This is a genomic window from Colwellia sp. SU-HH01217, from assembly GCF_057543495.1.
Genome location: NZ_BAAJLX010000013.1, coordinates 57,672 through 115,342, shown reverse-complemented (window position 1 = coordinate 115,342; position 57,671 = coordinate 57,672). Strand labels below are relative to the sequence as shown.

Sequence of the window (57,671 nt, the reverse complement as noted above, 5' to 3'; positions counted from 1 at the left end):
CCGATGGATGAGTGTCGAGCGGAATGCTCTATCGATTTATCAGGCAGGCCTTGGTTAGAATTTGACGCAGAGTTTACCGATAATATGGTAGGTAAAATGTCAACGCAAATGGTCGGTCACTTTTTTAGATCGCTAGCCGACTCAATGGCTATCACTCTACACTTATCCACTACTAAAGGTAATTGTCACCATCAGGTGGAAAGTTTATTTAAAGTATTTGGTCGTGCGCTTGGCCAAGCCATTGCTGTAAAAGGTGATGAAATGCCAAGTTCAAAAGGCAGCTTGTAATGAGTTTAATTGACAGTACCCCTAAAAATGTCATCGTTGATACAGGTTGTGCTAACTTGTCTTCAGTTAAATTTGCTATTGAACGCTTAGGTTTTAGCGTAACGATAAGTGATGATATAGAAATTATTCAACAAGCAGATAAAGTAATTTTACCTGGCGTTGGTACAGCCAAACATGCCATGGCAAATATTCGTGAAAAAGGACTTGTTGAAACACTGCAAAATCTTAAACAACCTGTACTGGGTTTTTGTTTAGGTATGCAGCTGATGACAACATCCTCTACCGAAGCGGCAAGTGGTGAAGTTGTTGAATGTTTAGGACTAATTCCCACTAAAGTAACACCATTACAAGCATTAAATAACCGTTTACCGCACATGGGCTGGAATACATTAACAGCGTTAACCGAACATCCAGTATTCGAAGGTATAAACCTTGGAGATTATTTCTATTTTGTACATAGTTTCGCCGCTCAAGTGAGTGATTATACGGTGGCAACATGTCGATATGGCAGTGATTTTTCAGCTGCTATAGCAGTAAACAACTTTATCGGCTGTCAATTTCATCCTGAACGTTCAGGAGCATTAGGCAGTAAAATTATTCAAAATTTTTTAACGTTATCACCAGAGAAATTAATTATGGAGAATCAATAATGATGATCCCTGCGATTGACCTAATCGATGGTCAAGTGGTTCGCTTGTTTCAAGGCGACTATCAACAAAAAACAAATTACCAATACACGGTACAAGAGCGTCAACAAGCGTATAGCGAAGCCGGTGCTACAGTTATGCACTTTGTCGATTTAGATGGCGCCAAAGATAGCACTAAACGTCAACTATCCACACTTAAAACTGTAATGAATCACCCAAGTATGATCATTCAAGTTGGCGGCGGTATTCGTTGTGAGGACGATGTTAAACAGCTACTTGACCTTGGTGTTAACCGAGTTGTGATTGGCTCATTAGCAATTAAAGAGCCTGAACTTGTTCTAAAATGGTTAAAAACTTATGGCGGTGAAAAAATTGTTTTAGCCTTAGATATTAAGATTGACGAAAACGGTAATAAAACCTTACCAACACACGGTTGGATTAAAGACAGCGGCGTGAATTTAGAAGATTTATTAGATGCATACATAAATGCAGGCATCAAGCATATTTTATGTACTGATATATCAAAAGACGGCACATTAACAGGTAGTAATGTGGCTTTATATTCAGAGCTTTGTCAAAAATATCCAAGCATCGCATGGCAAGCATCTGGTGGGATAGGTTGTCTTGACGATATAAAAGCGCTTATTCCAACGGGCGTTAGTGGGGTAATTTTAGGTCGCTCTTTACTGGAAGGAAAATTTACTCTAGAGGAGGCTATTGCATGTTGGCCAAGCGCATAATCCCCTGTCTTGATGTAAAAGATGGCAAAGTCGTTAAAGGTGTTCAGTTTAGAAACCATGAAATTATTGGTGATATAGTGCCCCTTGCGCAACGATATGCTGAAGCTGGCGCAGATGAATTAGTTTTTTATGACATCACTGCAAGCTCTGATGGCAGAGTAGTGGATAAAAGCTGGGTTAGTCGAATAGCCCAAGTGATTGATATTCCATTTTGTGTGGCTGGAGGAATAAAGAGTGAAGCCGATGCAAGAGAAATACTCACCATGGGCGCAGATAAAATAAGCATTAACTCCCCTGCCCTTAGAGATCCGGCTTTAATTGCTCGCTTAGCAGAAGTTTTCGGTCAACAATGTATTGTGATCGGTATTGATAGTTTTTTTGATAAAGAGGCCAATCAATATCAAGTTTATCAATTTACCGGGGATGAAACTCGCACACAGAAAACAACTTGGACAACCTTTGACTGGATCCAAGAAGTACAGAAAAGGGGAGCTGGTGAAATTGTTTTAAACTGTATGAACCAAGATGGAGTTCGTCAAGGTTATGATATTGAACAATTAAAACAAGCTCGTGCAGTTTGTAACCTTCCGTTAATCGCTTCTGGTGGCGCTGGAGAAATGGTCCACTTTAAAGATGTTTATCAACAATGTGATGTTGATGGCGCTTTGGCTGCAAGTGTTTTTCATAAAGAAGTGATTGAAATTATCGCGCTAAAAAATTACTTAGCCGACAATAGTTTTGAGCCAAAAATAGAGATCAGATTATGTTAGTAACTAAAGAAAATATTGACCAACTTGCTTGGCAAAAAATGTCAGACCTAATCCCTGCCATTATTCAACATCAGGATACCGGTGCTATATTAATGCAAGGTTATATGAATCAAGCCTCATTAAGTGCAACCTTAGAAACGGGCAAAGCAACATTTTTCAGCCGCTCTAAACAAGCGTTGTGGGTAAAAGGTGAAACCTCTGGTCATTTCTTAAATGTAGGAGAAGTACTAACTGACTGCGATAAAGATAGTTTACTAATTGCCTGTCGACCTGTTGGCCCTAGTTGTCATTTAGGTACAGAATCTTGTTTTCCTGAGCAGAAACTAACGCAGCAAAACTTTTTAAGCCATTTAGAACAAGTTATTGCAAGTAGAAAAACAGACGATCCTAACTCAAGTTATACTGCAAGCTTATTTGCTAAAGGTACAACGAAGATCGCCCAAAAAGTTGGAGAAGAAGGTGTAGAAGTTGCACTTGCTGCCGTTGCAGAAACTAAAGAAGATTTACTAGGCGAATGTGCTGATTTGTTTTATCACACCCTTGTTTTACTACAAGATAAAAACATTGAATTAGCAGAAGTTATGTCGGTTTTACAGCAACGCCATAAAAAATAACTTTTAGTAGTTTACGCACATATTGTTTATTAATGGACAATATGTGCGCTATTACTTCAGTGATAGACTATGCTATAACAATATTAATACCGCATTTACATAGAAAACAATTATGGCAAAAGGACTTACGTTTGCCGATAAAAGGAATGTCAGCAAGCGAATAAAATTTAAAAAAACCTTCACACTCTTTCAATCATTTTTTTGTTTAGCCTTTCTGTGCTCTAATTTCATCAGTCATGCTAGCACCGATAGCATCATAATTTATATTCGTGATGATGTTTATGACGACTACCTTCACTTTACCTCCAATAAAGATGTATTAACCATTACTGAATTTACGGGGAAAAAAGTTAGGCGAGATGTCGTAGACATGATTATTGCCCAGCAAGCATTAAGGTTGGGCGGTTTTAATTACACGTTTAAATATGCTCCAGGGAAGGTCAATTTTCGAAACACGAAAATGATACAAACTGGTGACTCATTAATAAGTTTTGATTCATATTGGCTACGAGATGCCAAAGCCATTGAGGAGAATGTCTACATCTCATTACCAGTTATTCGTCAAGGTGAATATGTTGCTGGCATATACACCAGCCCTGAAAACTCTAAAACTCTTGCAGTAAAAAAATTTAGTGATTTACAGGAACTCACAGCCATTTCAACATCGAAATGGCGAACAGACTGGCAAACGTTAAGTGAACTACCTTTAAAAAATTTAATTGACGAACAAGAATGGCTAAGTATGGCACGATTAGTCAGCCAGCAATGGGTAGACTTTTTACTAATGCCATTTAATTCAAGCCCTGATCAATCATTTATTATGGATAAAATAATTTTAACTCCAGTCAAAGGAGTTGGTATTGAACTTTTTGATAGTCGACACTTTGTTATTAGTAAAAAGCACGCCAAAGGTGCTGAAGCGATCACTGCAATAAATATAGGCATCAAGAAACTACGAGAAAATAAGGCAATTGCTAAAGCCTACACTCAAGCAGGCTTCTTTATTGATACAAATAAAATAACTATTCTTAATAAACATAAACCGAATAAAAATTGACTAAATGGTAAGTTAATTTATAATCTCGGTTCTTAATTTTCGTGTAAGCTAAGGATCGGCTGTGTTCAAGTTCTCATCAATAAAAAAATACGGTAAAAAGCTACATCCTGCCTTAGTGAAACGATACGGTGAGAAAGACTTCTATAGTGCGAGTGAGATTCGTTCTACAGTTTATCAATGTGATTTCAATCCCAAACACCTGCCTTTAGGTTATCTACTTTTTTTAGAAACGAAACAACTTAATCAGGTCCTCACAAAAGAATTTCCACAACTATGCTTAAAAAGTTACAAAGCTGAGATAGCAGAGTATTTAAATGAACGAGAACACTACGGACACCTTAAATTGTTAACTTTTTAGTGTAAACTACTAATCCTTAGCGTTCGCTATCTTCGAGTCTGCTAGCGATTGGGTTACTCCAAAATAATTTATTTGATTATTAGCCGCTGACAATCTTAAGATAAAACACTTTTAATGTATTAGGTATTAATCTTATGAATTGGCAAATTAAAAAATTTCACGAATTATCAATTGATGAATTATACGATGCATTAAAACTGCGAATAGATGTATTTGTTGTTGAGCAAACTTGTTTTTATCCGGATCTAGATAACTTAGATCGCCATGCTGAGTCACTGCATTTATTTTGTTATCAAAACGGTGAAATGGCGGCTTATTTGCGTATTTTAGCCAAAGGCCAAAGTTATACTGATTACCCGAGCATCGGTAGAGTAATTATCGCTCCTAAAGCTCGTGGGAAAGGATTAGGGCATCAATTAATGACTGAGGCAATCAATGCCTGCACGACCTATTTTCCAGAGCAAGACATTAAAATATCAGCTCAAGAGCATCTCGAATGCTATTACAACAAACATAACTTTGTTCGTGTTTCCGAAATGTATTTAGAAGACGACATTCCACATATTGCGATGATAAAAAAAGCGAGTGAATAACTCGCCTCTTGCAACTTTATTTTATCTACATCAATACATTAATATAAAAATAGTCTAATGTTTTCAATTGATAAAACTAGCAGCACTAAAAATGTCAAAATCATACCTGATTGACGTTGAACAGAAGTGCCAATAGATTTATTTAAACCAACCGCATGAAGAATACGGCCGACAAATAACATGCTCCCTAATGCATGTAAGCATAATCTATCAGCACCATTGAGTTCATAACAAGCTAAAAGAACGAGTGCTAACGGAACATATTCAATAAAGTTACCATGAATTCTAATTGCAGCCGCTAACGCTTTCTCTTGACCGTCACCAATGCCTACTTTAAGTTTCAGTCGTAAACGGATTACATTAAATGAAAGCCCTAGTAGTAATAACGTTAACAAAGCCGCATAAAACGCAGTGATTTTTAAAGAGATATCCATGTACAACCTTTATTGTTTTTTTAATTTCCAGTGTATTAAAAAGCAAAAAAAAGCTCGCTAGGCGAGCTTTATTCAATCTATTTTTACGTAAGCTCTTTCAACAGCAATTGACTTACCTGTTCAACCGGTTGAGTACCATCAATGGTTAAATACTTACATAGAGAATTTTCAGCTTCTGCTTGGTAATAATTAACTAATGGTTTGGTTTGCTCGTGGTATATTGCTAAACGTTTACGTACCGTTGCTTCTTCATCATCAGGTCTTATAGATAATTCTTCACCTGTATCATCATCTTTTCCTTCAACCTTAGGTGGGTTGTAAACAACATGATAAACACGGCCTGATCCTGAATGAACACGACGACCCGCCATACGTTCCACGATAACATCATCTGGCACATCAAATTCAATAACACTATCAACTTCAACACCATTTTCCTTCATGGCATCAGCTTGGGGAATCGTGCGTGGGAAACCGTCTAGTAAAAAACCAGATTGACAATCATCTTGCGCAATACGCTCTTTTACTAAACCGATAATTAAATCATCAGAAACAAGCTGTCCTGCATCCATTACTGCTTTAGCTTGTTTACCTAAATCCGTACCAGCCTTAATTGCAGCACGCAACATGTCACCAGTAGAAATTTGTGGTATTGCAAATTTTGCCATTAAAAACTGTGCTTGAGTGCCTTTTCCCGCACCTGGTGCACCTAATAAAATAATGCGCATATCAATATAGCCCTAATAAAGTGTGTATAAATAATAATTACGTTAGAAATATGTTAAAAATCCGTAAATAATTCTAATGTAATTATATTGTAATCAAAGTTTGGTAATTCGGCAGACACTATACAAGCTCAATTGTATGCAAACAAGTATCAATACGAGATAGCATACAAAAAAGGCCTAATCTTTGAAATAGAAAAGGCCTTTTTTAATACTAAAGTCTATAGTACTTTCGTGCTAAGAACACTTCATCAATAAAATGACTCGTTATTTAGTCAAACTTAACATAAGTGCATTTAAACGACCTACAAAGCCAGATGCGTCTTTCAGACTACCACGTTCAGCTAACATGGCTTGTTCAAACAATACATCACTCCATTGTTTAAACTTATCTTCATCTTGTTCATCCGCCAAGTGTTTTACTAATTGATGTTCACCATTAATTTCAAAAATAGGTAAAGTTTCAGGTACTTCTTGACCAACAGATTGCATTAATTTCATCATTTGGCTACTCATATCTTGCTCATCAGTAACAATACATGCAGGAGAGTCTGTTAAACGCTGTGAAAGTTTAACATCTTTCACTTTACCTTCTAATACCGTTTTAATGCGTGTAACTACAGAATCAAACTCTTCTTCTAGTTTCTCTTGAGCTTCTTTGCTTTGAGCATCATCCATCTTACCCAGATCTAAACCACCACGCGTAACAGATTGTAATTGTTTACCATCAAATTCAGTTAAGTGACTTACTAACCACTCATCAATTCGATCAGATAGTAGTAATACTTCAATGCCTTTTTTGCGGAAAATTTCTAAGTGAGGGCTGTTTTTAGCCGCTTCAAAACTGTCTGCAACCACATAATAAACTTTATCTTGTCCTTCTTTCATACGCTCCGCATAATCAGAAAGAGAAACGCTTTGCATGCTAGAATCATTGTTAGTAGAAGCAAATCGTAATAGTTTAGCAATTTGTTCTTTATTACCCATATCTTCAGCTGGGCCTTCTTTAAGTACTTGACCAAACTCATTCCAGAAAGTTTGATATTTGTCTTCATCATTTTTGCCAAGCTTTTCTAACATGCCTAATACACGCTTTGTACAACCCTTACGAATAGCTTGTGTTACTTTACTGTCTTGTAAAATTTCACGAGATACGTTTAACGGAAGATCGTTTGAGTCAAGTAAGCCTTTAACAAAACGCAAATACGTAGGCATGAACTGTTCAGCATCATCCATAACAAACACGCGTTGAATATATAGTTTTAAACCATGCTGTTTTTCACGGTTATACATATCAAAAGGAGCTTTTGTTGGGATATAAAGCAAACTTGTGTATTCAGTTTTACCTTCTACACGGTTATGCGCCCACAAAAGAGGATCGGTAAAGTCGTGTGATACATGTTTATAAAACTCTTTATATTCATCGTCTGAAACATCTGCTTTTTCACGCGTCCAAAGCGCTGTCGCTTTATTTACAGGGTTCCATTGTGCAGGTACAGCTGGTTGTGCTGGGATCTTTTCGCCATCTGGCCCTTCACTCTCTGCAACTTCAGCAACTTCTGGTGTTAACATTTCAACCGATACAGAAATATGATCTGAGTATTTAGTCACGATTGACTTTAAACGCCACTCATCAGCAAACTCAGTTTCTTCTTCTTTTAAATGAAGAATAATGTCAGTACCGCGACTTGCTTTTTCTATAGCGGCAGTTGTGAATTCACCTTCACCTTCAGAAGTCCATTCAACACCTTCATTAGCGGCGGTGCCCGCTGCACGAGAACGTACAGTTACTTTATCAGCAACAATAAAAGCTGAATAAAAACCAACACCAAATTGACCAATTAATTGAGAGTCTGTTGCTTGATCACCTGACAAGTTATTAAAAAATTCAGCTGTGCCTGATTTTGCAATCGTACCTAAATGAGCAATAACATCATCATGGTTCATACCAATACCGTTATCTGAAATAGTCACAGTATTCGCTTCTTTATCAGCGCTAACACGTACGCGTAACTCGCTGTCATTTTCAAATAAACTTGCATCAGACAATGCTTTAAAACGTAATTTATCTGCTGCATCAGCAGCATTTGATACTAATTCACGAAGAAAAATTTCTTTATTAGAATAAAGTGAATGGATCATCAATTTAAGTAATTGCTTTACTTCGGTTTGAAAACCGTGAACTTCTGGTTGGCCAGTATCAGACATATGAATTTTTCCTAATTATACGAATAAAATAATTTGATAATTAAATTGTGGGGGGTGATAAATTTTTTTCAAGGGAAAATGAAAAATTGACGTGGAATTTTTATAGCGCGTTTATCTATACTTCACCTTAATAAAGGTAATAATAAAGGTAACTATGGTTGATAAATTTTCCGACCGTTAAGAGCATGGGATAAAGTGTTCCCGTCAACATACTCAAGCTCGCCCCCCATAGGCACACCATGAGCAATACGTGAAATATTGATGTTATATTGCTGGGCAAGCTCTGCAATGTAATGTGCTGTTGCTTCCCCTTCTACCGTTGGATTAGTCGCTAGAATAATTTCTTTAAATTGCCCCTTAGATAATTGTGTATCTAATGTGTCGAGCCCTAAATCTTCAGGACCTATACCATCGATTGGTGATAAATGTCCCATTAAAACAAAATACAAACCTTGAAACTCTCCAGTTTGCTCAATTGCAATGACATCAGCAGGACCTTCTACAATACACAATGTTTCGCCGAACTGACGTTTAGGGCTTTGGCAAATATTGCATATACTTTCTTCAGTAAAGTTACGACACTGCTGGCAATGCCCTACTTTATCGATTGCTAAAGCAAGGGTTTGCGCTAACTTATCTCCTCCTCGACGATTACGCTCTAATAAATGAAAAGCCATTCGTTGTGCTGTTTTTGAACCTACGCCAGGTAGGCAACGCAATGAGTCGATCAATTCTTGTACAAGAGGGCTAAATTTCATAGGTAGTTTTCAAGGTAAGCTAAGATAAAAGAAGAAGGCGACTACCTGTTAGAAAATAGATAGTCGCTAGTTTTACTAGAAAGGCATTTTCATCCCTGGTGGTAATTGCATGCCGCCAGTAAGTGAACCCATTTTCTCTTTATTTTGTTCTTCTACGCGGCGCACTGCATCGTTAAAAGCAGCGGCAACTAAATCTTCAATCATTTCCTTATCGTCTTCATATAAGCTTTCATCTATATTTACACGACGAACACTGTGACTACCTGTCATGATCACTTTAACTAAACCAGCACCTGACTCACCGGTAACTTCCATTTGAGCTAACTCTTCTTGCGCTTTCTGCATTTTGGCTTGCATTTGCTGAGCTTGCTTCATTAAATTTCCCATACCACCTTTCATCACTTTTTCTCCAATTCTAAACTACAAGGTTGATTCTTTATTTAATGCCGTCACCATAGAGGTAAATTCAGTTAAATTCAAGAAGAACTCGTCTGCACTGTACGACATTTTATTCATATTAGCGGGCAACTATAGTGGTTTCATCCATCACTGCTTGAAAATTTTCTTGAAATTTAACGACTATTTCATCGCTTAACAATAGCTCTTTAGCATAGTCATATCGCTTATCATTAATTTGTGATTGTATTTGAAAAGGATCTGCGACTGTTTTTTCAACGGTGATAACATCAACAGTGACCTTTTTACTTAAATACTGAGAAATAAACTGTTCGAGTTGTTGTTGAGCATTCTCTGTTTTCAAGTGTTTAGTTGCTTGATCAAGTTTTAAAACCAAATTATCGTCAGTAGAATCTTCACTTATAGTGGCATGAATAGCTAGTTGCCTTAACCGACCATTTAATGCCATTGCATCGATCATATTTGCCCATTTATCTACTTGATTTGCCAGTTTAACTTTAGCAGGATCAATAACTTCAGGTGTAAATGGTTTGGCGGGTATCGAATTAACATCTGGTACACTCGCTTGCTTTTTAGCTTTTTCTGCTTGCCGGGCTTGCTCTATTTCTGTTTGTTGACGCGTTGCTGCGTCATCAGACTTTTTTACCGGCTGTACCATTTGTTTTTTCCGACTACGTAACATATTTCGTGTCGCTAAAATTGAATCAACAGGGTTATCACTCTCGGCCTTTTCAAAATCATTAGGCTCAGCATTGGTTTCAACCTTGCTTTCAATAGATGTTTCAGCTTCAGAGCTAATTTCTGTCTCACTCGATGGGCTGTTATCACTAACCTGTCTAACTAATGGTTCCGGCGGCAAATCAGAGTCAATAGTCTCATGACTACTTTCAACTTGTGTCAGGATAGGATCAGCTTCTGGCTCTTGCTTTGACTCAGTAATAATATCTTCAGCTTCATGAGCTTTTTGCGTTTGAGCACTTTCTTCATAAGTAATGCTCTCTTGAGCGACAACTTGAGGCTCTGTTTTTTGAGCATAAGTATTTGGAGCCTGCGTTGTTGCCGCTTGGGTTATTTGAGATGCTTTTAGGGTATCTTCATCAAAATCAACCTTTACTCCTTGTACGTTATCACTTCCAACTTCAATACAGTCGTCAGCTTTCATAGGCTTAAATGCTAACAACCTTAATAGCGTCATATCAAAGGCTGCTTGCTCATCAGCGGCATAAGGTAAGTCTTTACGCCCATTCAATGCAATTTGATAATACAACTGAATATCTTCAGCTGACATTGTTTGGCTAAATTTCTTAATTAAATTGGCATGCTCTACTGAGAGTTCAAGGTGGTGATTAACCACTTGATACATAGCGACTTGATGTAATAGCTGTATAAGTTCGGCAAATAGACGATTATAGTTGGGCGCATAAGTTGCAATTTCTAACGATAATGTCATTAATCCTTGGCTATCTTGCTTAATCAAGGCAATAAGAATTTTATAGACCCAATTTTGATCAATACCACCAAGCATTTGTTGAATATTGGCAAATAAAATACTGCCTTGACCTTGGGCAATAGCTTGATCCGTTAAGCTTAGTGAGTCTCTCATACTACCCCTTGCAGCTTTAGCTAAAAGGGTTATAGCTCCATTGTCATGACTCACTTGCTCTGCTGCTAAAATTTCTTCTAGCTTTGCTTCTATTTGTTTGACAGTCAACGCTTTTAAATGAAACTGTAAACAGCGGGACAAAACAGTAATCGGGAGTTTTTGAGGATCGGTTGTTGCTAAAATAAATTTAACATGTTCCGGTGGCTCTTCTAATGTTTTTAATAAGGCATTAAAACTACTTCGCGAAAGCATGTGTACTTCATCAATCAAGTAAACCTTATAGCGACCACGGGTTGGTGCATATTGTACGTTATCAAGGATCTCTCGTGTATCGTCAACTTTTGTACGTGACGCGGCATCAATTTCAAGTAAGTCGACAAATCGACCTTGATCAATATCAACACAAACATCACATTGACCACATGGCGTTGCCGTAATACCCGTTTCACAATTAAGACTTTTAGCAAAAATGCGAGCAATGGTAGTTTTACCGACACCTCTTGTGCCAGTAAATAGATAAGCATGATGCAAACGTTGTTGTGCTAGCGCATTAACCAGTACTGTAACTACATGCTCTTGCCCCATTAACTGTTCAAAGTTCTTGGGCCGCCATTTTCTTGCTAAAACTTGATAGCTCATGCTTATTCTTATTCTCCGCTATATTGTAGCAATGATGAGACGGTAAGCCCCATATCAACTAAACGCTGTTCACCACCAAGATCTGGTAAAGAAATCACAAAACCTGCCGTATTAGTTTTAGCTCCTAAACGACGAATTAATTTTGTTGTTGCTTCAATGGTACCGCCAGTAGCGAGTAAATCATCAATAATTAAAACATTATCGTCTGCAGTTAATGCATCACAGTGAATCTCTAAGGTATCCTGGCCATATTCAAGCTCATAATGTTCGGCGATTGTTTCACGCGGTAATTTTCCTGGCTTTCTAACCGGAACAAATGCAATACCTAACGCTAACGCTAACGGAGCACCAAACAAGAAACCTCTCGCTTCGGTGCCAACAACTTTGGTAAAACCATGTCCCTGATATTGTTCTGCTAATAATTTGATGGTTAATGCAAAGGCATCGGCGTTGTCTAAAATGCCAGTAACATCGCGAAACATTACGCCTTCACAAGGGTAATTTTCAATAGTATGAATGGCATTTTTTAGAAGAGTAATTTGTTGGTCTGTCATAATAATTAATCAAAATGTAATATGACTAAAGAATAAAGCAATTTAGAGTAATTTTATAGTGATTGCCGTTGGATATTTTGATTGTCTAACAATAAAATTTGATCAATAAGTTTTTCTTGGTTGATAGGCTTAGTTAGAATGGCATTAAAAAGTGACGCTTCAGCTAAACTGCTCACACTTTCAAAATCTTGCGTGGTTATAAAAAGTATAGGTGTTTTGGCTGATTTTTCTTGCTGACGTAAATTTTTACTTAATTGCAAACCATTCATGATCGGCATTAAATGGTCGATGATAAACAAATCAAAGCTGAACTGCTGAGACTTTTCGAAGGCATCTAAACCATTACAAGCAGTTTGAACATTATAACCACTTGTTGTTAACATATCTGTTAAGGCATTAAGTACAGACTGTTTATCATCAACCACTAATATATTCATATAACTTCTTTTATTTAACTGCTATTTAAGAATGGTAAACCAGCCCATAAGCATAGGCAGTAATGGCATAGCGAATAAAACCAAAAAGGCAGTAAGTAAATGACCTATTGTTGAGGTATCTTTAAAGTCTTCATTGTGTGACATCTGCTTGTTCTCCTATTCTTCAAAATGAATGGCGCGCATTTTAGCCTAAAGAAAGGTTTTTTAATAGACTTTTGATCTAGAACAAGTAGGTATTTTAAAAGTAATGCCAATCTAAAAAATTATGTGCCCATTATTACTATTAAAATAACGCAATAGTTGGCCGTTTCCCGCATATAAAGTAGATTATCTGATAAATGAAATTAGTATAATGCAAAAAAGTAAACGATAAGAAATTAAAACAGTTAATTTTAATTATAAAAAAACGGAAATTAATCCGTTTTTTTCGTTAATTTCAGGGCGTTTTTTATTCACCACATTTTTTACTTTTGGCTTTTCCTTCGCCACACTTGCCTTCACCACATTTTCCTTTGGCTTTTGCTTTACCTTCACCGCACTTACCTTCGCCACATTTTCCTTTGGCTTTTGCTTTGCCTTCACCACACTTACCTTCACCACATTTCCCTTTGGCTTTTGCTTTGCCTTCACCACACTTACCTTCGCCACATTTCCCTTTGGCTTTTGCTTTGCCTTCGCCGCACTTACCTTCCCCACATTTACTTTTGGCTTTATCATCCATACTCACCACGGTCATTAACTCTTGATTAGCAAATGGATTAGTTTCAGCTTTCACTGAAACGCTAGTAAATGCAGATAAAGCCAAAAGGCCCGCTAGTGCTGTAATTGAAAGTTGTTTAATAATACTCATGTTATTTCCTTTTATTTATTGTTAGACAGTACATCTATAGTTATATTATTTTTTAATAAGACCATCAAGTGATAAAAAAAATTTCAAAAAAGTAATAAATAATTTTAACTACTCGCTATTGTCTCAAAGGATGACTAAAATCAACCAATTTTTTAAGTATCTCATCCAGAAGTAACCTCAAGATAATGACCAAACAAGTAAAGCAGTTAATTTTAGCTCCGATGGAAGGAGTGATTGATCCATTAATGCGAGACTTGCTCACCAGTATTAACCATTTTGATCTATGTATTACTGAATTTCTTCGTGTTGTTGATAAACTTATTCCTAAGCATATCTTTTATAAAGTTAACCCCGAATTAAAGTTTAAAGGATTAACCTCTTCTGGAACCCCAATTCGTGTTCAGTTATTAGGGCAAAATCCCCCTTGGATGGCAGAAAATGCTGTACGTGCAATAGAATTAGGATCTCATGGTGTGGATATAAATTTTGGCTGCCCAGCTAAAACAGTAAATAAAAGTAAAGGGGGTGCTGCGCTTTTAAAAACCCCTGAAGATATTTATCAAATCACGTCAAGTGTAAAAAAAGCGATCGGCGAGGAAACACTCTCAGTAAAAATACGATTAGGATTTGATGATACAAGTTTATTAAATGAGATCGTAGATGCAATTGTTCAGTCAAACGCTAATTTATTAACCGTACATGCAAGAACAAAAAAAGACGGCTATAAACCACCCGCCTATTGGCACTACATAGGAGAAATTAGTAATAAAGTGTCGATAGATTTAGTCGCTAACGGGGAAATTTGGCAGAAAAAAGATGCAATAGCCTGTATGGAGCAGGCTAAAACTGATCATTTAATGTTAGCGAGAGGTATTTTAGCTCTACCAAATTTAGGCCAAGTTATTAAAGATAATGTTGCACCATTACCTTGGGAGAAAATGTCTTTATTACTATTAACATTTTGCGAATTAGAATTAAATGGTAATAAAAGCTTTTATTTTTCCAGTAGATTAAAACAATGGTTAAGATATTTAAGACTTAATTATCATCAAGCTAACGATTTATTTGAAAAGATCAAACCTCTTAAAGACAAAGATGAGATATTAAGGCTCATCCACCTTTGTCGCTAAGAAAGTAAGTTATAACTCTTAAATTAATCTACTAATTAAGTAAATACCCCGATTTTTCAAGCTTTTCTTTTAAAGGTGATAGTTGCTTTTCAAACTGTCGCCACTTATTCAATGAACTAGTATAAATTGGCTGACGTATTTGTGCTGCACTTGCCGTCGAAGAGGGTGTTTTACTTTCTTCAATAGCGAGAGATTGCGCTTTAAACTCTAAACCACAGTGTTGATAAATCCTTTGTACAGTTTCATCAGGATTAGAGACTAAGTCTTCGTAATGAACATCTAAGATTTGCTCCGGCAAGGTATTTTGCCAATGTTCCATTAGTTGACGATAGGCAATATAGTATTCAGCTAACTCATCAAGATCATATGAGAAGGAATATACCTGGTGGAATAAAGTTTTATAAATAGCATAACAAGTATCCATTGGATCTCGAACCAAATGAATTATTTTAGCATTTGGAAGTGCCTGCTTTATCAAACCACAATAAAGGTAATTAAAAGGAAGTTTATCAATAAAGTAAGTAGACTGCCCAATTAATTGTTGGACACTATTTAGGTACGCTTCTCCTAACTTATTAAAATCTATCTGCAAAGCAGCATTAAAACCAGAAAGAGTTGATGATTGCATTGTTTGTTGTTTATTAACCGCAGCGCTCATTGCTAAATTAAAATCAGAAGTTTCTCCCGCCGACTTCACATTTTTGGAGTTACATAACAAACGTTCTACAAGTGTCGTTCCGGTTCGTGGCATTCCTATAATAAAAATAGGAGCTTCAGATGGGTTACCTTTACTTGCTTTTTTAAGTTTATCAGAGGTTATAAACTTAGCCATATCTTGCATATTAGCTATTTCATTTTTAACATTAACTTGAAGATGACTACGACGTAATTTCGCACCAATTTCGAGTGCGCTAAACGAGTCTTTAAATTCGCCTATATCTTCTAGCTCTTTTGCTAATGCATACTGACAATGCATATTATCACTCCAACTAAGACTAGTTTGTTCTGCAATTTCTTTGAGTTGTGATATGTGATTAGCTGATAATGTACATTTTTTCAGTTGTGAACGTAAATGCAAGGCAGCCCCGTTAGTTGGACTTATCAATAAAAGTTGATTGAGATAATTTTCAGCTTTATCCATTTTACCCAGATAAAATTGATTTTTTGCTAATTCAAATAAATATTGAGGATTATCTTCAGCCATATTTACAGCTTGAATCCAATAATTTTCAGCACCTTGGTGATCATCACATAAAGAGTAAATATTCGCGACACCGGAAATTAAATGAGGATTTTTGGGCTCATAATTAGCAGCTTTATCTGCAAACTCTCGAGCGACTTTCCTACGCTTTAAGCCTAGTAAAATCTCTGATTTTTTAAGGTTTAGAAAAGATTGTGTGGGCTCTATTGCTAGTGCGTTATCTAAATGCACCAATGCGTTATCATAGTCTCCCTCAGCTAACGAAACTTCTGCTGAAAAATAATGAACAGCTCCAACTTTAGGTTGTTGCTTTAATAATATATTTTTGAGTTTCTGTGCTTCAATAAGACGATTTTGTGCTAGCAGCTGCATGCCCTGCTGAATACTGTGGTTTGACATGATATACCCATTTTTAAAAAGGATTTGCAGTTTACTGTTTTTAGTTTAAACATTCAAATATCAAGAAAATGTACAAATGATTGTAATATTAATTAACGGGTCCATTGTTGTTCTGAAAAAATAGCCGAGTTTTTAATATCAGCTTTAATTTAAATATAAAAAAACCAGCTAGAAGCTGGTTTTTTTGATGCATACTATTTAATTAATATTAAATAGCTACATTTTTACGTTGTGCAGTATCTTTAATAAAGCTTACCCAACCCCTTGCCGCTTTACGTGACTTAGGATCTTTCATAGCCTTTTTAATCGCTGCATAAGCAGGCTTATACTTCTCAAGATAAAAATATGACTCAGCAATACTTTGGTAAATTTTACCTGTATCTTTGATGCCAAGCTCGATTGCTTTATCAAAAGCTTTGATAGCAGCAGAAAACTGCTCATCTTGCTTAAGTAACATACCTTGCTTGCGGTAATGCTTGGCGTCGCCAGTCATTTTCGCAAGTTCACCATAATACTTAGCTGCTTTATCAATATGCTGTGATGCATGCCAAGCATTCGCCACAATTGACAGGTTTTTATCGTCTCTTGTAACAACGCCTGAAGCAATATTTTTCTCTAATAACGTTGCAGCTTTATAAGGTGCTTCGTTTTGAGAATACAGACTTGCTAACGTCTTAATTTGTGACTCTTTAGTTAAAAACCCTTGCTTATAAGCTAAATCTAACGTTTGAACACCTTTTTCATAGTCTTCTACGAGTAGATAAAACATACCTAACTGAGTCCACCATTGAGCTTTTTCTGGAAAAATTTGTAAAACAGTTTCCAAAACGCTTACCGCATCTTTATACATTTTACGTTCGTAAAATGACGTAACTTTTAAGATGTAAGGGTTTTGGTTATGTTTATCTCCATAAAGAGCAATGGCTTTATCCGCTGGCTCAATCATTTTATCTAAACGACGTAGCTCATAATAAGCTTGAGCAACTTTAACATAAGTATTGGCGTCTTCTTTACCAGTAAACTCCATCCACTTTTTAAAATTAGCTAACGCAGCTTTATAGTCTTTGGTTTGCATTTGTAAATCAGCTAAAAGCTTAATTGCTTCACCTTGATCACCTTCATTAAGGATATCAGGCTCAATTGCTTCTTTTAAATACTTAATAGAGTTTACTTCATCACCTTTTTGCGCGTACATAACGGCAAGAAAACGAGTAACATAAGCTTTATCAAATACTTTGCTCGCTGAAATATCTTTCAGTATAACCATAGCACCATCGATATCTTCAGCAGTGTAAGCTTCAAACGCTTTAGCTACTTTTTTACCGACACTTGGACTCACCAGTTGAGTTTTACGTTTTTCTTTTTCTGCACCCACTGCCTCTGCAGACATTGGCATTTGAATTGCAATTAAAGAAAGCGATAAAACTAAGGAAGTTACTAATTTATTCATCATTATTTACCCTCCTGACATTTTAAAGTCTAACTGAACTGTAAGCCCTGTTTGTTTTTGTGGTTTGCCATCAACAACATTAGGTTTGTATTTCCACTTACGCAATGCTCTTTTAGCTTCTTTATCAAAAACACGTTTTGGCTGCGCTTCAATAACTTGAACGTCTTCAACACCGCCAATTTCATTGATACTAAATGACAGTTTAACCCAACCTTCTTTTCCGTCTCGAGCTGCCTGTATTGGATACTTAGGCTCGATACGAACGATAGGAGTAGCTTCGCCATCTCGACCAAAACCTGCGCCTGGAGCAGAAAGTCCACTTGAAGCACCCGCTAATTGAACACCGGGTAAATTAAACGAAATACCACCGTTATTATTACTTGCTTCTGGTTCAGGTGCCTGTGCTTTCGGCGGCGCTTTTGGCGGCGGCGGCGGCGGCGGCGGAACGCGCTGACGCGTTTCAACTGACGATTTAGGTGGCGTAGTATTAACTTCTACGATTATATTTTCTAATTGCTTTTCTTGACTTCTGTCTCCACTAGCGACAAGGAAAGCCATAAAAGCAAATAATCCAAAAGTTACTGCTACGCCTAGTAGTACTGATACTAAAAAGCGAACCATAGACTACCCCTTTGCTGCAGCAATTGAGATTCTTAGATTACTACCCGCTGCTTTGATTGCATCCATTACTTCAACAACATCGCCATGTTTAGCGGCTTTGTCAGCTTGAATGATTACAACATCAGTTGGTTGTTCAGCCAATAATTTCTCAATAGTTGATCCTACAAGCTCAATGTCTACACGACGTTTATCTAACCAAATATCACCAGTGTCTTTAACAGCAACAAAAATGTTGGCGTTTTTTTGCTTGGTTTGGTTAGCCGCTTTAGGTTTATTTACTTCAATACCTGCTTCTTTAACAAAAGAGGTCGTTACAATAAAGAATATCAACATGATAAACACGATATCTAACATCGGTGTCATATCAATCATTGCTTCTTCTTCTTCACGAATACGTTTACGTGCCATTCGAATTTCTCTCTAGTGATGAGGTAAACTGTCTACCAGTTTAGCCTTTGCCATTTTAACTTTAGCGTCTAGTCTTGAACTAAAAAACACTCCGGACAATGCAGCAACCATGCCTGCCATTGTAGGTATTGTCGCCATTGATATGCCTGCGGCCATCAATCTTGGGTTACCTGTACCTTGTTCAGCCATGGTTTCAAATACACCAATCATGCCGGTTACAGTACCTAATAGACCTATTAATGGACACATTGCCACTAAAGTTCTAATCGTGAGCATATTTTTATCAAGCATTTCATTTGCTTCGGAAATCCAAGTTTCTCTAATCCGATGTGCATACCATGAAGTGGTATCTTCACGAGAATCCCAACGAGTCACAATCTTTTCTCGTATAGATGGATATTCTTTATTAAGGAAGTAATAACGCTCAACCATTAACATCCACATCAAAAAGAGAGCTACGGCAACGAAGTATAAAACATCACCGCCGGTCGCTAGAAAACTCCTGACAGATTCCCAAAGCTCTATCAGGGCTAACATTATTGAGACTCCTTCTCTGCAAGTTCAGCGATAAGGCCAACACTTTGCTCATCTAACTTATGAAGTACAGCTTTTGCTTTTGAAGAAACAACACTGTGTACTAAAATTAATGGAAGTGCAGCAATCAAACCTAATGCAGTGGTTACTAGTGCAAGTGAGATGTTACCTGCCATAATTTTCGGGTCACCTGTACCAAACAACGTAATCGTTTGGAAGGTCATGATCATACCAACAACCGTACCTAATAAACCAAGAAGTGGCGCCATAGCTGCAAACATCTTAATTAAGTTAATACCACGGTCAACGACTGGTGATTCACGTAAAATAGCCTCATCAAGTTTTAACTCAAGTGTTTCAGCATCAACATCTTTGTTTTCTTGGTAAACTTTTAACAAACGACCAAGAGGGTTGTTTGCATTTGGATTTGAAAGGTTTTTCTGTTGTGCATTCATTTTAGACTGCATGCTAGAAAGTACAATCATACGCTCAAGTGCAATTAAGAAACCGATGATTAATAATGCAGTGATTACATAACCAACTTCTTTACCTTGATGGTAGAATTCCATTACTGTTTTCTTACGCGTTTCAAGGGCTAAAATACCGCCACGTGAAGGATCGATATAAACAGGTGCATAACCAGAAGTCGTATTAAAGAACTCTTTGGCAGCACTAGTAATGTGGCTTGCTGGTTGCTTAGCTAGCGGCTGAACTAGGCCTAAACTATCATTGTAGTTTAAGTAACCACTATCAGAAACTAAGTTAAACGTACCAATACGTGTAATGGTTTCAGACGTTGTAGAACCGTCTAGTTGGTTAACATCAGCAGTAAATTGAGAAATTTTACCTGACTCTGTCATTTCTGTTTGAAGAGCAAACCATAATTCTTCTAAGTTTTCTAATGAAGGAATCTTTTTAGAATTAGCGATTTTACTTAAAACAGCACCACGGCCAGGAAATTCAGCACTAACGAGTGAAGTTGTGATTGCACCATATGCATCAGCAGCAGCACCACGGCTTACACCAAACATTTGCCCTAATGTACCTTGCGCAGTATCAAGTTCAACTGACTTTTGCGCTAATGTAATTTCATTAGCTGCATACTCTTTAGTTAAACGATCGTTACGAGCATTTTGGCGAGCTAGTTCTTTTTTAGCTTTAGTTAATAAAGCTTGTTTGTCAGCACGGGCAGCTAAAAACTCTGCTTCACGTTTTTTATCAAGTTTAGCTTCAGACACACGGTCAGCTTTAACTTGCTTTAATAGGTCATCTAATTGGTTAGCATTGGTTGTTGCAACAAAACCTGCCGTTAATGACGTGGCAAGCATTACAAAATTAATAACTTTTTTCATTATTTTGCTCCTGCTGCAAATACTGGTAATTTAGTTAAATCCATTGGAAGTTGTTTACGAGCCATCGCGATAGAATCACGAATAGGTTTAAAGTACTCTTCACCTAACTCATCCCATGCACGTGTATTGTTATTCCATACCCAAGCATGTTTAAAGTCTAAAGACTGTGCTAATAATGCAACGCGACCCATGTGTACGAAGTCAGCAGTAATTACACGGTCGCCTAAATCTAGCTCACCTTGATATGCATCAAAGATGTTGCCGTAACCGGCTTCAATCTCATATGCTTCAAGTACTAAACGAAATTGCTCAGACGTTGTTACGTTTGAATCGTCCATTACAGTACGTAATGCTTCAATACGCTCTTGACGACGTTCTAGATTTACCGGTACGTCTAGCTCAACAAACTTTTCTAAGGTTTCGATCATTTTATACATCAAAGGTACAACACCTTGTTTGATCTTATCGATACCATCAATTTGTTCTTGTAAAGAAGCAATGTTTTCTTTTTGACTATTAACCATGCGTTGAACATGATCGTTATAGCCTTTTAAAACTTCTGCTTCGTCAACAACATTACGATATTCACCTAACAAATCAACTGTTTGCTCATAGATACTATCGATTTTCTTTTGTGACTTAGCAGCATCTTTAAAGATAGAGGCTTCAGCTTTTTGAAGATCAGTTAAAGCATCTGCTGCAGCAATATTGCTACCAGCTAATGCAAGTGCGCCAACGATCGCAGAGGCGATAAGGCTTTTCTTGTTTACTTTCGACATAGTTCCCAACCATATGCTATTTAACTTTGATAACAATTAGTATTGTTACCGCAAATTTACAAATCTGCCATATTTTTAAGTGTATATTTATTTAGAATACAACTAACCAATATTCCCAAACGACAGCCTAACTGTCAAGGTGAGACTTAAAATGACGATTTATTTTTTTAAAACCCAGTAATAAATAAAAAATATCATGGTTAATAGCATTATTTCTACAGAAAAAAGAGGCTCATGGTTCTTTTTGATTATTACTTAAACAATTATAACCAATAGACAGATATAAATTGCTACGGTATGTTTTACTAATTACTTCGTAGTAAGTCAAACTTAATTATATAATACTTCATTATTTTGCATAATTATTTACTGATTGTTCGTTTAACCTCCATTAATTAATCATTTTTTAACAAATCAAAATTAGAGTTAATGCTTTAACTGGCAATGATGGATCACGCTACTTTATGAGCCAACGATTATATTTATCGACTGTTTAAAATGTATAGTTATCCCTTAATACACGATAGATAAAGTCTATTTTGACCTGAATAACAACTAATTTTTTTACCTATAAATAGGTCATAAAGTCTTTTTATCCAAAATTAAACAAATTACATTATACATCTCGCCTTATTGTATTTAGACTAATCGCTCCCCTCCTCTTAACCAGTACAAAAATAAGTGCTCAAAATATAAAAAAGGACGAGAATTAAAATGACAAATTTGTTTAACCAGCATGAACAAGCTGTAGCTCATTTTCAATCAGGAAATTACCAACAAGCGGCTAGCATTTGTCAAAACATTCTTAAGTCTGTGCCTAATCAACCAGAAACACTATATTTATTGGCATTGATATACAAAAATAGTAACAATGCAGTTGAGGCTGAAAAGTGTTTTCTTAGTAGTATTGCAGCAAACGAAAAGCTTCCAATGGTGCGGTTAAACTTTGCGTTATTTTTAAACCAAGCTAATCGCTCAAATGAAGCACTTATTCAGTTTGATACAGCACATCAACTCGCGCCCACTAATTTAGATGTATTATACAATTGGTCTTTATCACTTATTCAATTGGCTCAATATGATAAAGCACTTGAAGTTATCAAAAAGGCCATTAAGATTTCTGACAAAATCGCTCAGTTTTACCATGCCAAAGGTAGTGCCCATAAACATTTAAAACAATATAATTTAGCTATAGCTGCTTTTGAAAAAGCGATAAGCATTGATGAAAATAACTTTTATAGCTGGCATGACTTAGGCATTACCTATCGTATAATTGGCCAACCAGAAAAAGCGATTAACTGCTATGATAGAATTAAAGCGCAAGGAGATCAGTTTCCTGAATTTCATTTAAATAGTGGCTGTGCATATTATGACAACGGTCAGCTGGAACTTGCCGAAACTTCACTAAAAAAAGCAATAAAACTACGGCCTGATTATGTTTTAGCTCATGAAACAATAAACAACCTTTATTGGGAGCAGTCAAAAAACTCCGATTTTTTAACCTCTTACAGCACTTATATTAAATCTAATGCCGCTCCGTCCCCAACTATGCATTTTTCTTATGCTGCACAGTTGATTTTGGCTAAAGATTTTGAACAAGCCAAAGATGTGCTCAATCAAGGGATTAAGATATTTGGACCACAAGCTCAACTTTGCCATGCACTTGCAAGTGTATATATCAGACAAAATATTAATCAAAGCGACGCTGAATCGCTTATCGCTGGTGCAATTAAACAAGAGTCGTCTAATGTACGTTTTAGAATTGATATGGCTAATATTTTCATTAAACAGCAAAACTATAGCGATGCGTTAACGCATTTAGAAATTGCCGGTAATTTTGCACCTAATAACCAAGAAGTTTGGGCTTACAAAGGCATTTGTTGGCGATTATTAAAAGATGAAAGAGAACACTGGCTAAATAATTATCAACAGTTTATTGCTATTAAACCTATTAAAGCTCCTAGTCACTATGACAACAATGAACATTTTTTTGATGAATTAAAAACATTTTTAACTCAGCTTCATAAAACTAATAAACGACCACTTGATCAAAGTGTGGTTGGTGGAAGTCAAACATCTGGTGATCTCTCACTTAATTCTGCGCCTATCATTCAAGAGTTAAGAGCGGCAATTAATATCAATGCTAAAGCCTATATAGAGAGTCTCCCTTTTGATCCCTCTCATCCTTTGTTATCAAAAACTAATAACAGTTTTGTAGCTCAAGGCTTATGGTCTGTTTTATTAAACAACAAAGGTTTTCACACTAACCATATCCATCCCGAGGGATGGATTTCTGGCCCGACATATATTGATGTACCTGAACATTTTAATGCTGAGGATCCCACTAAAGCGGGTTGGATAAAATTCGGTGAAACATCACTGGATTTAGGCAATAGAGAGCATATCGGGTTTGAATATTGTCCTAAGCAAGCTGACTGTGTTTTTTTCCCCAGTTATATGTGGCATGGTACATATCCTACCAATACTAATGACACACGGATTACAGTATCTGGCGATATTCAACCTAACCTATAACGTGTATTTTACTTTTTAAGGAACAAGGGAAAACTCATCCATCAGTGGTTGAAGGAAATTCTTATAGTTTTCCCATCGGCCTGAAGAAGACTTATAAAGTGGTTGTCTTACTTGCCAAACACTTGCTGTTTTTACTTTATTTTTAACTTCATGAAAAGCTAAACAGTTATCATTCCAAGACAAGTTTGAAAATTCGAGTAACTTTCTAATTTCCATTTCTGGTTGCTTAATTAACTTGTCGTAGTTAATGGTATGAATTGACTCAGGGTATTTTAATTTCCAATGCTGCATTATCGAGTCTTGCAATTTGTATTGATGAGAAATATTTTTCAGATCCGTAGCATAATTCATTCGGTTGCCTAGACGTAAAAAATATATGGATAAGCAGTTATCTAAAGGATTACGCTCTGTTTGAATAAATTTTGCATTGGGAAACAGTGCTTTAATTAATCCAATATAAAGATAGTTCTCAGGCCTTTTATCAATAACTAAGTTACTTCCTGGAAAACATTTAGATAACAATTCAAGGTAAGCGGATGCCACTTTTTTATATTCTTCTATCGACTTTTCAAGCAACGACTGCGGAAAAGGCGAAAACTCTTTGCTAACCAACCTGATAAAAAATTCAATTTCTCCTCCTGCTTCTACTTGAGGATGAGATGCTAAGATTTGCTCAACTAAAGTCGATCCAGATCTAAACATACCACAGATAAATACAGGTGAGGCTTCAGAAATAACCGGAAGCTGTTTAAAAAACGCTTGTTCAAAGGTTGTTATTATCTCGTTTATATAGCACTCTTGGCGTTTCATAGAATATTCTGACAATGTTTTTTTATCTTCGCTATTTGCCAGCTGATAATTTTTAAACGCATTACTATAATCTTTACAGTCATCGTAAGCTTTACCCAAAGCATAATAGATATTAATTTTAGTCGATATATCTATTTGCTGGTGCTTAATGACCCATTCAAGCTTTTGGATCACATCATCTGATGTTTGACTAAATTTTTTGATATGCGCAATCCTTGCAAGCGCATCATAACTTTGAGGGCTTATAGCGATGACTTTTTCAAACAATTCAAGCGCTTTTTCTTTATTACCTTCATCCTCATATAAATTGGCTAAATTATATAAAGCTGGAATGTAATTCGAGTTAATGGCTAATGCCGCTAATAACGCTTCTTTGGCTTTGTCCTCTAATCGTAAGTAGTCAGAATAAATAACCCCTATGTTTAAATAGACTTCTTCAGCGCCAGAAATTCCTAATGAAAGAGCATACTTGTATTGTTCTATCGCTTGTTCGTATTTCTCACAAAACCTTAAATAATAAGCATGATTAAAATACATTTCTGCGTCTTTTCCATTGCTTTTAATTGCCCCTTCGTAACAAAGAGCTGCATTATGCCAATCTTTGCTTCTAGCGTATAAATTAGCGAGTTGATTAACAAATTGTGTGTTTTTAGGGTTTGTAATCACGAGTTGTTTTAACGCATTTATTTCTTTTAACATTAGTCAAATTAGCCTATCGAATACATACAACGTCATCAAATCAATTTATCACAATTTAATGTTTCAATCTTTTTTTCACAAAAAAAAACGATGAGCTTTCGCTCATCGTTTTATTATTACCCGTTAAGTATTTTAGAACTTAACAGTTACACTTGCATGTAAGTAACGACCTAATGTGTCGTAGAAACCTACAACAGCATTACCGTTAGTAGATAATGAACCGCCTACCATTGGTGGCTCTTTATCTAACACGTTGTTCATACCAACTAAAACGCCAACATGATCATTTACATCAAACGCAGCTTTTAAATCGATATAGCTTTGTGCACTAATGCCATCGCCTACTAATAAGTCAGTACCTTCGCTGTAAGATACTTCACCGTAGTATCTCCAAACAGCGGTAACTGCCCAGAAAGTATCCATATCGTAAGATAGCTTAGCAGTGTGACGCCATTCTGGTTGTGCATAACAACCGTTATCAATAGTGCCAGTACAGTCGTAAGTAGCATCAGGGAAACCAGGAACTTCTTCATACTCTTTAGTAAGCATGTAAGTACCCACAACACTTGTTGTCCAAGTTCCGCCTAAACCTTCAAGTACGTAGTTAGCCGTTAAATCTACACCTGTCCAGTGACGGCTTGCAAGGTTAATGTTAGTTGCTTGAACGTTACCAGCAGTACCAATCCATAAGCTACCAGCACTTGAACGAGTAACATTGTCACAATAAGCAGCATCACCTGTTAAACCACATTGCTCAACTGTTAATTCTGGGCTTGCTGTACCAATTACGTCGTCTAACTGGATGTCCCAGTAATCTACTGAGAAGTTAAAGTTTTCAAATGGGTTAGCAACAACACCTAAAGTAATAGTGTCAGCAATTTCTGGTTGTAGATCTGGGTTACCACCGAATACACCGTTATATTGGCTAGCAGGACTAGCTGAAATATTACCGTATTGTGCAGCAGTTACGCCTGAATTAGCACATTGTGCGGCAGTTTGTTCTGGGTTAGCGCCTGAACATGGATCAGTACCACCCCACAAACCTGTACTTTGAGGAGAGAATAACTCGCCTACGTTTGGAGCACGGGCCGCTCGGTTATAACTTGCGCGGAACATCCAATCTTCAATAGGAGACCAGTCTAAACCTAGTTTGTATGTTGGCTCAGCACCTGAAGTACTGTAATCAGAATAACGACCACCTAATTCAAGTGTTAAGCTTTCTGCAAGAAATGCATCTTCAACTAGTGGAATACTTGCTTCTGCAAAAATCTCAGCAACATCGTACTCACCTACGATACTAACTGTTTCACCACCTTGGCCTAATAACAAGCCTTTGGCGAATACTTCATCAGATAAACGAGAGAATTTCTCTTCACGGTATTCAGCACCAAATACAACAGCGATAGGTGTATCTGCTGTAGGAATGATTAAGTCTTCTAGTTCACCAGTTACAAAACCGTTAACGATTAACTCTGTTGTGTCACCCGTTAAGATCGCAGTACCTGTTAATGCACCAGCTTGCTCTGCAGTAATGCCTTGATAAGTGAATACATCATAAGGGATACAGTCAGCGTCAGCAGCACAAAGCTCATCATCAACCGCTGTTGCGATACGAGGAGCAAAGAAATCATTTAAGTAAGCCGCTGATGAAGACGTTTTACCATATTGGAAAGAAGCATCGTATGCCCAGTTGTCGTTAATATCGCCACGAACACCTGTAACAACGCGGAATGAGTTATGTTCTAAGTTACTTGAACGAGGTCCACCTTCCGTATTACGCTTACCAATGTATGTCGCAAACTTGTCATCAGGACCGTAACCGTAGTTATCAGACACAAACTGTTGCTGTAATGGATTTAACTGAGAAACAGGTAAAATGTAAGCTTCGTTAAAGAATGTACCTGACTCAGCAATTTGAGCAACAGTTTTATCATTCATGTAGCTTGCTTCTAAATAAATAGCAGCATTGTCGTTAAGTTCGTAGTCGATAAAAGTACCAAAAGTAATACGTTCATCAGGGCGCATAAAGTGGTTTACTGGAGCATAGTTGTATAAATTACCCACTGAATCTTCGAAGTTACTATCAGGAGACAGAGTTACAAAGTTGCTAAAGTTATTCCAGTCAATTGCACCTGTTACTGGATCAACACCACCTAGGTAGAAGTTAGGAACTACAGCATTACCAGAACCACCACAACTTTGACCACTTGCGCTTAGTGCACAAGAAGAGTAATCGCGGTCACCTTGACGTAATTCATTAACTTTACGGTAAGTTGCATAAGCTACAGCATGACCTTTATCACCAGCAAAATCACCACCAAGCGCTAAGTCAAAGTTATACGTTTTACCATCAATACCACTACTGCCTGTAGGGTATTCAAAATCTTTCTCATCCATTAGATTTTGGATGTAAGAGTTATCATTATCATGTTGGTAACCAGAAGCACCAACTGTAAATTCTAAACCTTCAAAATCGGTATCCATTACAAAGTTAACAACACCGGCTACAGCATCTGCACCGTAAGTTGAAGAACCACCACCTGTTAATACTTCTACACGCTTAACAAGTGCAGCTGGAATTTGGTTAATATCAGGGGCTTGAGAATATACGCCACCTGGTTGCATACGACGGCCGTTAATTAGTACTAAAGTACGGCTTGTACCCATACCACGTAAATCAACACTCGCAGTACCTGTTGCGCCGTTAGAATCGTAAGCAGTATTTGATGCTTCGATTTGTGGCAAACTGTTTAGTAAGTCTTCTACACGTGTAAAGCCTGAAAGTTTAATTTCTTCAGCGCTTGTAACATGTACTGGGCTAGAAGTTTCCATATCAGTACGTTTGATACGTGAACCTGTAACTTGAATTTTTTCTATCTCTTCAACATCGCCAACTTCTGCTGCGAAAGTTGGAGCCGCCATTGTTGCTACAGTACCTGCACCAAACATCATGGCCATACGGATAGCTTTAGCTACTTTACTATTGTTATACATGTTTACTCCCTGGATCACATTTGTGATTTGGTTTGTTTTATAAATACAAAATTATTCATTTTGTAATTTACTTATAAACTCAAGACTATTTTGCCTTGTAGCTTTCGTAATAAACGGTCTAAGACCTGATCTGTCGAGTATGATAGTAAACTCAATTGAGCAAAACCGTCAATACCATTTATAACTTTTTGGCAAAGTTTTTAACATTTAGAAATATATAGACACAATTAGACGAATTAAAAACAACTAACAAATAAACATTAACATATTGATATAAAAGAAATAAAATAATAACAATCACTTTTAAAAAAATATATTTACACATTCTAGTTTTCTGTAGAATGTAACTCACACACAAAACAAGGAATAATTAAATAATTATATTTTTCAATAAGATGAAATTTTCAAAAAAAAATTGACATGCAACTAGAAACGTATACATCAAAAACAAATAATCTATTTATATCAATAACATAAAAACAAACCTATCGTTAACGTAAAGATAAAGTGACAAAAAACAGCATTAACTTGTAAACAATTTGTAATCTAAAAATATTTAATGACAGAACAATCTTTTGTTGAACTACTAGTGTGTTACAATCCGCCATCAATTTTTCTGGGGAAGCTATGGAACCTGTTTTAGATATTTCTATGTGGCTAATATTATGCGGCATAGGCCTTATTGCGGGCTTTATTGATGCGATAGCAGGTGGTGGTGGTATGCTTACCGTTCCTACCCTCCTCACTTCTGGTTTACCGCCGCACATAGCTTTAGGCACTAATAAGTTAGCGGCTACTTTTGGCTCTTTTACTGCGTCTTTTACATTTTATAAAAAGAGGCTATTTAACCCTGTATTTTGGAAGTACTCTATTATATCAACCGCAATAGGTGCTGTTTTAGGTACAATTATCGTCAGCCACCTTAGTACTGAGTTTTTAGATAAGGTGTTACCTATCATTATTGTTCTTACTGGTATTTATGCATTATTTGCTAAAAATTTAAATAATGAACAATTAAACTTGCCTGAGAAAAGCAAAAAACTGACTCAAAAACAGTTGTCTCAAGGGTTAATCTTAGGTTTTTATGATGGTGTTGCTGGGCCTGGTACAGGTGCTTTTTGGACGGCATCTTCATCAGCTTTATATAAGATCAATATTCTATTAAGCTCAGGGCTAGCTCGCTCGACAAATTTTGTCAGTAACTTTTGTTCATTATTAACCTTTATTTACTTAGGGTATGTCAACGTACTACTTGGCCTTTCTATGGGAATTTTTATTATGATAGGCTCTTGGATTGGTGCACGCTCAGCAATTAAATATGGTAATAAATTTATTAGACCTGTCTTTATCTGTGTTGTGCTTGTTATGTCTATCAACCTTACTTACCATGCATGGAGTTAAGCAATGCTTAATGAACTAAGCATTGCTCGTCTACGCAATATACTTAAAGAATTAAATGATAAAGCGGTTATTGCTGATCAAAATAATGCGTTGCATAAAGCGCATAAAATGATAGAGAACAATCCTATCTTTTCTCGCCAACTATTTTCAACAGACAGTGAACAGTTTCAAGACTACATCAATGAAATAAATAGAAATGTTTCGAGCTTATCTCGTTTAATACATGCAAAACAAAAAGAGTTATCTTCTGCTTCATTAGAAAAAGTTGAACATCAAATACAAGCAATAGTAACCGCTTTAAGTGCGAATCAAACCATGCTTGAAGATGCTCAAATTCATCTGGATATGAAAATAAGTTCAATCAAAGCCCGTCAATTAAAACAATCTGTTCAAAATGTCATTCAGTCATCTCAAGCGCTATATCAAAAACTCTCTGAGCATCATGAGTTTGAAAGGCGGTTAATAGAGATGCTCAATGAACAAGAGCGGCTTTTAGCAAACTGTCAGCAAAACCAAAGACAAAAATTCTCTCAACAAGTATTAGTTATCCATCAACGTTTAGGACGCTGTCGAAAAGCTATTTCGATTATTGAGCGTGATATTGAATTTTCTGAGAAGCGTTAAGTTTTATATCCTAGATATAAATAACTGGTTAGGTAAAGACCCCCTTCCAATAAAAATCATTAGAAATTATCAGTTAAAATATAATCTTAAAGAAAAATTAGCTTTTCTAACAGACTCGGGTTAGGCTTTAATGAAACGTAATTCAGTTAAGAGTAATTAATGAAAATTTCAGATGATATCCATAATTATTATGAAAAATTAGTCATTCAACACTTTGAAAACGCTAAATTCGAAGATAAATACGAACAAGACTTTATTTCTGACTTGATTTGTATTGTTTTAAACCAATTACCTACTCGTTATATTCGTCACGAAGTAGACATGGCTTTTTATTTACCTGCATCTGAGCGATTTGAAATGGAAAGCAAAGTTAAAGTTGCGGTTAGCAAAGGGCTAGAGTTTATGAAGAGTCACCCTACGGATTAAGCTACTCTAAACCGGCTTCGATAAACAAGTGAACTAACAACTCTTTAACTTGTTTATCCGCCTCATCAAACTTGATTCCGACATTAACTTTGCCATCATCAAAGCGACTATTACAGACTTTACCAGGTATTATCACTGAATTATTACTCGATGACTGTATTTTAATATTGACGTCGCGTTTTTTAACTTTAATTTTTGCATTATCACTTTTAAAGATAAACCCGCAACCTTGAGTAGAAATATCAGAAATAATGCCTTTAACCTGCCCTGACGTGTCTTCATCATTATCATTTTCACTGAGCATAATAATTGCTGGTAAATGAGTAATATGACGCTGATGCATTCTTAATTCTCGATTTTCTATTTTATCTGGGTATGTCAATATCAGAAATTTTTCAGGATACTTGGTAATATTTCTGATCGTTGCTCTAAAAGCAAAGCATTGCCCTTGCTGTCCCTCTATTAAATAACGAGCAATAACAACATTACCCTCAACTAATACATCTCGGTAGTTACCGACTCTTCTTGCATCAGGGTATTTTAAAATTATATATTGACCTAAATCGTAGCCGACTAACTGTGTCTTTAATCTTACTTTCACCGGATGGTTAATTTGTAGATCTAAAGAACTTCCTGGAACTAATTCAAAAAATGTTGATGGCTTTTGATTATCCATAATACTCTTATTATTGTTAACTATTTAATAAACGGGCTATTATGACTATAAACAAAGCCTGAGAAATAAACAATATAGCGTTGAATAATTTAACTTTATTCTCAATTTTTAACTATTTATGTACTAAACATAAATAGTAAGTAATTTAAACTGCCTTCCATAATGCAGTTACAATTTCTTGGTTATTATAAATAACTCGTCCTTTAAAGCTGGCACCTTTGTGTATCAAACCTACACCTGAAGGTGTTCCTGTCATAATAATGTCGCCATCTTCAAGCCTTGTATAAGTCTTTAATTCAGCTAATATTTCTTCAGGTTTATACATCATCAGGCTCACACCACCTGATTGAACAACTTTATCGTTTATAATTAACTCTAGCGATAATGTGTCGTTAATTCCAGCTTGATTTAATGGGAAAAAATCGCTAAAAACTGCAGAGCCATCAAATGCTTTTGCTCGCTCCCAAGGTAGTCCTTTTGCTTTTAACTTACTTTGTAAGTTTCGTTTTGTTATATCTAAACCAATTCCCACCGCTGATAATTGATTATTTTCAACAACAAAGCAGAGTTCAGCTTCATAATGTAACTGTTCATCATGGTGAGAGTGTAGCTCACATCCAATTGCCGAGTTAGGCTTATTAAACACCACCATTTCATTTGGTATTTCATTACCAAGCTCGGTAATGTGCGCTACATAATTACGGCCAATACAAATTATTTTAGAAGGTGTAATGACTCTGTTATTAAGGCTAATTGTTTTCATAAATATTTAGAATATGCTTATATAAAGTTATAACTAAAGACTATTCTTAATAGTCGTGATTTATACCTCTTTAAGTTTATCATTAATTTTTTAGCTTACCTTTAAATAGTTATCGTTTTTTGTGTTGATTATCTAACTGATAAAAAGTGGCTTGAACATAATCGGCAGAGTCGCCTGAGTTATTTTGATTATAAACACCTGCTTTAAAATACATATATTGATCGCTTTTACTATAACCGCTCGCACTCATATCAACTTCTTGCACAACATCTGACTTACCTGCTCGAATTATTGTAACGATTAATGCATCGCCATTAACTGCAATACGGTAACTAAATACTTCATTTAAGGCGACTCCAACTGCACTATTTTCAGCTTTATCACCTCGAGAGCCAATTAAATCATACCACTGCTCATCACCAGACACCGGCTCGTGAGCCATATAAATAACACCTAACTTATTATTCGGTAACTTTCGATAATATAGACGGACAGGCTCATCATTAGTGGCATGAATTTGGCCAATAATAACTCTACCGATTTGCTTTTTACTCCCTGTAGTCGTGACATGATTAACCGCAAGTGTAGCTTCTAGCACGCCATTCACTCCTCCTGCTTTCTTTTTTATTTTTCTTTTAGCTGTACTAAATACCCAGTTATTTTCTGTAATGCCTGTCGTTTTTACTCGTGTATTACCTTTTCTAAGCATTTCCCGTAATTCGGTACGAGTGTATTTGGTGTTTTTTGATGTTTTAGGTCCGCTAATAGGCGCATAAAAAACCATTCCTCCATCACCCCCCGTATAGAATAAAGGTTTAATTGATAAACCTTTAGATAAATACGTCTCTGGAACATTGTCAGCTACACCATCTTTATTAGTGTCTACTGGCAGGCTAATACTCCAATCTGATAAATCGAAATTTTGAGCAGGACTGTTCGTAGGATCGAGTTTTATAATTTCTCCCCGAGTGTTTTTTATCACTTGCGCTTGAGCTTGAAAAACTCCTACGGTAATTATTAATGCAATGTTTATTAAAATTTTCAGGGGAAATACCATGTTATTACCTTCTTTTATAAAGAGGAGTGAAATTGCTTTGTCCATCACAATATTAAGTATTAAAAACTAGCAGATTTGTGATGTATATAAAAATTCAGTCAAAAAAATAGCGCTACCTTTAGCGCTATTTTACTTAAATCAATTGACTCAATCTTATTTAAATTAACTGGTTGTTTTATGGCGATACAGCAACAACAACTTCAGCAGAGCTTGAGTTATATGGAGATGCTGCATTATCAGTATCAAGAGAGTCACCTACAGCGTATCCTTCAAAATCATCAGTAAACACTTCGGTTGTCCCTGCTATATCGGAATACAAGTTAAAATCGTCAACTAAGAAGGCTGTAGAGGCAACACCACCGTTATCACCTAGCTTAAAGATAACGGTAGATACGCCATCAGAGGTTAAGTCCCCTCCTTCAGTTGTTGCAGAAAGGAAAGGTCCGTAGGTCACATCATCAATAGTTAATGTTAGGGTAGCTACTTGTGTAGTACTCGTTGCATCCCAAGTAATTTCAACATCATGCCAGTCACCTGTTGTAAAAGTGACTGCACTTAAAATAGCATCTGCATTATTCCGTACAACAAAACCACCATTTTGAATTCTTAAATCAATAACAGCATTACTAGTACTTGTTGAACTACCATATAAGCCAATATAAGCATCTTTTGAATCACCTTCAGCTTTGTTAAACGAAGCAGTTAATTTGCCCGTTTCTAGTAATGAATCTTTAAATCTTAACTCTCCAGCATCATCAGTCATAGTATCTGTAATAGATGCATACTGACCACGAGTAACTGCTGGAACTTCTGGTTCAACAGGCTCTTCTACACCTTCCCTAATAACTTCAGCAACAACAGCTTCTGCAGTGCTTGAATTATAAGGTGAGTCTGCATTATCAGTATCAAGTGAGTCTGCAACAGAAAAACCTTCAAAATCATCCTCAAACGCAATACTTGTTCCGGCAATATCAGCGTATAGTTTAATATTATCAACAAGATAAGCGCCTGTAACAACTGAACTGGTATCGCTTAACTTAAAGACGAGCGTTTGTACGCCGTCCATTACTGACTCAAGCTCTGAAGACACTGACTCAAATGCATCGACTGTAACTGATGCCCCATTGATTGAAATTGTTACTAAAGGAGCAACACTAGCACTTGCGCTTGAAGCATCCCATGTCATTTCAACGTCAATCCAATCTCCAGGTGTAAATGTAGTATCAACGTCAATACCACTTTGATCACGTATAGTAAAACTGCCATTACCTATTCTTAAATCAACCAAAGCTTTACTCGTTGAGGTAGAGCTACCATAAAGCGCAATATAAGCCTCTTTTGCATTACCTTCAGGGGTGAGTACTTCTTCTTTTGCAAAGGATACGGTAAGTTTGCCTGCTTCAATAGCAGAGCTGTGTTTATATCGTAATTCACCTGCATCATCAGTCATATTATCGGTAATAGACGCAACAAGAGAAGTGATAACATCTGCAGGTTTTTCAATAACCGCAACTGTTGGATACGAGAGAGTCTCCTCTGGGTAATCATCATTATCGACATACTTAACAGCAACCGTTATTGTTTTACCTAATTCATCAGCGGTTAACATATATTTAGCGCTTGAGGCATCAGCGATAACAACTCCGTCAGCCATCCAGGTATATTCAACAGGCGAATCTCCGACCCCATTTTCATCAATAATTTCTGCGGTTAATTCAAAACCAACAAAAACGTCACCCGTAATAACCACACTACCTGCGCTTGGTACTGATGGAATTTCTACCGTGTCAGTTTCTGGAGATATTACGGTTTCATTATAGCCATCATTATCAATATAACTTACGCTTAAGGAGATTACTGAGCCTTCATCAGCGCCCGTAACGAGATAAGTCCCCGATGAAGCTCCTTCGACAACGGTGTCATCGACCATCCAGGTATAAGTAACATTGCTAGGATCAACGCCGTTTCCATCAGTGATAACAGATGAAACGGTTTCACCAACGATAGCATCCCCCTCAATACTAACAGCGCCTAAAAAATTTCCACTTGATTGCACTACACTGTCATCACAAGCACTTAATACCAATACGCTTGATATTGCTAAAGCCAATTTTGTTTTCATTCTAGTTATTCCTTACAATATTTATAATAATTTTTTGACTAATGTTGAGAAAAACATGCTAGATGATGCTTAACTTACCAATAACTACCTTCCCCCATAGTTACAACAGCTTACCAATTTGTCAACCAATCATAATAAAAAAAATGTAAAAAAACACAATTGGTAATACAGCTATTCTAGTGTTTTTAAGATAAGAGTAGGTATTACTCAGCTAAATAACCTAAATGACTATTTTCAATGGTATAGAAGGTAGCTTGTACATAGTCTTTGGCATTGCCTGTATTGTTTTGATTATAAACACCTGCTTTGAAATACATGTATTGCCCTCCGAGATCGTAACCACTGTGTAGCATATCTACCGTTGCAGAAATATCATCCTGCCCTTCTCTGGTAATAGTTAAAGTTAATAAAGTCCCTGTTACCTTTATGATATAGCCGAACCTCTCATTGAGTGCTATACCATTTATTGGGTTTTCAGCGCTTTTAGAACGCGTACCTATTAACTCAACATATATATCTTCTCCCCCCTCAATCTCATGCGCTAAGTATATGGAACCCTTGCTATTATTAGGTAATTTCCGATAGTAAACGCGAATAGGTTCATCATCATTTGCATGTATTTGACCAATAATCACACGACCCACTTGAGACTTATCTCCTGTCTTAGTGACATGATTCACAGCTAACTCGGCCACTAACTCACCATCAATCCCTCCAGCATTATCTAAATCTGTACTTGGTGCCGTTGAGAAAACCCAATTATTCTTATTTACCCCTTGAGTTGAAATACTTGTATCACCACGACGTAACATTTCGCGTAATTCTGTACGAGTATATTTTGTATTTGATGAGGTTTTAGCCCCTTCTATAGGCGCTCTAAATGTTATGCCGCCATCAGCACTCAAAAAGAAAAACTGGGCATTAAAGTATTGGTTTTTAAGTGTGTTTTCGTAAATACTTTTTGATTTCGTATTATAATTTTCATCAACAGGTATACTTAAATACCAGTCATTTAATTCGATTGTTGATTCAATGGTAGACTGACAACCAAATGCCTCAACCTCTATAATATGATGGCCGTCATCCATATTGCTCCCTGTTGAAATAATCTTAAAATAACGAGCAGTACTGTTAGCTAGCTCTTTAAATTCACTACGTGTGGTAAGATGATTACTTATTTGAGATGTTAATACTGGTGTCCAATTTATCTTATCTTTAGATACTTCAATATCAAAACCATAGGTGCGTTGATCTTGATTAAGCCAAGTAATTGAAACACCTTTGAGTAACGAGCTGGCATCCAATGTTAAAATTAAAGCGCTTTCACTAATATTCGCAGAAGTAGACCATCGAGAATCAACAGTAAAAGTCTTGTCAATGGCTTTATCAGCCCCATAGCTAGCTAATTCATTCTCAGATGATGCCTCAATTAAATTCAGCTTTGATAAACTAGAACAACTTACCTCTTGTAACTCATCCTCTACAGGTGCTGGCTCTTCAATAACAGGGATTTTCTCTGATGAGTCATTACTTGTAGATTCCGAAGCACTGCCACAACCAAACAATAAAATAATAACAAACGCATTAATAACACTTTTTAATGGCAACAAAGTAAGGTTCCAAATATAAATAAAAAAACAAACCAACATTACCAAAAACAATAAAAATGTAAAACAATAAAAATAAAAACAACACCAATTGGAATTACCAAAATAAAATTTATTGTTTTATAAAGAACTTAATATTATAAAAAATGAAGACTGTTGATTACATTTAACCGTATGGAGCGAGTAATGGTTCAAACGATGTGCCAGAAGTGAAATTTCAAACAAAAAGGTAAAGGTGAGCAAGGTTGTAGGTTATGTATAATAGACTTAATGGCGGTATTTTTTCGTTTCTTGATTCTGTAACACATTTCTTAATATTAATATGTATTGGCTAATTGATACATTTAAAGTGATACGGATTTCATCTTAAGATTATATAACAACGAATTATCAAATAATGTAGTGAAAAATTTAACGCCAATACTTTATAAAAATATTGGCGCTTGACTAAAAACCGTTAAGTATTTTTGATAGTTAATTGTCTTGCATGATGAAGCTTTTTATAACTTTCAATAAGTCTTAAGTGCTTATCTAAGCCTTCTAACTTCATACTTGTTGGCGTTAAACCTGGAAATTTAAGCTCACCAAATACTGTGCCAACCACTTGCTCCATGGCGGCTTCACCAAACATTTTATTAAAGTTACCTATAAAGTGTTCAAGCTCCATCTCTTCATCTAAGGTCACTTCAAGAACGGCATGAACTGCTTGATAAAATAAGCCGCGCTCTACTGTATTGTCGTTATATTGTAAAAACTCTCCCACTAATTCTATTGCATCTTCTAACGCACCTAGCGCTAAATAAATAAGAATTTTTAGCTCAAGAATCGTTAATTGGCCCCATACCGTATTTTCATCAAACTCAATACCGATTAAAGTGCGAATATCAATGTAATTGTCTTGCTGACTATCTTCTAATCGTTCAACTAAGCTCACTAGAGCATCTTCATTTAATTTATGGAGATTTAAAATATCTTCACGATATTCAAGCGCTTTATTCGTATTATCCCAAATAAGATCTTCAACAGGGTAAACTTCTGAATAATCTGGTACCAGAATACGACAAACTGACGCGCCTAACTGGGTAAGCTCAGCAATATACACTTCTTTATTTAGAGTGTTAAGAATGTCCATTAAACGGCTATTTTCTTCTTCATTACTACCAGAAAAATCCCATTCACAAAACTCATAATCGTGGTTACTACTAAAGAAACGCCAAGAAATAACACCTGTCGAGTCTATAAAGTGCTCAACAAAATTTTCAGGCTCAGTAACAGCTAAACTATTGAATGTTGGTTTAGGTACGTCATTGAGTCCTTCAAAACTTCTCCCTTGAAGTAATTCTGTTAAACTGCGCTCAAGTGCTACCTCAAAACTTGGGTGAGCCCCGAAAGAAGCAAATACTCCTCCAGTTTTAGGGTTCATTAGCGTGACACACATTACAGGGAATTGACCACCTAACGAGGCATCTTTAACAACAACAGGAAAGCCTTGTTCTTCTAGTCCTTTAATACCTGCCAAAATATTGGGGTATTTTGCAATAACTTGCTCAGGTACATCAGGTAACACAATTTCTTGTTCAATAATTTGTCGCTTTACAGCTCGTTCAAAAATTTCTGATAAACATTGTACTTTTGCTTCAGGTAAATTGTTACCTGCACTCATCCCATTGCTTAGAAATAAGTTTTCAATAAGGTTTGATGGAAAGTAAACCGTTTCACCATCTGATTGTCGAACATAAGGAATAGAACAAATTCCACGCTCTGCCAAACCAGAATTAGTATCGATAAGGTTTGAGCCACGTAACTCATTATCAGGATTGTAAATCGCTAGGCAATAGTCATCTAAAAGTCCACTCGGTAATTCATCGTCCTCTTCAAGCGTAAACCACTTCTCATTTGGATAATGAACAAAATCGCTATTAGCTATTTCTTCACCTAAAAATTGATCATTGTAAAAAAAGTTACAGTTTAAACGTTCTATAAATTCGCCTAAAGCCGAACAAAGCGCACTTTCTTTAGTGGCTCCTTTACCATTGGTAAAACACATAGGTGAAGCGGCATCACGAATATGTAAAGACCACACATTAGGCACAATGTTTCGCCATGATGAAATTTCAATTTTCATTCCTAAATCTGAAAGCATTGTGGTCATATCAGCAATCGTTTGTTCAAGAGGTAAATCTTTACCTAATATATAGGTATTCGCTTCACCTTCTGGTTGAACCATCAACATTGCTTGTGCGTCTTCTTCTAGACTATCCACAATCCCTACTTTAAATTCAGGACCGGTTTGTACAACTTTTTTAACGGTACAGCGATCAATAGAACGAATGATGCCTTTGCGATCTTTTTCTGAAATAGTTTCTGGTAATTCAACTTGTATTTGAAAAATTTGGTTATAACGATCCTCTGGATCGACAATGTTATTTTGTGACAATCTAATATTTTCAGTAGGAATATCTCTAGATGAGCAATAAACTTTAACAAAATATGCAGCACATAAGGCTGAAGACGCTAAAAAATAATCAAAAGGACCCGGTGCAGAACCATCGCCTTTGTAACGTATAGGTTGATCTGCGATGACAGTGAAATCATCAAACTTAGCTTCAAGTCTGAGGTTGTCGAGAAAGTTAACTTTGATTTCCATTGATTAGATTCCGTAAAAAGTGCTGAGGCGAATATTATCTCACCTTTGCCATTAAAATAGAAAGAAGTGTCACACAACTTAGTGATTTATTTTTAATAGGTTATTGACGCCAAGGTCACAATTTAAAATGTTAGCAACCAAACAATACATCTTCTTTATGAGTTAGCCACAAATCATATTTTGACATAACTTTAGTGAACATAGGGCTTTGTAAATAACACTTAAGCCATAGTTGTAAATTCGGATAATCAGCATTTAAAAACCATTGTCGTTCTACTTTGGCAAACTGACGGATAAAAGGTAATAAGGCAATATCTGCCAAGCTTTCCTTATCTGAAAATAAAAATGTATGTTGTGTTAAGCGCTCTTCTAATAGATTTATATAGTATTGGCAGTCTTGACGACATTGCTCGACATTATTTTCTCGATAGCGTTTTGCACATTTATACTTGTTTAAGCACGCTTTAAATTGGGTATCAAATAACTCAATTAACGCCAACATACTTAGTAAGTTGGCATCATCCTCTTGATGTAATAAATCTTGAGGATCCGTGTTTTTAAGTGCCCACAACATAATGTCTAAACTTTCATCAATAACAACGTCAGGATTAACCACTAACACAGGAACTGTAGCTTTAGGGGATGCGACTATCATTTCATTAGGTTTATCCGACAAAACTATATCTCTTAGTAAAACAGGCTGTTTTGCTTTAAAAATGGCAATTCTGGCACGCATGGCATAAGGACAATTTCTTAAGGAATAAAGAATAGGTAAGGTATTGTTTTCACTCATTATCGATTATTTTCCCAAAGTAATAATAAATTTACCGCTAAATGACTCACTTTAACGGTATTCAATGACTAAATATATGGGTAAAATCCCCCCTTTAAAGTTTAATCGCCAAATAAAGGCTAAAGTTGTAACCATGAGTCCTAAAATTGAATTATTAGCCCCCGGTGGCGATGTTGATGCAATAAAAGCTGCAATAATAGCAGGTGCTGATGCTGTCTATTGTGGATTAGACACTTTTAACGCACGAAACCGTGCTGCTAATATCTCATTTGACGAACTCGTCGGTATTATTCGGCTGGCTCATCACTACCAATGCCAAATATTTTTAACGCTAAACATTGTTATTTTAGAGCATGAGTTTAAGTCTTTAGCAAAACTATTAAGCAAGCTTGTTAACACCACACTCGATGGTGTTATTGTTCAAGACTTAGGATTACTTTACATTCTCAAAAAACACTTTCCAACATTAGATATTCATGCATCAACGCAGTTAACCACACATAATGTCGGACAAATTCCATTTTTAAAACGCTTAGGGGCTTCTCGAGTTAACTTATCAAGAGAGTTAAATTTAAGAGAGATCACTACGATCAACACGGTTGCAAATGAGCACAATGTACTAACTGAAGTATTTGTTCATGGCTCATTATGTGTGGCTTTTTCGGGACTATGTTATTCCACCTCTGCCAGTGTTGGTAATTCAGGAAACCGAGGACGTTGCAGCCAAGCATGTCGTGAAGAATATGAAACGACCCCGTCAGGTAATAACTTTCCTTTAAATATTAAAGATAATTCAGCATTTTTTGATCTGCCTGCCCTTATTGATGCTGGTGTACATTCTTTTAAAGTTGAAGGTCGAATTAAAGGAGCAAGTTATGTTCATACGGTTATCGACAGCTTCAGAAAACAAATTGATGGATTTATTGAAACTGGTGAGCTGCTAGAAGATGGCGAACGACTTTATAAAGTGTTTAACCGTGATTTTTCGAATGCCTTTTTACGTGGCGATTTAAATCAATCAATGTTTATTGAAAACCCACGTGATAATTCCACTCATCGTGCAATCGATAAAAGCAATGCGATATCCGTGGTACAAATCCACGAGGTTGAAGAAAATCTCAGTACTGAAAAAAATGAAATTCAAGCCAGTGTGCAAGATAAAATTCAACATTTGAGCATCGAAAAACCTACATTGTCCTTGGTATTTACAGGCGAAATTGGCAAACCATTAACAGTGACTATAACTACGGTCGACTTTTCAGCAGGAAAAACCACTAAACAAACAAAGCAACATAGCATTTCTTCGACTAAAAATTTAATTTCAAGCGATAGCAACCGTCTCGATAAAGCCGTAATTGAAAAGCGTTTCAAAAGCTTTAACAACGCAGAATTTAACTTAACTGAGCTAACTATTAATGGCATTGCCGAAAGCGCCAGTATTCCTTTTAGTGAATTAACCTTACTCAAAAATAAGGTTTCAGCACTGCTTAATAACGACCAAGCAGTATTACCAGAGGTACAATTACCGAAGTTAGCCCGTCATCACCATAATTTAGACCACCAAGCCAAGCTCTCTATTTTAATATGCGATGAAGCTGACGTTAAACTTTCCCAACTAACCCATGCTGATATCTACTTTAAACTTCCCGATGCTTATAAACGCGGTTGCACAAAGTACGTTAGCTTTTTCAATGAAAACCCAAAACTAATCCCTTGGTTTCCTTCAGTTTTAATCGGAAAAGATTATGATGTTGCCCTTAATATTTTAGAGCAAGTAAAGCCTAAACTTATTGTAACTAATAATACTGGTATAGCTAACAGAGCATACGAACTAGGCATAAAATGGATTGCAGGACCATTTTTAAATACCACAAACTCTTATGCTTTACTTGCCATGAAAGAGGCATTTAATTGTGATGGTGCTTTTATCTCTAATGAGATAAACCACTTACAAATGAAGAGTATTGCGCGCCCTGAAAACTTTAAATTATTTTATAGTATTTACCACCCCATTCTTTTAATGACTAGCAGACAATGCTTCTTTCAACAAAGTGTAGGATGTGAAAAACCTCGTATAGATAATGGCTGTATGCTGTCTTGTGATAAATCAACCAGCATTACTAACCTTAAAGGTGTTTCGTTTGCTATTGATAAACAAAAAGCTGGTTACCCCAGCATTTATAATAAAGATCAATTTTTAAACATGGAGGTAATTAACGATCTTAATAAACTTTATGATGGCTTTATGATTGATTTAACTAATATAGGCGCTGGCGATCGAACATCCCCCGATAAAGCAACATTAATAGAGCAATTTGAGCAGTTATTAACTAACAGTAATTCAAATAAAGAAAGTTCAATAAACGCGCAACAAGTACTAAATGACTTAGTGCCTGACTCAACCAATGTTCAATACCATAATGGTTTGTAATCCTTTATTTAATTAAGAGTCTAACTATACTAAATAATATGCGAACATTATTTGTCATTTTATTTTTAATGTCGGTTACTAGCTCCGCCTCTTTGTCTAAAGAGGCGGAAGTTAATGTGCTCACCGAAGATTTATACCCCATTCAATATAAAGAGAATGGACTAATAACTGGCCCTTCGACCAAGTTTGTTGAGGAGGTCTTACAAACAGCAAATTTAAGCTATTCGATAAAAATGCAACCTTGGGCGAGAATCTATAACACTGCACTACATCAACCCAACATTGTGATTTACTCAATGGCAAAAACTGAACAACGTGCGCCATTGTTTCACTGGTTTAGTTTATTGATTGCCTTAGACTTTTCATTATATAAATTAAAAACAAGTCCTATAGATCCTACTTCACCTGATTTTTCACTCAGTAATTTAAAAATTAGCGTCTTAAGAGATTCAGCGGCCCATCATCATTTGAACTCGTTAGGAGTAAAAAATTTAGAGCTTGTTTCTAAAAGTGAACAAAATATTAAAAAATTATTAAATGGTCGCGTTGACGTTATTTCGGCAGTCGATAACTTATTTTATGAAAACTGTCATGAGGTAAAATTAAGCTGTAATCAAATAGAACCCTTTTATCAGTTATCAGACCTTTCAACGGAGCTTTATTTTGCACTTAGTAAACTATCCGATCCACAAACAGTACGAAAAATAACGACGGCTTATCAAGCAGTGTTAGAGCGCAAAAAAAGAGAATAACAACTGAGACACTATTTAATTAACATATCCTTTTCTCGGTTATATGCAGGAATAAAAATAGCAAATCCGGTACCAATTAACGCAGACAGCGCGGCAAAGTTAAAAGCAGTCTGCGCCCCTGCGCCATCTAACCATAATAAACCAGCGACATAGGCACCAATCGCACCACCAATCCCATAGACACCACCAATATAAAGTGCTTGCCCTCTACTTTGTTGATTAATGTCAAAATGTCTACCAATAAAAGCGATTGAAGCACTGTGATATAAGCCAAAGCTTGCAGCATGCATTATCTGGCTCAACATCAATAAGCCCAAATTTTCACCAAAACTTGCTAACAATTGCCAACGTATCGCGGTAATAAACAAACTAAAAATAAGTAACGACTTTATGGTAAAAGACTTAAATAGCTGTCCTGCAAAAATAAAAATTAAAATCTCAGCAACAACAGCTAAGCCGATTAATAAACCAACAACAAAACCAGAGTAAGAAAGATCACGTAAAAACAGCGCAAAAAAACTGTAATAAGGCCCGAAACTAATTTGTAACATTAATCCAGCGATAAAGAAGATAATAAACGAATAATTCACCAGTTTATTAGTGATCGACGAAGTGGCAGTTATATGTGATAAATGAATTTTAGGCTGCTTTAAGGTTAATGTTGACACAAACAAAGCGATTAAAGCGGCAAGACCTAAATAAGTAAAAGCATTATGGCTGAATCGCTCAATAAAATCGCCAGCTAATACGGCAATAAAAATAAAGCCAAGGCTTCCCCATAAGCGTATTCGAGCATAAATTTTAGGGCTACGTCGAATTGAATTAAGAGTCATTACTTCTAACTGAGGCAATATAGCTGTCCAAAATAAGCTAAAAACAGCTAAACAAAACGTCACAGGCCAGTAGCCTTTAAACCAAAACAACAGGGTAAAAAAAGCGACGGCAAGTAAAGCTCCTAGCCGAATAATTGACAACTGCCGACCGGTTTTATCAGCTAAAATAGCCCATAATGATGGGCCAATTATTTTACTGGCAGTAACAATGGCAAGAATTTCGCCGATTTCAATCGATGAGAAGCCTTCTCCGTCAAGAAAAACGCCCATGTAAGGAACGACTAACCCAAGGATACTAAAATAAAAAAAGTAGCTTGAAGAAAGCCGTGTAAATAATGACAATTTTTAACCTTTAAATAGGTAACACAGTGCTACTGGGTAATCACTGGCGTTATGCATTCAACATCAGCATTTTGCGCGCGGTGACGTAAAAAGTGATCCATTAATGTTAGTGCCATCATAGCTTCAGCAATCGGCACAGCGCGAATACCTACGCAAGGATCATGTCGTCCTTTGGTAATAATGTCTGTAGCTTCACCTTGAAGGTCGACAGTTTTTCCACTAACGCCAATGCTAGAGGTTGGTTTCAACGCTAAATGAGCAACAATCGCTTGTCCTGAAGAGATTCCACCTAAGATTCCCCCCGCATGATTACTATCAAAGCCTGTTGGTGTTAGTTCATCACGGTGCTCTGAGCCTTTTTGATTAACGACAGCAAAGCCATCACCAATTTCAACACCTTTAACAGCATTTATTCCCATTAAACCATGAGCAATTTCAGCATCTAGTCGATCAAATATGGGTTCACCTAAGCCTACAGGCACATTGCTAGCGACAACCGACACTTTAGCTCCAATAGAGTCTTTTTCTCGAATAATACCGCGCAGTAACTCATCTAGTTGCTCAAGTTTAGTTGAGTCGGCAAAGAAAAAAGGATTTTCTTCAACTTTTTTCCAGTTCAATGTCGATAAATCAACATTTTGTGCTGAAACATCGCCAATTTGAGTGACACAACCTTGAATTGTCATGCCAAACTTTTGAAATAAATATTTTTTAGCGACTGCCCCTGCTGCGACACGCATGGCTGTTTCACGGGCAGATGAGCGCCCGCCGCCACGGTAATCACGTAACCCGTATTTTTGCCAATAGGTGTAGTCGGCATGACCAGGACGGAAGCTTTGCGCAATATTGCCATAATCTTTAGAGCGTTGATCGGTATTTTCTATCATCAACCCGATTGGGGTACCTGTCGTTTTTCCTTCAAATACACCTGACATTATTTTAACTTGATCAGGTTCTCGCCTTGCTGTTGTGTATCTAGAAGTTCCTGGACGACGACGATCTAAATCAATTTGTAAATCAGCTTCACAAAGCTCTATTCCAGGCGGGCAACCATCAATAATAGCACCTAAACCTAAACCATGACTTTCACCAAATGAAGTCACTGTGAATAATTTACCAAATGTATTACCGGACATTGTAATGTTTACCTTTAGCTAAAATTGATGAATAACTTTATAATAATTGTTTAATCAAGCAGTTGTTGTTGAAAAACTGATGAAAATTCCTCTAGTTGTGCTTTGCTCAGTACAAAGACCCCGTGACCACCGAATTCAAAGTCAATCCAAGTAAAAGGCACTTGAGGATAGACAGCTTCTACATGAACTTGAGAATTACCTACTTCACAAATAAGCAGTCCATTATCATTTAAATGCTGTGAACTTTGCGCGAGTATTTTTCTCACAATATCTAGTCCATCTTCACCACTACCAAGCCCCATTTCAGGCTCATGTGTATATTCAACAGGAAGAGCATCAACATCTTCTTGATCAACATAAGGAGGATTAGTCACTATTAAATCATAAGTGAAGTCTTTAACCCCACCAAAAACGTCAGATTGAATTGGAATAACTTGTTCACAAAGTCCATGATTTTCGATGTTAATTTGTGCAACATTGAGTGCATCAGTACTTAAATCAACTGCGTCTACTTCCGCTTCTGGAAACGCTACCGCGCAAGCAATAGCAATGCAACCACTGCCCGTGCATAAATCAAGAATTCGTTTTGGCGATTGATTCTCGCTAATAAAAGGAGAAAAGCGTTTATTAATTAACTCGGCAATTGGTGAGCGCGGCACTAACACGCGTTCATCGACATAAAAAGGTAAATTAGCAAAATACGCTTGATTAGTAATATATGCTGCTGGGATCCCTTCATTAATACGTTGTTCAATTAATGATAAAATATACTGTTTTTCCTCATCAACCAATCGATAAGGCAATACCTGTTCACTCATACTCGCAGGCAAGCTAATAGCGAACATAACTAGTGTAATGGCTTCATCCCATGCGTTATCACTACCATGACCAAAGAACAGATCAGCTTGATTAAATTGACTACTGGCAAAACGAATAAAATCGCCAATGGTAAACAATTCATGCTGAATTGATATAGCCTTATTAATGTTCACACTTTTTTCCTCTAAAAACTTATTTCCGCGTACAGCTAACAAGTGCTAAACTTCGCAGATGAAACTAAAAGATCAACTTACCGCTGAAGAAAAATCGCTATTTAAAGCTGCTGCCGGTAAGGTAAAGCCTATGGTGCAGGACACCATACACGCAGTAAATAGAAGCATCAAGCAGAAACCTAAAACCGCAAAAGAAAAAAAGGCTAAACAACTAGCCGAGTTTCACTTTTCTGATGAGTTCGAACCAGATCTTAACATTCAAGGCCCAATGAAATATGTTAGACATGATGTTGATAGTTTCGAAGCTAAAAATTTACGTCGCGGTCAATATGCTCCTGATTTAATTCTTGATTTACACGGTTTAGACAAGCATCAAGCTAAACAAGAAATTGCTGCATTGTTATATGCTTGCCAAAAAGAGCATGCACAATGTGTTTGTATCGTTCACGGCATTGGTTCAAGGGTATTAAAAAATAAAGTCCCTCATTGGTTAGTACAACACCCAGATGTAATGGCATTTCATCAGGCACCTTTAGAATGGGGTGGTAATGGCGCACTGTTAGTATTGATAGAGTTAAAAGATAAATTTATGCAAAAATAGTTAGTTGCCATTTACTTTAACTACTAGCATAAATCTACAGGAGAAATTAAACGTACTAACTGCCCTTTCATAGCGTTACTGTCATAGTCTATTTCGGCGATCCCAGATGTTTGAAAAATAGGGGCTTGCTTATCAAAGGTCAAGGTTTCAACTAAATAACTCACCAAAGGCATATGGGTAACCATTAATAACGTTTGGCAATGAGTGGAGCCAATTACACCATCGATATAATCATGTACTTGAGATGCATCTCCAGAAGGAGTAATAAGTTCTGTAGTAGTAATTATGGGCTTACAATCAAGTTGAGACAATACTTCTGACGATGTTTGCTGCGCTCGAACATAAGGGCTAACCAAGGCTTGATCAATCGTAGTATTTAAGCCTTGTAACCATTTACCCATCAATTTTGCTTCTAGCTTACCTTGCTGAGTTAATGGTCGTTTTGCATCAGGAGATACTGTCATGCTTGCGTCGCCATGGCGCATAATAAAAAGTTGCATATATGTTCCGCCTATTAAAATACGCGGCTATAAGTAGTATTTGCGGCTATAGTAATAGAATATTAGTAAAGTTAAAACAATTGTTCAGACAAATTTCAATAAAACACATCTGAATAGCCAAAGTGTTAAATTGACTTGAGGATATCGTGTTCATAGCGTAGTTTAGTGTTATAACCATAAACAGTTGCTAACATTTTAATTTTCAAAGTAATTAGTGTCGTTAATTAACGTTATCAGCAGCGATTTAACTGTACACTTTTTAAAGGAAGCCAGTATTGCGTCAAAGTCCAAATGATCTAAAAACTTATCAAGCGATTACCTTAAGTAATGGTTTACGAGTATTACTCATTCAAAATAGTGACACGAATAAGTCAGCTGCAGCACTGGCAGTCAATGTTGGTCACTTCAACGATCCTGTTGAGCGACAGGGTTTAGCTCATTTTTTAGAACATATGCTATTTCTAGGCACACACAAGTACCCAAACGGCAGTGAATATCAAAAATTTATTAGTCAGCATGGCGGTACAAATAACGCGTGGACAGCAACTGAACACACTTGTTTCTTTTTTGATATTCAACAAAAGCACTTTTCAGCGGCGTTAGAGCGCTTTAGCCAATTTTTTATTGCACCGCTTTTATCTGAAGATTTTATTTACAAAGAGCGTCAAAATATTGATGCGGAGTTTAAATTAAAACTAAAAGATGATATTCGCCGACTTTACGACGTTCATAAAGACACGATTAATCCTGAACACCCGTTCTCTCAATTTTCTGTCGGTAATCTAGACACTTTGGCAGACAGAAAAGGCATCAGTATCAAAAATGAAGTACAACAGTTTTATAATGACTTTTATCGTGCTAATTATATGACCTTAGCACTTGAAGGCCCTCAGTCGATAGAAGAATTATCCAAACTTGCTAATCACTTATTTTCAAGTGTACCTTGTGCCGTCAAACCCTTGCCTAAGATCAACACTCCATTATATTTACCTGAGCATCAAGGTATTTACCTTAACGTTAAACCTGTTAATAATGATCACCAATTAATTATTAGCTTTGCCATGCCAAGTATTGATCAATATTACCGACATAAACCAGAAAGCGTTCTTGCTTATTTGCTAGGGCACGAAGGGGTTGGAAGTATTTTATCCTTATTAAAACATAAGCAATGGGCAATGGGGTTAACGGCTGGCTCTGGAATTAATGGCTCAAATTTTAAAGACTTTAATATTAGTATTTCATTAACAGAAGCTGGTGAAGCGCACATTGATGAAATTATTTCCATTGTATTTAGTTATATAGCTTTATTAAAAAGCAAACCTCTTCCTGAACATTATTATAAAGAAAAGCAATCGATTGCAGAGCTTTCATTTACTTACCACGAAAAAATGAAACCTATAGACTCTGTCAGTCAACTAGTGCTTAACATGCAACATTACCCAGTAGAGGATTATATTTTTGGTGATTATGTGATGGCGAATATGTGCCATGACACCATCGACAAATTATTAGGTTACTTAACGTGCCACAACATGCGTATTATTCATGTAAGCCAACATATTAATAATAATGTTAATTTAAATAGTGATAATAACAACTGTGCTCGAACATTTGATCAAACAAGCTTTTGGTATCAAGTCCCTTTTCATAATGAAAGAATAAACCCTGATAAACTTTCACAATGGCTGAACCCACCAGTTATAGATGAATTATTTTTACCACCAGCTAATCCGTATATCGTTGCTAACCCAAAGGTTTATGAGGATAGTGTTTCAGTTACACCTTCCCATTCCTCTTCTCACAATACTCCTAAGATAGTTGAGCAAACAAATGGCTTAACTATTTGGTATAAGCAAGATGCCACATTCAAGGTGCCCAAAGGCTATATTTATATTAGCATCGATGCGCCAAATTCAGTTAAAAACATAAAGACCATCGCTATGACTCGGCTATTGGTTGATTTATATAGCGATACTTTAATTGAAGAAAACTATGATGCCGAATTAGCTGGCATACATTATCATTTATACGCACATCAAGGAGGCATATCACTTCAGTTATCAGGTATTAGCGAGAAACAAGGAGATTTACTGACAAAGTTAATTAACACGCTAAAGGGGCACCAACTTGATAAAAACCATTTTTCCTTATTAAAACAGCACTTAATTACCCATTGGAAAAATGCCGACACTAGTAAATCTATTTCCCAATTGTTTTCTACACTCAGTTCAATGATGCAACCATTAAATCCAAGCAGTGATGAATTACAGCATGCACTTGATAGTGTTGATTTTGATGAATTTGTCGACTTTAGCTCTACACTTTTTAGTCAGATAAACATAGAAGTATTAATTCATGGCAACTGGATACAGCATCATGTCGAACAAATAACTCAAACAATTAAAGAAACCTTCTTAAACTTTTATAATGCAAAGTACAAAATTGACTTTCCTGTGTTAGATATATCAAATCTTGGTGAATTATGTGTACCTATTCGCTTACCAAAGCACGATCATGCTTGTGTGATTTATTATCCCCAAGCTAATAAGGAAACAATAACAATCGCTAAAGTGATGATAACAAGCCATTTATTGTCACCATTGTTCTTTCAAGAAATGAGAACAGAAAAGCAATACGGTTATTTAGTGGGTGTAGGGTATATGCCATTAAACCGTTATCCGGGGATTGCTTTTTATATTCAATCACCAAACACTCTACCCGAAAAGCTAATCGATTCTATCAACGAATTTATTAATACAAGCGTAGATAAAATAGCACGAATGACTCAAGAAGATTGGCAACATTTACAGCATGGTTTAGCTGGTCAATTACAAGAAAAAGACAGTAGTTTACGTATTAAAAGCCAACGGTTTTGGGCGGCATTGTGCAATGATGATGTTGAATTTAATCATAAAGAAAAGTTAGTTAATACGATAATGTCACTCACTTTAGAAGACATTAAAACATTTATAACAGAAATGTTAACCAGCCAATCAAGCCCAGATAGGTTATTGTTTATCTCACAAAGTGACGAAAACCAAACTCAGACAACGAATAAAAATCAAACAATCATTAATAATATCAATGATTTTACTAAAAATTGTCAAAGAAAGTTTTAAAATTGCCGATATAACGCTTAATGTACATAAGAAGAGTTGACTTAGTAATACGCTTCATTTTAAATAGAGCTCCCTAAGTTTATAATACTTAATAATTTTACTGGTTTTCCTTCTAACAAGGACATGTTTTGCTTTTATCTTTTTTTAATTTTTTTGCCTTTAAGTGCAAAAATAAATATTTTGTTAAAAAATATGGCTCAACAACTTTTTTAAAACTAGTTTTTACACTACTAATTTTTGCTCAAACTTCTGCTCATGCCTTATTACCCCTAGAAACATTTGAAGCTAGTCCCATAAAGTTTAACCACCTAACCACCGCCGATGGCTTATCTCAAAGCTATGTGTTTAGTATCGCTCAAGATAAACAAGGATTTATCTGGATTGCGACAGAAGATGGATTGGATCGGTATGATGGTAGTAAATTTGTTCATTATCGCCATGAATCTAATGATAAAAACTCGTTAGTTAATAACTTTGTTAGAAAAGTATACATTGATAATGAAAATATTATTTGGGTAGCTACAGAAAATGGCCTCAGTCGTTATAATCGAGAGCTAGATAATTTTGATAATTTTTATACTATAGAAGGAGATAAAAATTCATTAATTGACAATTTGATATGGAATATTTATCAGGACAACTCGAATAACATATGGATTTCTACTCAAAACGGTCTACATCAATATAGCCCAAAAGAAAATAACTTTATTAGAATTCGCATAAAAGGAATCGAAGATAAACTAAAAGAAATTAAAACAATATTTCAAGATCAAAATAACAATTACTGGATGGGAACTTATGATCAAGGGATATATATTCTCAATGAGAACTTATCTTATGCTATCCCCTTAAATGAAAAAAACAAATGGAATTTAAAGTTCTCAGCTAACGCCATGAACGATCTAAAGCTAATTGAAAATGATTACTGGTTAGCAACCGATAACGGGATTTTTATAGTTTCCTTAAATTATAAAATTAAGAAACACTTATCCAGAGATAATAATAAATCAATATTATCTAATAAAATTTCTGCTATAGAAAAAATTAATGATAAAGAAGTTTGGTTTACTAGTAATAACGGCTTAAATAGCATTAATTTACTCGATTTCTCAATTAAAAGTTATCAAAGCAGTTACCATTCCACCTCCCTTTCAGAAAACTGGCTAAATGACATATACAAAGATAAAACTGGAAAAATATGGATTGGTACTTATGGAAAAGGATTAATTATTTACGAGCCACTAAGCTCAGTTTTTCAACATACTTTCGATCCTAACATCAAAAACAACTTTATTGTTGAATCCTTCACCGAAGTAAAAGATTCTGTTTGGTTATCAACGGAAGCAGGAAAATTATTTAGCTATAATTCAAATAAATTAACAGAACACGAATTACCAAATAGCATCCAAGGTATTTCACAAATTTTAAATGATAATGACAATTATTTAATTTTAAGAAGTACTGATAATAAATTATATACATATAATTTAAAAGATAAGAAAATTACTGAAATAACTCAATGGAAAAATCATTCTCATCACCCTATAAACAACCTACTTATATTAATTGATAGAAACATCTGGTATATAAATCAAGCAGGTAATTTAGTTTGCTTTAATTTACTATCAAAATCATTTTCTTTATTTCCAATAAAGAATAATAGTCTAACTGCAATAGGTGTTGAAAAAGGCTCAACGGCGGCACCTATTCAAAGCCTTTGGCTTACCTCTAAACTAAATAATATTTTCCAATTTAGTATCGATGAAAGGAATTATACGGAATTTAAAATTGGTAACAGCATTAAAAATTCTGACTTAAAAGTTGCAAATATTGTTACATCACCTAATTGGTTATGGTTAGGTTCACATTCTCAAGGTATAACACTCATAAACAAAAAATCTAAACAAGTGACTGCATTTAATGAGAGTAATTATTTAAGTAATAATTTTATAGCAAGTATTCTTATTGATGATAATGAAAATGCTTGGCTTGCTACAAATAAAAGTATAAGTGTTATAGATCCTTCGAATAAAACAGTTAAAAACTTCAGTGATGATTATTCAATTACAAATAATGAATTCATAGCATTTTCATCTCTATCATCATCTAATAACACATTAACATTTGGTGGAACAAATGGCTTTTATCAGTTTGATCCTGACGAGGTAATTAATATAACTCAAAATATTAAAGAACCAGTATTTACGAATATTTTCATCGCAAACAAAAAAACCCTTGTGATAGACCCCCTAATTTCAAAAAAAAATAAATTTACATTAAACAAGCAAGTTAATTTCATAGATAAATTAACACTTGATTATAATCAATCACCTTTTAGTATCGAGTTTATTTCACCAAACTCAAAACTTCCTAATCAATTACAATACAGATATAGACTCTTAGGCTCTAATGATAAATGGATAGATGCAGATCCGAATTACTTACGTGCTACTTATACTAATTTAAGCGCTGGTGAATATACATTTGAGTTGCAAGTATATGACCAATATAATCCTGAAATCATCCAATCAAATAATCTTAATATCCAAATTATCCCCCCGTGGTGGTTAACTAAATCTGCGATTAGTATCTACAGTTTCATTATATTATCCTTTATGGCTTACCTGCTTCTACAAATACGTCATAAGCGTCAATTTTACTGGCAAATACAACAAAGTGAAGAGCGTTTGAAACTATCCTTATGGGGTAGTGGCGATGAAATGTGGGATTGGAATATCACTACGGGTAAAATATTTCGATCAAATATTTGGGGAATTTTAGAATTTCCACAAGACGGTACGCGTAATACCGCTGAAGATAAAACCAATTTACATCAACACGACATTAAACGGGTTAGACAAGCATTAGATGAACACTTTTTAGGTAAAACCGAGCATTTTGAATCAACTTATCGTGTAAAAGACAAAGATGAGCGTTGGATTTGGGTACTCGATCGCGGAAAAATTGTTGAGCGCAGCGCTAATAACAAACCTACCCGTATGACAGGAACCTTGAAAGATATTAGCCAAATAAAAAAGGCTGAGGAAAGACTAAAGCTATTTGCCAAGTGTATCGAAAATATATCTGATGCCGTTGTCATATACGATAGGCAATTTATCACTGTCGATATTAATAAATCTTTTCAACGTATTACCGGAAAAACTAAAGAGCAAATGCTCGGACAACCTTTAGTATTTAATCAATACCCCGATAGATTTTGCCAAAATGTAAAAACACATTTAATTAATAAAGGTACATGGCATGGCGAAATTGAAAGCTTAAGAGATAATGGAGAGCTTTATTTAACTGATCTCAATATTGATGGCATTAGAGATGGGAGCGGTAATATCTCTCACTTTGTTGGCGTATTTTCTGATATTACCCAACGTAAGGAAACAGAAAAAGAGCTGAGAACACTTGCGAACAGCGATACACTTACGGGATTACCTAATCGTTCGTTATTTCAAGCAAACCAGGGCAAGTTAGTAAAAAACAAAATTCCCCATGCATTACTTGTGTTTGATCTGGATAACTTTAAAAAGATTAACGATTCCCTTGGCCACCAAGTAGGCGATGTTCTCTTGTGTAAAGTGGCACAACGTATTTTAACAATTGGACGTCATCAAGATACCGTTTACCGTTTAGGTGGTGATGAATTTAGTATTATCATAGAAAATACGAATGACATTCATACAATAACAACCCTAGCTAAAACTATTCTCAAAACCATTGCCCTTCCGTTGAAATTAAGAAACCAAGAAATCGTACTTTATAGCAGTATTGGCATTGTGCTCTACCCTGAAGATGGAGCAACGCCACATGAACTGCTAAAAAATGCGGATACCGCAATGTACCATGCTAAAGATTTAGGCGGTAATAAATATCAATTCTTCAGTGAATCCATGAACAAACAAGCAGTAAAACGATTGCAAATTGAGAGCTTAATCAGGCATGGTTTAAAAGAGGATTTATTTTCGGTTTACTACCAGCCAAAAATTGAAATAGCAACGGGAAAAATTGCAGGAATGGAGGCCTTAGTTCGATTTGACACCCCAAAAAAAGGGGTGATCAGCCCTGTCGTATTTATTCCGATTGCTGAAGAAACTGGACAGATAATTGATATTGGCGAAATCGTTCTTCGAAAATCATGCTTTGCCACAAAACGCTGGGTAGATTCAGGTTTATTTGATGGCCGTATCGCCGTTAACTTATCAGCGGTACAGTTTACACAACCCAATCTCGTTGAAGTGATCGCCAGTATTTTAGATGAAAGTAAACTACCGGCAAAATACTTAGAGCTTGAGATTACAGAAGGAACTGTAATGGATTCGCCGCAACAAGCAATTGAAACTATGCTGAAAATTCGAGATATGGGTATTCATTTAGCGCTAGATGATTTTGGCACAGGTTATTCCTCACTCGCATATCTGAAAAAATTTCCACTAAACACATTGAAAATTGACAAAGCTTTTGTCGACGATATTGAGCATTCCGAGCAAGGCAGGAATATGGTAGCGACTATAATTACCATTGCTCATAACCTCGATATGCACGTTGTAGCTGAAGGAGTAGAAACCACGCAGCAGCTTAACTTCCTTTCTAATTTAAAATGCGAACAACTCCAAGGCTACCTTTATAGTAAACCTTTAAAAGACGTTGATTTTCAAAAATATTTACACGCCCATCAAATCACTCGTCTCTCAACGACCTTCGATAAAGTATAGCGACTACAAAGAGAACTTTAGCATTTTCTAATCAACTTTATTTTGTCATAAATTTGGCGGTATAGAGTTTCTCACTTTCATTTATAGCTACAAGTCCCATTCTCTCTATCATTTAAAACTTGGCATAAATTTAGCTAGTAATATTTGCTTTATAAAATCAAATAAATCAAACAATTACAACAAGGAAAATCAAATGCTTAGTTCAATTATTTTATCTTTATCAATGTCTGCGTCACCTGTATTAATTAAGGACGCTGATCAAATTTCTATACAAGAAATAGGCAAAAAACGCGGCGAGCGTATTGACTTTCATTCTTTAGAAGTTACTCAAACAGGTAAGAAACGCGGCGAGCGTATCGACTTTCATTCTTTAGAAGTTACTCAAGCAGGTAAGAAACGCGGTGAGCGTATCGACTTTCATTCTTTAGAAGTTACTCAAGCAGGTAAGAAACGTGGTGAGCGTATCGACTTTCATTCTTTAGAAGTTACTCAAGCAGGTAAGAAACGTGGTGAGCGGATTAACTTCAAATTTTAAATTTTTTGCACTTAACAAAGGATGAGCATGTTCAAATTAATTAGATTATTTTTCAAAAAACAATCCTTAAATAACACCATCGCCGCTGAAATTGAAATTAAAGAGATGCAAGCAAAAAAATGGTGGTCTTAAACTCAAGTAAATACAATTAACGCCTATCTAACATGGATGTTAGCGCTCATTTCAGAAGTTGAATGAACTTCCAGCCTGCCGCAGGCTTTATGCTCTAAATATCAAATATTCAAAACCAAACGACTGATTGATTTTCATTCGCTTTTTCATACAAAACATCGGCCAGACAAATGGTCCGAACAATAAGCCGGCAAACGTCCATCGCTTTACCCCCAAACCACTTTTTAAAGCCTGACAGTAAAAGAAAGCTGCACAAATAACAGCAATTAACCCCAGAAGTAACAACAAAATACTTAACCTCTAAAACACACAAGCCCAAAGTGTTAAACGAGCAAATGCCAACTCGTTCGATATTTCGCGCATAATATAACTAAATTAGAGTATTTATTCAACAATCATTAAGAAGAAGTTCTACTATTCAATGATAATTTTTCGGTAAAAAAAGGGCAATAAATTGCCCTTTTATATGGTTAACATTCGCCAACTTATGGCGAATTAGTACCTATACTCAACGAGTATCTAGTAATATGTGGTTTCTTGTTCAGCCATTTTAGTTAATGCGTCACAAGGTGTATATCGCTCACCGTGTTCACTTGCCCATTGATTTAACTGTGCTACGATTTGCTTAGCCCCAATTTTATCAATATACCTTAATGGGCCTCCTAAAAATGGTGGGAAACCAATACCAAAAATAGTTCCAATATCACCATCCCTCGCATTTCTAACAATTCCTTCATCTAAACAGCGTGCAGCTTCATTTAACATCATGTACACACAACGTTGAGCAATAATATCATCGCTCAGTTTTCCAGAAGGAGTTATATTTAATAGACTGTAAATGCTTTCATCTATTG

51 protein-coding genes (2 of these 51 cut by a window edge) are annotated in these 57,671 nt (G+C 36.0%); 19 read left to right on the top strand and 32 right to left on the bottom strand.

Features of this window, described 5'->3' with window-relative positions; all coding sequences use genetic code 11:
- The 8 genes from hisB to AC27G3_RS14835 form a co-directional block, all read left to right on the top strand.
- A protein-coding gene (gene hisB / locus AC27G3_RS14870; protein ID WP_487122857.1) for a bifunctional histidinol-phosphatase/imidazoleglycerol-phosphate dehydratase HisB crosses the window boundary here: on the top strand, positions 1-288 show its final stretch. 786 nt of this gene lie to the left of the window's left edge; the window shows 288 of its 1,074 coding nt (coding positions 787-1,074); its start codon lies beyond the left edge, outside the window; the stop codon is at positions 286-288.
- On the top strand, positions 288-938 hold the full coding sequence (gene hisH / locus AC27G3_RS14865; RefSeq protein ID WP_487122855.1) for an imidazole glycerol phosphate synthase subunit HisH: 651 nt from the start codon (positions 288-290) through the stop codon (positions 936-938). The genes hisB and hisH overlap by 1 nt, the downstream gene beginning before the upstream one ends.
- Positions 938-1,675: a 1-(5-phosphoribosyl)-5-[(5-phosphoribosylamino)methylideneamino]imidazole-4-carboxamide isomerase gene (gene hisA, locus AC27G3_RS14860; protein ID WP_487122854.1), complete on the top strand. Its 738-nt coding sequence runs from the start codon at positions 938-940 to the stop codon at positions 1,673-1,675. The genes hisH and hisA overlap by 1 nt, the downstream gene beginning before the upstream one ends.
- Complete coding sequence (hisF, locus tag AC27G3_RS14855; protein ID WP_487122852.1) at positions 1,657-2,445, top strand: imidazole glycerol phosphate synthase subunit HisF; 789 nt, start codon at positions 1,657-1,659, stop codon at positions 2,443-2,445. The genes hisA and hisF overlap by 19 nt, the downstream gene beginning before the upstream one ends.
- On the top strand, positions 2,439-3,059 hold the full coding sequence (hisIE, locus tag AC27G3_RS14850) for a bifunctional phosphoribosyl-AMP cyclohydrolase/phosphoribosyl-ATP diphosphatase HisIE (RefSeq protein WP_487122850.1): 621 nt from the start codon (positions 2,439-2,441) through the stop codon (positions 3,057-3,059). The genes hisF and hisIE overlap by 7 nt, the downstream gene beginning before the upstream one ends.
- Positions 3,060-3,171: 112 nt before the next feature.
- A complete protein-coding gene (locus tag AC27G3_RS14845) occupies positions 3,172-4,116 on the top strand; it encodes a hypothetical protein (protein WP_487122848.1) in 945 nt (314 codons plus the stop codon).
- A 61-nt stretch (positions 4,117-4,177) separates the two neighbouring features.
- Complete coding sequence (locus tag AC27G3_RS14840; protein WP_487122846.1) at positions 4,178-4,474, top strand: DUF6559 family protein; 297 nt, start codon at positions 4,178-4,180, stop codon at positions 4,472-4,474.
- Between the two features lie 134 nt (positions 4,475-4,608).
- Positions 4,609-5,067, top strand: a complete 459-nt coding sequence (locus tag AC27G3_RS14835) for a GNAT family N-acetyltransferase (RefSeq protein WP_487122844.1) — start codon at positions 4,609-4,611, stop codon at positions 5,065-5,067.
- A gap of 38 nt (positions 5,068-5,105) precedes the next feature.
- Here AC27G3_RS14835 and AC27G3_RS14830 read toward each other — a convergent pair whose 3' ends face one another.
- The 10 genes from AC27G3_RS14830 to AC27G3_RS14785 all read right to left on the bottom strand — a co-directional run bounded on the left by AC27G3_RS14830 (position 5,106) and on the right by AC27G3_RS14785 (position 13,692).
- Positions 5,106-5,501, bottom strand: a complete 396-nt coding sequence (locus AC27G3_RS14830; protein WP_487122842.1) for an MAPEG family protein — start codon at positions 5,499-5,501, stop codon at positions 5,106-5,108.
- A gap of 83 nt (positions 5,502-5,584) precedes the next feature.
- The gene (gene adk / locus AC27G3_RS14825; protein ID WP_487122840.1) at positions 5,585-6,229 is read right to left on the bottom strand and encodes an adenylate kinase; all 645 of its coding nucleotides are present in this window, start codon (positions 6,227-6,229) and stop codon (positions 5,585-5,587) included.
- Positions 6,230-6,493: 264 nt separating this feature from the next.
- Entirely contained in the window at positions 6,494-8,434 is a 1,941-nt protein-coding gene (htpG, locus tag AC27G3_RS14820) for a molecular chaperone HtpG (protein ID WP_487122838.1), read from the bottom strand.
- A gap of 152 nt (positions 8,435-8,586) precedes the next feature.
- On the bottom strand, positions 8,587-9,192 hold the full coding sequence (recR, locus tag AC27G3_RS14815; protein WP_487122837.1) for a recombination mediator RecR: 606 nt from the start codon (positions 9,190-9,192) through the stop codon (positions 8,587-8,589).
- Positions 9,193-9,267: 75 nt separating this feature from the next.
- A complete protein-coding gene (locus AC27G3_RS14810) occupies positions 9,268-9,591 on the bottom strand; it encodes a YbaB/EbfC family nucleoid-associated protein (protein ID WP_487122887.1) in 324 nt (107 codons plus the stop codon).
- A 118-nt stretch (positions 9,592-9,709) separates the two neighbouring features.
- Complete coding sequence (dnaX, locus tag AC27G3_RS14805) at positions 9,710-11,851, bottom strand: DNA polymerase III subunit gamma/tau (RefSeq protein WP_487122836.1); 2,142 nt, start codon at positions 11,849-11,851, stop codon at positions 9,710-9,712.
- 8 nt (positions 11,852-11,859) lie between these two features.
- Positions 11,860-12,411 carry an adenine phosphoribosyltransferase gene (gene apt / locus AC27G3_RS14800; RefSeq protein ID WP_487122885.1) on the bottom strand — a complete coding sequence of 184 codons (552 nt, stop codon included), beginning with the start codon at positions 12,409-12,411 and terminating at the stop codon, positions 11,860-11,862.
- 47 nt (positions 12,412-12,458) lie between these two features.
- Positions 12,459-12,842, bottom strand: coding sequence for a response regulator (locus tag AC27G3_RS14795; protein ID WP_487122834.1), 384 nt, complete (start codon positions 12,840-12,842; stop codon positions 12,459-12,461).
- A 21-nt stretch (positions 12,843-12,863) separates the two neighbouring features.
- A complete protein-coding gene (locus tag AC27G3_RS14790; protein ID WP_487122832.1) occupies positions 12,864-12,986 on the bottom strand; it encodes a hypothetical protein in 123 nt (40 codons plus the stop codon).
- A gap of 304 nt (positions 12,987-13,290) precedes the next feature.
- A complete protein-coding gene (locus tag AC27G3_RS14785; RefSeq protein ID WP_487122831.1) occupies positions 13,291-13,692 on the bottom strand; it encodes an HvfA family oxazolone/thioamide-modified RiPP metallophore in 402 nt (133 codons plus the stop codon).
- A 185-nt stretch (positions 13,693-13,877) separates the two neighbouring features.
- Here AC27G3_RS14785 and AC27G3_RS14780 point away from each other — a divergent pair, with 185 nt between their 5' ends.
- Positions 13,878-14,822, top strand: a complete 945-nt coding sequence (locus AC27G3_RS14780) for a tRNA-dihydrouridine synthase (RefSeq protein ID WP_487122829.1) — start codon at positions 13,878-13,880, stop codon at positions 14,820-14,822.
- A gap of 31 nt (positions 14,823-14,853) precedes the next feature.
- Here AC27G3_RS14780 and AC27G3_RS14775 read toward each other — a convergent pair whose 3' ends face one another.
- From AC27G3_RS14775 to AC27G3_RS14745, 7 genes are all read right to left on the bottom strand, one after another.
- Entirely contained in the window at positions 14,854-16,422 is a 1,569-nt protein-coding gene (locus tag AC27G3_RS14775; protein WP_487122827.1) for a tetratricopeptide repeat-containing sulfotransferase family protein, read from the bottom strand.
- Between the two features lie 208 nt (positions 16,423-16,630).
- Positions 16,631-17,875: a tetratricopeptide repeat protein gene (locus AC27G3_RS14770; protein WP_487122825.1), complete on the bottom strand. Its 1,245-nt coding sequence runs from the start codon at positions 17,873-17,875 to the stop codon at positions 16,631-16,633.
- A gap of 3 nt (positions 17,876-17,878) precedes the next feature.
- Positions 17,879-18,493, bottom strand: coding sequence for a TonB family protein (locus tag AC27G3_RS14765; RefSeq protein WP_487122823.1), 615 nt, complete (start codon positions 18,491-18,493; stop codon positions 17,879-17,881).
- A 3-nt stretch (positions 18,494-18,496) separates the two neighbouring features.
- The gene (locus tag AC27G3_RS14760) at positions 18,497-18,901 is read right to left on the bottom strand and encodes an ExbD/TolR family protein (RefSeq protein WP_487122821.1); all 405 of its coding nucleotides are present in this window, start codon (positions 18,899-18,901) and stop codon (positions 18,497-18,499) included.
- A 12-nt stretch (positions 18,902-18,913) separates the two neighbouring features.
- Positions 18,914-19,438, bottom strand: coding sequence for a MotA/TolQ/ExbB proton channel family protein (locus AC27G3_RS14755; RefSeq protein ID WP_487122819.1), 525 nt, complete (start codon positions 19,436-19,438; stop codon positions 18,914-18,916).
- Positions 19,438-20,787, bottom strand: coding sequence for a MotA/TolQ/ExbB proton channel family protein (locus AC27G3_RS14750; RefSeq protein WP_487122818.1), 1,350 nt, complete (start codon positions 20,785-20,787; stop codon positions 19,438-19,440). Before AC27G3_RS14750 ends, AC27G3_RS14755 begins: the two co-directional genes overlap by 1 nt.
- On the bottom strand, positions 20,787-21,566 hold the full coding sequence (locus tag AC27G3_RS14745) for a DUF3450 domain-containing protein (protein WP_487122816.1): 780 nt from the start codon (positions 21,564-21,566) through the stop codon (positions 20,787-20,789). Before AC27G3_RS14745 ends, AC27G3_RS14750 begins: the two co-directional genes overlap by 1 nt.
- A 714-nt stretch (positions 21,567-22,280) precedes the next feature.
- On the opposite strand from AC27G3_RS14745, the gene AC27G3_RS14740 reads away from it, so the two are divergent.
- Positions 22,281-24,101: a 2OG-Fe(II) oxygenase family protein gene (locus tag AC27G3_RS14740; protein ID WP_487122814.1), complete on the top strand. Its 1,821-nt coding sequence runs from the start codon at positions 22,281-22,283 to the stop codon at positions 24,099-24,101.
- A gap of 15 nt (positions 24,102-24,116) precedes the next feature.
- Here the strand turns inward: AC27G3_RS14740 and AC27G3_RS14735 are convergent, their stop codons facing one another.
- Together AC27G3_RS14735 and AC27G3_RS14730 are read right to left on the bottom strand one after the other, a co-directional pair.
- Positions 24,117-25,610: a tetratricopeptide repeat-containing sulfotransferase family protein gene (locus AC27G3_RS14735; protein WP_487122812.1), complete on the bottom strand. Its 1,494-nt coding sequence runs from the start codon at positions 25,608-25,610 to the stop codon at positions 24,117-24,119.
- A 132-nt stretch (positions 25,611-25,742) separates the two neighbouring features.
- Positions 25,743-28,604: a TonB-dependent receptor plug domain-containing protein gene (locus AC27G3_RS14730; RefSeq protein WP_487122810.1), complete on the bottom strand. Its 2,862-nt coding sequence runs from the start codon at positions 28,602-28,604 to the stop codon at positions 25,743-25,745.
- Between the two features lie 627 nt (positions 28,605-29,231).
- On the opposite strand from AC27G3_RS14730, the gene AC27G3_RS14725 reads away from it, so the two are divergent.
- The 3 genes from AC27G3_RS14725 (at position 29,232) to AC27G3_RS14715 (ending at position 31,055) form a co-directional block, all read left to right on the top strand.
- The gene (locus AC27G3_RS14725) at positions 29,232-30,005 is read left to right on the top strand and encodes a TSUP family transporter (protein WP_487122808.1); all 774 of its coding nucleotides are present in this window, start codon (positions 29,232-29,234) and stop codon (positions 30,003-30,005) included.
- A gap of 3 nt (positions 30,006-30,008) precedes the next feature.
- Positions 30,009-30,629, top strand: coding sequence for a primosomal replication protein (locus tag AC27G3_RS14720; RefSeq protein WP_487122806.1), 621 nt, complete (start codon positions 30,009-30,011; stop codon positions 30,627-30,629).
- Between the two features lie 159 nt (positions 30,630-30,788).
- A complete protein-coding gene (locus tag AC27G3_RS14715) occupies positions 30,789-31,055 on the top strand; it encodes a late competence development ComFB family protein (protein WP_487122805.1) in 267 nt (88 codons plus the stop codon).
- Between the two features lies 1 nt (position 31,056).
- Here the strand turns inward: AC27G3_RS14715 and AC27G3_RS14710 are convergent, their stop codons facing one another.
- The 7 genes from AC27G3_RS14710 to AC27G3_RS14680 form a co-directional block, all read right to left on the bottom strand.
- Positions 31,057-31,731, bottom strand: a complete 675-nt coding sequence (locus tag AC27G3_RS14710) for a flagellar brake domain-containing protein (protein ID WP_487122803.1) — start codon at positions 31,729-31,731, stop codon at positions 31,057-31,059.
- Positions 31,732-31,876: 145 nt separating this feature from the next.
- Positions 31,877-32,494: a fumarylacetoacetate hydrolase family protein gene (locus tag AC27G3_RS14705; RefSeq protein ID WP_487122801.1), complete on the bottom strand. Its 618-nt coding sequence runs from the start codon at positions 32,492-32,494 to the stop codon at positions 31,877-31,879.
- A 109-nt stretch (positions 32,495-32,603) separates the two neighbouring features.
- Complete coding sequence (locus AC27G3_RS14700; RefSeq protein WP_487122799.1) at positions 32,604-33,551, bottom strand: polysaccharide lyase family 7 protein; 948 nt, start codon at positions 33,549-33,551, stop codon at positions 32,604-32,606.
- A 175-nt stretch (positions 33,552-33,726) separates the two neighbouring features.
- Complete coding sequence (locus tag AC27G3_RS14695) at positions 33,727-35,673, bottom strand: hypothetical protein (RefSeq protein WP_487122797.1); 1,947 nt, start codon at positions 35,671-35,673, stop codon at positions 33,727-33,729.
- Between the two features lie 203 nt (positions 35,674-35,876).
- Positions 35,877-37,283, bottom strand: coding sequence for a polysaccharide lyase family 7 protein (locus tag AC27G3_RS14690; RefSeq protein WP_487122795.1), 1,407 nt, complete (start codon positions 37,281-37,283; stop codon positions 35,877-35,879).
- A 454-nt stretch (positions 37,284-37,737) separates the two neighbouring features.
- Positions 37,738-39,927 carry an OsmC domain/YcaO domain-containing protein gene (locus AC27G3_RS14685; protein WP_487122794.1) on the bottom strand — a complete coding sequence of 730 codons (2,190 nt, stop codon included), beginning with the start codon at positions 39,925-39,927 and terminating at the stop codon, positions 37,738-37,740.
- Positions 39,928-40,057: 130 nt separating this feature from the next.
- A complete protein-coding gene (locus AC27G3_RS14680) occupies positions 40,058-40,720 on the bottom strand; it encodes a glutathione S-transferase (RefSeq protein ID WP_487122793.1) in 663 nt (220 codons plus the stop codon).
- A gap of 133 nt (positions 40,721-40,853) precedes the next feature.
- Between AC27G3_RS14680 and AC27G3_RS14675 the strand changes: the two genes are divergently transcribed.
- Positions 40,854-43,151, top strand: a complete 2,298-nt coding sequence (locus tag AC27G3_RS14675; protein WP_487122883.1) for a peptidase U32 family protein — start codon at positions 40,854-40,856, stop codon at positions 43,149-43,151.
- Between the two features lie 38 nt (positions 43,152-43,189).
- Positions 43,190-43,903 (top strand): type 2 periplasmic-binding domain-containing protein, encoded by a 714-nt coding sequence (locus tag AC27G3_RS14670; protein WP_487122792.1) that lies wholly within the window; start codon positions 43,190-43,192, stop codon positions 43,901-43,903.
- Between the two features lie 11 nt (positions 43,904-43,914).
- Here AC27G3_RS14670 and AC27G3_RS14665 read toward each other — a convergent pair whose 3' ends face one another.
- The 3 genes from AC27G3_RS14665 to prmB are packed head-to-tail and all read right to left on the bottom strand — an operon-like array spanning position 43,915 to position 47,206.
- A complete protein-coding gene (locus AC27G3_RS14665; protein WP_487122790.1) occupies positions 43,915-45,078 on the bottom strand; it encodes an MFS transporter in 1,164 nt (387 codons plus the stop codon).
- A gap of 29 nt (positions 45,079-45,107) precedes the next feature.
- The gene (aroC, locus tag AC27G3_RS14660) at positions 45,108-46,214 is read right to left on the bottom strand and encodes a chorismate synthase (RefSeq protein ID WP_487122788.1); all 1,107 of its coding nucleotides are present in this window, start codon (positions 46,212-46,214) and stop codon (positions 45,108-45,110) included.
- 50 nt (positions 46,215-46,264) lie between these two features.
- A complete protein-coding gene (gene prmB, locus AC27G3_RS14655; RefSeq protein ID WP_487122786.1) occupies positions 46,265-47,206 on the bottom strand; it encodes a 50S ribosomal protein L3 N(5)-glutamine methyltransferase in 942 nt (313 codons plus the stop codon).
- 58 nt (positions 47,207-47,264) lie between these two features.
- Here prmB and smrB point away from each other — a divergent pair, with 58 nt between their 5' ends.
- Positions 47,265-47,807 carry an endonuclease SmrB gene (gene smrB / locus AC27G3_RS14650; protein ID WP_487122784.1) on the top strand — a complete coding sequence of 181 codons (543 nt, stop codon included), beginning with the start codon at positions 47,265-47,267 and terminating at the stop codon, positions 47,805-47,807.
- A 23-nt stretch (positions 47,808-47,830) separates the two neighbouring features.
- Here smrB and sixA read toward each other — a convergent pair whose 3' ends face one another.
- The gene (sixA, locus tag AC27G3_RS14645; RefSeq protein WP_487122783.1) at positions 47,831-48,307 is read right to left on the bottom strand and encodes a phosphohistidine phosphatase SixA; all 477 of its coding nucleotides are present in this window, start codon (positions 48,305-48,307) and stop codon (positions 47,831-47,833) included.
- A 275-nt stretch (positions 48,308-48,582) separates the two neighbouring features.
- Between sixA and AC27G3_RS14640 the strand changes: the two genes are divergently transcribed.
- From AC27G3_RS14640 to AC27G3_RS14630, 3 genes are all read left to right on the top strand, one after another.
- A complete protein-coding gene (locus AC27G3_RS14640) occupies positions 48,583-51,426 on the top strand; it encodes an insulinase family protein (protein ID WP_487122781.1) in 2,844 nt (947 codons plus the stop codon).
- Positions 51,427-51,554: 128 nt separating this feature from the next.
- Positions 51,555-56,150, top strand: a complete 4,596-nt coding sequence (locus AC27G3_RS14635) for an EAL domain-containing protein (RefSeq protein WP_487122779.1) — start codon at positions 51,555-51,557, stop codon at positions 56,148-56,150.
- 193 nt (positions 56,151-56,343) lie between these two features.
- Positions 56,344-56,685: a hypothetical protein gene (locus AC27G3_RS14630; RefSeq protein WP_487122777.1), complete on the top strand. Its 342-nt coding sequence runs from the start codon at positions 56,344-56,346 to the stop codon at positions 56,683-56,685.
- A gap of 219 nt (positions 56,686-56,904) precedes the next feature.
- Here AC27G3_RS14630 and AC27G3_RS14625 read toward each other — a convergent pair whose 3' ends face one another.
- Both AC27G3_RS14625 and fadJ read right to left on the bottom strand, forming a co-directional pair.
- Complete coding sequence (locus AC27G3_RS14625; protein ID WP_487122775.1) at positions 56,905-57,105, bottom strand: hypothetical protein; 201 nt, start codon at positions 57,103-57,105, stop codon at positions 56,905-56,907.
- 231 nt (positions 57,106-57,336) lie between these two features.
- Positions 57,337-57,671, bottom strand: partial view of a fatty acid oxidation complex subunit alpha FadJ gene (fadJ, locus tag AC27G3_RS14620; protein ID WP_487122773.1) — the 3' portion only. It continues 1,843 nt past the right edge of the window; 335 of the gene's 2,178 nt are visible here — the last part of the coding sequence; the start codon falls outside the window, past its right edge; it ends in the stop codon at positions 57,337-57,339.

What these genes read in the sequence shown, in the direction of transcription:
- AC27G3_RS14810 (WP_487122887.1), bottom strand. Translation starts at nt 9,591, where the DNA reads ATGAAAGGTGGTATGGGAAATTTAATGAAGCAAGCTCAGCAAATGCAA.
- AC27G3_RS14735 (WP_487122812.1), bottom strand. Translation starts at nt 25,610, where the DNA reads ATGTTAAAAGAAATAAATGCGTTAAAACAACTCGTGATTACAAACCCT.
- dnaX (WP_487122836.1), bottom strand. Translation starts at nt 11,851, where the DNA reads ATGAGCTATCAAGTTTTAGCAAGAAAATGGCGGCCCAAGAACTTTGAA.
- AC27G3_RS14760 (WP_487122821.1), bottom strand. Translation starts at nt 18,901, where the DNA reads ATGGCACGTAAACGTATTCGTGAAGAAGAAGAAGCAATGATTGATATG.
- AC27G3_RS14700 (WP_487122799.1), bottom strand. Translation starts at nt 33,551, where the DNA reads ATGGTATTTCCCCTGAAAATTTTAATAAACATTGCATTAATAATTACC.
- AC27G3_RS14715 (WP_487122805.1), top strand. Translation starts at nt 30,789, where the DNA reads ATGAAAATTTCAGATGATATCCATAATTATTATGAAAAATTAGTCATT.
- htpG (WP_487122838.1), bottom strand. Translation starts at nt 8,434, where the DNA reads ATGTCTGATACTGGCCAACCAGAAGTTCACGGTTTTCAAACCGAAGTA.
- AC27G3_RS14685 (WP_487122794.1), bottom strand. Translation starts at nt 39,927, where the DNA reads ATGGAAATCAAAGTTAACTTTCTCGACAACCTCAGACTTGAAGCTAAG.
- AC27G3_RS14695 (WP_487122797.1), bottom strand. Translation starts at nt 35,673, where the DNA reads ATGAAAACAAAATTGGCTTTAGCAATATCAAGCGTATTGGTATTAAGT.
- AC27G3_RS14670 (WP_487122792.1), top strand. Translation starts at nt 43,190, where the DNA reads ATGCGAACATTATTTGTCATTTTATTTTTAATGTCGGTTACTAGCTCC.
- AC27G3_RS14630 (WP_487122777.1), top strand. Translation starts at nt 56,344, where the DNA reads ATGCTTAGTTCAATTATTTTATCTTTATCAATGTCTGCGTCACCTGTA.
- AC27G3_RS14765 (WP_487122823.1), bottom strand. Translation starts at nt 18,493, where the DNA reads ATGGTTCGCTTTTTAGTATCAGTACTACTAGGCGTAGCAGTAACTTTT.
- AC27G3_RS14705 (WP_487122801.1), bottom strand. Translation starts at nt 32,494, where the DNA reads ATGAAAACAATTAGCCTTAATAACAGAGTCATTACACCTTCTAAAATA.
- AC27G3_RS14750 (WP_487122818.1), bottom strand. Translation starts at nt 20,787, where the DNA reads ATGAAAAAAGTTATTAATTTTGTAATGCTTGCCACGTCATTAACGGCA.
- AC27G3_RS14745 (WP_487122816.1), bottom strand. Translation starts at nt 21,566, where the DNA reads ATGTCGAAAGTAAACAAGAAAAGCCTTATCGCCTCTGCGATCGTTGGC.
- AC27G3_RS14775 (WP_487122827.1), bottom strand. Translation starts at nt 16,422, where the DNA reads ATGTCAAACCACAGTATTCAGCAGGGCATGCAGCTGCTAGCACAAAAT.
- hisF (WP_487122852.1), top strand. Translation starts at nt 1,657, where the DNA reads ATGTTGGCCAAGCGCATAATCCCCTGTCTTGATGTAAAAGATGGCAAA.
- AC27G3_RS14770 (WP_487122825.1), bottom strand. Translation starts at nt 17,875, where the DNA reads ATGATGAATAAATTAGTAACTTCCTTAGTTTTATCGCTTTCTTTAATT.
- AC27G3_RS14795 (WP_487122834.1), bottom strand. Translation starts at nt 12,842, where the DNA reads ATGAATATATTAGTGGTTGATGATAAACAGTCTGTACTTAATGCCTTA.
- AC27G3_RS14740 (WP_487122814.1), top strand. Translation starts at nt 22,281, where the DNA reads ATGACAAATTTGTTTAACCAGCATGAACAAGCTGTAGCTCATTTTCAA.
- adk (WP_487122840.1), bottom strand. Translation starts at nt 6,229, where the DNA reads ATGCGCATTATTTTATTAGGTGCACCAGGTGCGGGAAAAGGCACTCAA.
- AC27G3_RS14725 (WP_487122808.1), top strand. Translation starts at nt 29,232, where the DNA reads ATGGAACCTGTTTTAGATATTTCTATGTGGCTAATATTATGCGGCATA.
- AC27G3_RS14780 (WP_487122829.1), top strand. Translation starts at nt 13,878, where the DNA reads ATGACCAAACAAGTAAAGCAGTTAATTTTAGCTCCGATGGAAGGAGTG.
- AC27G3_RS14675 (WP_487122883.1), top strand. Translation starts at nt 40,854, where the DNA reads ATGAGTCCTAAAATTGAATTATTAGCCCCCGGTGGCGATGTTGATGCA.
- AC27G3_RS14790 (WP_487122832.1), bottom strand. Translation starts at nt 12,986, where the DNA reads ATGTCACACAATGAAGACTTTAAAGATACCTCAACAATAGGTCATTTA.
- AC27G3_RS14680 (WP_487122793.1), bottom strand. Translation starts at nt 40,720, where the DNA reads ATGAGTGAAAACAATACCTTACCTATTCTTTATTCCTTAAGAAATTGT.
- aroC (WP_487122788.1), bottom strand. Translation starts at nt 46,214, where the DNA reads ATGTCCGGTAATACATTTGGTAAATTATTCACAGTGACTTCATTTGGT.
- recR (WP_487122837.1), bottom strand. Translation starts at nt 9,192, where the DNA reads ATGAAATTTAGCCCTCTTGTACAAGAATTGATCGACTCATTGCGTTGC.
- AC27G3_RS14830 (WP_487122842.1), bottom strand. Translation starts at nt 5,501, where the DNA reads ATGGATATCTCTTTAAAAATCACTGCGTTTTATGCGGCTTTGTTAACG.
- hisIE (WP_487122850.1), top strand. Translation starts at nt 2,439, where the DNA reads ATGTTAGTAACTAAAGAAAATATTGACCAACTTGCTTGGCAAAAAATG.
- smrB (WP_487122784.1), top strand. Translation starts at nt 47,265, where the DNA reads ATGAAACTAAAAGATCAACTTACCGCTGAAGAAAAATCGCTATTTAAA.
- AC27G3_RS14755 (WP_487122819.1), bottom strand. Translation starts at nt 19,438, where the DNA reads ATGTTAGCCCTGATAGAGCTTTGGGAATCTGTCAGGAGTTTTCTAGCG.
- AC27G3_RS14845 (WP_487122848.1), top strand. Translation starts at nt 3,172, where the DNA reads ATGGCAAAAGGACTTACGTTTGCCGATAAAAGGAATGTCAGCAAGCGA.
- hisA (WP_487122854.1), top strand. Translation starts at nt 938, where the DNA reads ATGATGATCCCTGCGATTGACCTAATCGATGGTCAAGTGGTTCGCTTG.
- sixA (WP_487122783.1), bottom strand. Translation starts at nt 48,307, where the DNA reads ATGCAACTTTTTATTATGCGCCATGGCGACGCAAGCATGACAGTATCT.
- AC27G3_RS14785 (WP_487122831.1), bottom strand. Translation starts at nt 13,692, where the DNA reads ATGAGTATTATTAAACAACTTTCAATTACAGCACTAGCGGGCCTTTTG.
- AC27G3_RS14835 (WP_487122844.1), top strand. Translation starts at nt 4,609, where the DNA reads ATGAATTGGCAAATTAAAAAATTTCACGAATTATCAATTGATGAATTA.
- AC27G3_RS14730 (WP_487122810.1), bottom strand. Translation starts at nt 28,604, where the DNA reads ATGTATAACAATAGTAAAGTAGCTAAAGCTATCCGTATGGCCATGATG.
- AC27G3_RS14720 (WP_487122806.1), top strand. Translation starts at nt 30,009, where the DNA reads ATGCTTAATGAACTAAGCATTGCTCGTCTACGCAATATACTTAAAGAA.
- AC27G3_RS14710 (WP_487122803.1), bottom strand. Translation starts at nt 31,731, where the DNA reads ATGGATAATCAAAAGCCATCAACATTTTTTGAATTAGTTCCAGGAAGT.
- hisH (WP_487122855.1), top strand. Translation starts at nt 288, where the DNA reads ATGAGTTTAATTGACAGTACCCCTAAAAATGTCATCGTTGATACAGGT.